This window comes from uncultured Porphyromonas sp. (assembly GCF_915070105.1).
Taxonomy (GTDB): Bacteria; Bacteroidota; Bacteroidia; order Bacteroidales; family Porphyromonadaceae; genus Porphyromonas.
This window is the reverse complement of the sequence record NZ_CAJZFJ010000007.1, coordinates 1-46,896: the sequence shown is the minus strand read 5'-3', so window position 1 is coordinate 46,896 and position 46,896 is coordinate 1. Positions and strand designations below refer to the sequence as shown.

The 46,896-nt window shown below is 56.1% G+C and carries 34 protein-coding genes and 1 pseudogene; 21 read left to right on the top strand and 14 right to left on the bottom strand.

Features of this window, described 5'->3' with window-relative positions:
* From QZ554_RS01520 to QZ554_RS01505, 4 genes are all read right to left on the bottom strand, one after another.
* The coding region (locus tag QZ554_RS01520; protein ID WP_297193749.1) for a translocation/assembly module TamB domain-containing protein at positions 1-4,214 on the bottom strand (4,214 nt) is incomplete at its 3' end.
* Positions 4,215-4,259: 45 nt separating this feature from the next.
* Positions 4,260-5,339, bottom strand: a complete 1,080-nt coding sequence (locus QZ554_RS01515) for a GDP-L-fucose synthase (RefSeq protein WP_297193747.1) — start codon at positions 5,337-5,339, stop codon at positions 4,260-4,262.
* Positions 5,339-6,421, bottom strand: coding sequence for a GDP-mannose 4,6-dehydratase (gmd, locus tag QZ554_RS01510; protein ID WP_297193746.1), 1,083 nt, complete (start codon positions 6,419-6,421; stop codon positions 5,339-5,341). Before gmd ends, QZ554_RS01515 begins: the two co-directional genes overlap by 1 nt.
* A gap of 159 nt (positions 6,422-6,580) precedes the next feature.
* Positions 6,581-8,782, bottom strand: a complete 2,202-nt coding sequence (locus tag QZ554_RS01505; protein WP_297193745.1) for a heavy metal translocating P-type ATPase — start codon at positions 8,780-8,782, stop codon at positions 6,581-6,583.
* A 22-nt stretch (positions 8,783-8,804) separates the two neighbouring features.
* On the opposite strand from QZ554_RS01505, the gene QZ554_RS01500 reads away from it, so the two are divergent.
* The 6 genes from QZ554_RS01500 (at position 8,805) to QZ554_RS01475 (ending at position 12,950) form a co-directional block, all read left to right on the top strand.
* A complete protein-coding gene (locus QZ554_RS01500; RefSeq protein ID WP_297193743.1) occupies positions 8,805-8,999 on the top strand; it encodes a hypothetical protein in 195 nt (64 codons plus the stop codon).
* A gap of 595 nt (positions 9,000-9,594) precedes the next feature.
* Entirely contained in the window at positions 9,595-9,846 is a 252-nt protein-coding gene (gene rpmB / locus QZ554_RS01495; protein ID WP_044167975.1) for a 50S ribosomal protein L28, read from the top strand.
* Positions 9,847-9,856: 10 nt separating this feature from the next.
* Entirely contained in the window at positions 9,857-10,045 is a 189-nt protein-coding gene (gene rpmG / locus QZ554_RS01490; protein WP_297177038.1) for a 50S ribosomal protein L33, read from the top strand.
* Between the two features lie 12 nt (positions 10,046-10,057).
* The gene (locus QZ554_RS01485) at positions 10,058-10,207 is read left to right on the top strand and encodes a DUF4295 domain-containing protein (RefSeq protein ID WP_297193740.1); all 150 of its coding nucleotides are present in this window, start codon (positions 10,058-10,060) and stop codon (positions 10,205-10,207) included.
* Between the two features lie 184 nt (positions 10,208-10,391).
* Positions 10,392-11,786 (top strand): MATE family efflux transporter, encoded by a 1,395-nt coding sequence (locus tag QZ554_RS01480; protein WP_297193739.1) that lies wholly within the window; start codon positions 10,392-10,394, stop codon positions 11,784-11,786.
* Positions 11,787-11,816: 30 nt separating this feature from the next.
* Positions 11,817-12,950, top strand: a complete 1,134-nt coding sequence (locus QZ554_RS01475; RefSeq protein WP_297193735.1) for a metallophosphoesterase — start codon at positions 11,817-11,819, stop codon at positions 12,948-12,950.
* A gap of 308 nt (positions 12,951-13,258) precedes the next feature.
* Here QZ554_RS01475 and QZ554_RS01470 read toward each other — a convergent pair whose 3' ends face one another.
* The 3 genes from QZ554_RS01470 to QZ554_RS01460 all read right to left on the bottom strand — a co-directional run bounded on the left by QZ554_RS01470 (position 13,259) and on the right by QZ554_RS01460 (position 17,730).
* Positions 13,259-14,329 (bottom strand): aminoglycoside phosphotransferase family protein, encoded by a 1,071-nt coding sequence (locus QZ554_RS01470; RefSeq protein WP_297193733.1) that lies wholly within the window; start codon positions 14,327-14,329, stop codon positions 13,259-13,261.
* 145 nt (positions 14,330-14,474) lie between these two features.
* Positions 14,475-15,110: an outer membrane beta-barrel protein gene (locus QZ554_RS01465; protein WP_297193731.1), complete on the bottom strand. Its 636-nt coding sequence runs from the start codon at positions 15,108-15,110 to the stop codon at positions 14,475-14,477.
* Positions 15,111-15,324: 214 nt separating this feature from the next.
* Complete coding sequence (locus QZ554_RS01460) at positions 15,325-17,730, bottom strand: TonB-dependent receptor (RefSeq protein ID WP_297193729.1); 2,406 nt, start codon at positions 17,728-17,730, stop codon at positions 15,325-15,327.
* Between the two features lie 821 nt (positions 17,731-18,551).
* Between QZ554_RS01460 and QZ554_RS01455 the strand changes: the two genes are divergently transcribed.
* The 4 genes from QZ554_RS01455 to rnr all read left to right on the top strand — a co-directional run bounded on the left by QZ554_RS01455 (position 18,552) and on the right by rnr (position 24,708).
* Positions 18,552-19,616: an endonuclease/exonuclease/phosphatase family protein gene (locus QZ554_RS01455; protein ID WP_297193727.1), complete on the top strand. Its 1,065-nt coding sequence runs from the start codon at positions 18,552-18,554 to the stop codon at positions 19,614-19,616.
* Positions 19,617-19,786: 170 nt separating this feature from the next.
* Positions 19,787-21,325, top strand: a complete 1,539-nt coding sequence (locus tag QZ554_RS01450) for a HAMP domain-containing sensor histidine kinase (protein WP_297193726.1) — start codon at positions 19,787-19,789, stop codon at positions 21,323-21,325.
* 101 nt (positions 21,326-21,426) lie between these two features.
* Entirely contained in the window at positions 21,427-22,167 is a 741-nt protein-coding gene (locus tag QZ554_RS01445) for a response regulator transcription factor (protein WP_297193724.1), read from the top strand.
* 294 nt (positions 22,168-22,461) lie between these two features.
* A complete protein-coding gene (rnr, locus tag QZ554_RS01440; RefSeq protein WP_297193722.1) occupies positions 22,462-24,708 on the top strand; it encodes a ribonuclease R in 2,247 nt (748 codons plus the stop codon).
* A gap of 187 nt (positions 24,709-24,895) precedes the next feature.
* On the opposite strand, the gene dnaJ is transcribed toward rnr, so the two are convergent.
* Together dnaJ and QZ554_RS01430 are read right to left on the bottom strand one after the other, a co-directional pair.
* Positions 24,896-26,050 carry a molecular chaperone DnaJ gene (gene dnaJ, locus QZ554_RS01435; protein ID WP_297193720.1) on the bottom strand — a complete coding sequence of 385 codons (1,155 nt, stop codon included), beginning with the start codon at positions 26,048-26,050 and terminating at the stop codon, positions 24,896-24,898.
* Between the two features lie 27 nt (positions 26,051-26,077).
* Complete coding sequence (locus QZ554_RS01430) at positions 26,078-26,665, bottom strand: nucleotide exchange factor GrpE (RefSeq protein ID WP_297193718.1); 588 nt, start codon at positions 26,663-26,665, stop codon at positions 26,078-26,080.
* Positions 26,666-27,716: 1,051 nt separating this feature from the next.
* Here QZ554_RS01430 and QZ554_RS01425 point away from each other — a divergent pair.
* The 6 genes from QZ554_RS01425 to QZ554_RS01400 all read left to right on the top strand — a co-directional run bounded on the left by QZ554_RS01425 (position 27,717) and on the right by QZ554_RS01400 (position 33,482).
* Positions 27,717-29,192, top strand: coding sequence for a UDP-N-acetylmuramoyl-L-alanyl-D-glutamate--2,6-diaminopimelate ligase (locus QZ554_RS01425; RefSeq protein WP_297193716.1), 1,476 nt, complete (start codon positions 27,717-27,719; stop codon positions 29,190-29,192).
* A gap of 22 nt (positions 29,193-29,214) precedes the next feature.
* On the top strand, positions 29,215-30,483 hold the full coding sequence (gene mraY, locus QZ554_RS01420; protein ID WP_297193714.1) for a phospho-N-acetylmuramoyl-pentapeptide-transferase: 1,269 nt from the start codon (positions 29,215-29,217) through the stop codon (positions 30,481-30,483).
* Between the two features lie 9 nt (positions 30,484-30,492).
* Positions 30,493-31,092 (top strand): DUF3109 family protein, encoded by a 600-nt coding sequence (locus QZ554_RS01415; RefSeq protein WP_297193712.1) that lies wholly within the window; start codon positions 30,493-30,495, stop codon positions 31,090-31,092.
* Between the two features lie 184 nt (positions 31,093-31,276).
* Positions 31,277-31,636: a 50S ribosomal protein L19 gene (gene rplS, locus QZ554_RS01410; protein ID WP_297193710.1), complete on the top strand. Its 360-nt coding sequence runs from the start codon at positions 31,277-31,279 to the stop codon at positions 31,634-31,636.
* A gap of 151 nt (positions 31,637-31,787) precedes the next feature.
* Positions 31,788-32,699 carry a PCMD domain-containing protein gene (locus QZ554_RS01405; RefSeq protein ID WP_297193708.1) on the top strand — a complete coding sequence of 304 codons (912 nt, stop codon included), beginning with the start codon at positions 31,788-31,790 and terminating at the stop codon, positions 32,697-32,699.
* A 24-nt stretch (positions 32,700-32,723) separates the two neighbouring features.
* Positions 32,724-33,482, top strand: a complete 759-nt coding sequence (locus QZ554_RS01400) for an outer membrane beta-barrel protein (protein ID WP_297193706.1) — start codon at positions 32,724-32,726, stop codon at positions 33,480-33,482.
* A 317-nt stretch (positions 33,483-33,799) separates the two neighbouring features.
* Here QZ554_RS01400 and QZ554_RS01395 read toward each other — a convergent pair whose 3' ends face one another.
* The 3 genes from QZ554_RS01395 to QZ554_RS01385 all read right to left on the bottom strand — a co-directional run bounded on the left by QZ554_RS01395 (position 33,800) and on the right by QZ554_RS01385 (position 37,847).
* Complete coding sequence (locus QZ554_RS01395; protein ID WP_297193704.1) at positions 33,800-35,740, bottom strand: DNA topoisomerase IV subunit B; 1,941 nt, start codon at positions 35,738-35,740, stop codon at positions 33,800-33,802.
* Between the two features lie 148 nt (positions 35,741-35,888).
* Positions 35,889-36,014: a hypothetical protein gene (locus QZ554_RS01390; protein ID WP_297193702.1), complete on the bottom strand. Its 126-nt coding sequence runs from the start codon at positions 36,012-36,014 to the stop codon at positions 35,889-35,891.
* A gap of 18 nt (positions 36,015-36,032) precedes the next feature.
* Positions 36,033-37,847: a hypothetical protein gene (locus QZ554_RS01385; protein ID WP_297193700.1), complete on the bottom strand. Its 1,815-nt coding sequence runs from the start codon at positions 37,845-37,847 to the stop codon at positions 36,033-36,035.
* 697 nt (positions 37,848-38,544) lie between these two features.
* Between QZ554_RS01385 and QZ554_RS01380 the strand changes: the two genes are divergently transcribed.
* The 5 genes from QZ554_RS01380 (at position 38,545) to QZ554_RS01360 (ending at position 44,326) form a co-directional block, all read left to right on the top strand.
* On the top strand, positions 38,545-39,399 hold the full coding sequence (locus tag QZ554_RS01380; RefSeq protein WP_297193698.1) for a DNA-processing protein DprA: 855 nt from the start codon (positions 38,545-38,547) through the stop codon (positions 39,397-39,399).
* Between the two features lie 178 nt (positions 39,400-39,577).
* Positions 39,578-40,573 (top strand): class II fructose-bisphosphate aldolase, encoded by a 996-nt coding sequence (locus QZ554_RS01375; RefSeq protein WP_297193696.1) that lies wholly within the window; start codon positions 39,578-39,580, stop codon positions 40,571-40,573.
* 341 nt (positions 40,574-40,914) lie between these two features.
* On the top strand, positions 40,915-41,931 hold the full coding sequence (gene pta / locus QZ554_RS01370) for a phosphate acetyltransferase (protein ID WP_297193695.1): 1,017 nt from the start codon (positions 40,915-40,917) through the stop codon (positions 41,929-41,931).
* A 32-nt stretch (positions 41,932-41,963) separates the two neighbouring features.
* Positions 41,964-43,217: an acetate kinase gene (locus tag QZ554_RS01365; RefSeq protein ID WP_297193693.1), complete on the top strand. Its 1,254-nt coding sequence runs from the start codon at positions 41,964-41,966 to the stop codon at positions 43,215-43,217.
* A gap of 611 nt (positions 43,218-43,828) precedes the next feature.
* Positions 43,829-44,326, top strand: a complete 498-nt coding sequence (locus tag QZ554_RS01360) for a hypothetical protein (RefSeq protein ID WP_297193692.1) — start codon at positions 43,829-43,831, stop codon at positions 44,324-44,326.
* A 187-nt stretch (positions 44,327-44,513) separates the two neighbouring features.
* On the opposite strand, the gene QZ554_RS01355 is transcribed toward QZ554_RS01360, so the two are convergent.
* Both QZ554_RS01355 and aspA read right to left on the bottom strand, forming a co-directional pair.
* Positions 44,514-46,370, bottom strand: a complete 1,857-nt coding sequence (locus tag QZ554_RS01355; protein WP_297193691.1) for a right-handed parallel beta-helix repeat-containing protein — start codon at positions 46,368-46,370, stop codon at positions 44,514-44,516.
* A 172-nt stretch (positions 46,371-46,542) separates the two neighbouring features.
* Positions 46,543-46,896: pseudogene (gene aspA, locus QZ554_RS01350) on the bottom strand (aspartate ammonia-lyase); the annotation flags it as partial.

Genomic DNA, 46,896 nt, shown 5'->3' with positions numbered 1-46,896 from the left:
GTGGCCATGAGGGCGATGGCCTGCTTGCTCTGCTCCTCGGCAGACATGGTGGATATGGTGTTCTGCATCGAGAGGTTGTCGGGAGAGGAGATAGCGAAGCTGAGGTTCATCTTATCGACATAGTCCTTGATACGTATGCTGACGTTGAAGTTCACTCGCTGGGAACTCTTGCCATCAGAGGTGGGAACGGAGGCCTTGACCTTCTGTGTGGCGGTGAAGTTGAGGTAGGGGTTGGTCACCGAACCATTCCACGCTAGCGTACTCGTCGGGTCGATGGAGAACTGCTTGTTGCCCACCACTGGTAGGGTGTAGCTAAGATCCCCACCACCGCTCATCTCGTAGCGTCCGACGAGACTCATCTCGCCATAGGGTGGGTAGGTGAAGTTGAGTCGTCCACCTCCCTGCGCATGTACATAGTCCTGCCCATCGGCTGTAAGATCGGCTCCGATACGTACAGAGGGATCGACATTGATCGTGAGCCCGACATCCAGCCCCCCGAGGGAAGGGGGATCGACCTCAGCACGTTTGATGAAGAGCGTATCGGAGAAGTCCTTGAACTCCACGAGCTCGCCCATACGTTCGCTGCTCTGTAGAGGGTCTTCGCGTAGGACGTAGGTACAGTTCGTCCCGCTCAGGATGTTGAGGCTTCCTCGGACACGTAGGCCAGTCATAGGACCCGATACCCGCATGTTGGTCGAGGCGATGATGCGCCCATAGAGCAGCTGATCCTCTCGTGTTGGGCGAGGCTCGTTGAGCAGGGTTAGTTCGTCCGAGGTGATGCGTAGATCAGCACGAGCCTGTGGGGTGGTGCTGCGGGTGATGCTTCCGTCGATGTAGATCGCCTTCGTAGTGTCTACGGAGGGACGTATGGCATAGTGGTCGAAGAAGAGGTTGGACTGCTCCATCCTTAGCGGGATGCTATCTAGGCGTAGGTGCGTCCCATAGGTGTTGAGGTTTAGCACCCCTTGAGATAGTGCCAGTCGGCCAGATAGGATCGGGGCGGTTAGCTGTCCAGAGAGGCTTACTGTACCACCTGCAGTCCCCTCGAGAGATGCCCCACTGGCGAGGATGAAGGGGTTGGCTAGCTCGAGGGGGAAGGCATTGAGGGATAGTGTCCCCGAGAGTGGGGAGATACGCTGCTGTGGACGGTATATACCGTCGATCGTCATAGCAGACTGCCCGTTGTAGCCGATGTCAGCTGTGATGTAGTGCGAGGAGTTGTCTCGGGGCTCATAGAAGAGCGAGGCGGAGAAGTGCCCGAGCTTCTTGTCCTCGTAGCGGAAGCCCGTGAGGGAGAGATCCCCCGAGATCGTGGGCTGGGCGCTAAGGCCTCCCCTGCGCTCGTAGTGGACACCTGCGAAGATATTGCCTGCGACATCGGGTAGTCCTAGGCTACGGTAGTCCTCTAGGTGGAGGTTACTGATGTTGAGATCCACAGCCTGCACACCAGGCTCCTGCTCGGCTGCCTGGATGGAGATATCTCCATGTGCCTTGCTCGTCAAGGCGAGCGTCCCGAGGAGGAAGTTGTCCCGCTTGCGTAGCCTCAAGTGGTTCTCTTCGTTGAGGGCGAAGTCGGCATAGGCGATACGTACACGCTCCCGATCGAAGTGGAGCTGGTAGGCCTCTCCCTCCCACGAGCCCTGTATGTGTAGCTCATGCATGGCTTGCCCTCGTTCATCCTGCCATAGCAGACCCAGTGCACCCTCGTGGAGGGAGGTGCTGAGGTCAGCCTTGATGTCGAAGCCCTCTTGGTTGCGGAAGCGAGACTTATGTATTCCCGCAGAGAGCTGTAGGCTCATGCTATCCCCCCGTGCCGTGGGGTGGTGTAGGGTGGTGAGGTTTAGCTCAGTGCTGTTCACTCGTAGGGTATCGACTCTGAGGGCTGATACACGGATGTGCCCCATGATGCCCTGTGAGGGAGAGGTGTTGAGGTCGGCGGTTAGGGATCCGAAGGCAATGCTCTGCTCGGCGAGGTAGTAGCGTAGGGGATTGTTCTTGCCCATCGAGAGGGTAAGGTTTGCCTTTGGTAGCTGGCTGAGGAGATTACCTAGGTGGCCTTTGGGCGACTTCCCCGAGGAGATGAGTGTCCACTCGCTTAGGGCATCGGTGGAGAGCTTGGTCACTACACGTTGTAGGGAGCTAAGCCCAGAGGAGATGGAGAGACGTGAGCGCATGTCTCCCGAGCTGAGTGTGCCGAGGATCGTCTGCGGAGTCGTCGTGACCTCTAGATCGGCACGTGGTGGAGCGATGACCTCCTCACCGAGGGTGAAGTGCATGCTATCGACACTCGCTACGAAGCTGTGTGTATCCTGTAGGTCGGAGCGTAGCTCTCCCTCTAGGCGTAGCTTAGCCGCCATCGGGGTCTCACTTAGTCCGAGACGATGTAGATCTAGGTCAATGAGGTCAATACCGACGGCAGTCGTGATGCCACTCTTGGAGAGGATGCCATCGAGCTGTAGGGTGAGGTTAGCCCCTGGGTTCTCGCTGTTGAGCGATACCCCTAGGTAGCCCTTGTCAAGGCTCCCATCAAGGGTAAGGCCGTGTAGCTGTAGGCTACCCCAGCTAGCCTCGTGGAGTCGTCCCGAGATGCTCATGTGTGTGCGGGGGCTAAGTGGGTCGAAGCCCTGTCCTCGTACCACTATATCGGTACTCACCACCCCGATCGAGTCTAGGGGCATGAAGTGGCGGACATCCAGCCCAGTGACACGTAGGGTCGCCTCGTAGCTCTTGGTGGCCTCGTGGAAGCGTCCCTTCAGGGAGACAGAGCCCGTGCCCTCCGTGGCACTAAGGTCAGAGATGTAGCTCCCTCGGCGCAGGTCTACGTTGCCCCGTAGGGTAAGGTCTGCAGGTAGGCGATACTCCTTGGCTAGGTCGGGAGCGACGAGGGCAAGTAGGAGACTTGCCTTCTTGCCTAGCTTACCATCTAGGTAGAGCTTGCCTGCTCGTGTACGGGCATCGGTGAGTGCGTAGAGCTTGCCCTGCATGGATAGAGTGAGCACATCGGGCCAATGAAGCTTGGCCTCACTCAGTCGGAGCTCAGAGAGGCTACCCATACACCCGACCCGGAGTGAGATCGGGGCGATGAGCTGTCTGTGGGCTAGCTTGCCACGGAAGACACCACCTTGGTCTAGTTCCTCCAGCTCCTTGCCCGTGAAGGTCAGGATATCCTTTGTCCCTATCGAGGCCTCGGCTGAGAGGAGGAAGTGAGCCAAGCTATCGCCCTGCATGATGCTCCAGGGGAGGATCATATCGCCTCGGATGAAGGAGGCATCGGTCGTCAGATCTAGTCCCTCTAGCTCTATGCGTGTGCTGTCCATACGGTAGAGTCCCGAGAGGTGGATGAGCTTCAGCCCCGACTGCTCTCTGAACTGTCCCTGCCGGAGGCGAAGGGATAGGAGCATCCCTTCGGAGTCTATGTCCTCCGCCTCTAGGCGTATATCAGAGGCTAGGATATGCTGGTAGTCGAAGACGGGCTCTACAGAGATCCCTTGGTCGATGGCATAGCTGAGCTCACGACCCTCCAGACGGGCATGAGCTAGACGGAAGTGCATACGCTCTAGGTTGGCCTCCCCTCGTGTGGCCTTGAGGCTCGTGATCTGTGCTGTCACGAAGAGGGAGTCTAGGGGCATCTCTGCCTCTATCTGCGTCTGTGCTAGATCGAGTTCTCCAGCACGTATCAGCCAGCGAATGGTGTCGGAGTCCTTCTCCTTCTTCGTCGTGTCAGCGCTGTAGTAGTGGACATAGCCCCCTCGAGCCATGAGACGTCGTAGCTCTACCTGCTCTCTATCGAGGTCTACGAAGAGCTGCTCTACTGCCGCCTCAGGTAGGCGAGCCCTGAGGCGACTAAGACCGGTGCTGTCGGTATAGTTAATGGTGGCATCCTGCAGGTGAATGCGTGGCACCTCAAGGTGCTTGTCGAAGAGCGGCCTTAGGCTGGGCGAGAGAGACAGCGACCCTAGGGTCAGTAGGGTGTCACCCTCAGCCTTGATTACCTCTACTCCCGTCACATTCAGATCTAGGGGGAAGCCTAGGTGCAGACGATCAATATGCACCGTCATCCCCGTCCGCTCTGATAGGACCTTCGTCGCCTGTGCGACGACGAAGCGCTGCACAGGTGGGAGGTAGAGGAGGATAGAGAGCAGTAGGAGGAGCGCAAAGGGGGCGATGAGTATCCCTAGTATGATGCGCTTGATGGTCTTCGCTCTGGGCGACATGCCGTCTTCGTTGTCTTCTTTATAATATATGTGGGTGTCCCGCTCCTAGTGCTGTAGATACCAAGAGTAGAGACGCTGTACTCCGTCCTCGATCTCTACGGTGTGGTGCCAGCCTAGGCTGTGAAGCTTCTCTACGGAGGTGAGCTTGCGCATGGTGCCATCGGGCTTGGTGCTGTCCCACTCGATCACTCCCTGGTAGTCGGTCACCTTCGCTATGAGCTCAGCTAGGGCACGGATCGTCAGCTCCTTGCCCGTGCCGATATTGACGTGGCAGTTGCGTATCTCCTTGCCCTCGGGACAGAGGTTTCGGAAGTCTACATTCAGCAGGATATGCACCGAGGCATCTGCCATATCCTCACTCCAGAGGAACTCTCTGAGGGGACTGCCCGAACCCCATAGCTTCACTCGTCCGGGGTAGATGCCGAAGGGAGCAAGGAGCTCCGTCAGCTCGCCTTCGCTCATCCCCTCACGGTAGCCCGTGACGGGACGCTTCGTGAGGTCACGGAGGACGGCCTCTGTATCGTGCTCGCCGAGGCGTCCTGCTAGGTAGATCTTGCGGATCATAGCTGGTAGGACGTGGCTATTCTCTAGGTGGAAGTTGTCGTTGTAGCCGTAGAGGTTGGTGGGCATCACGGCTAGGTAGTTCGTGCCGTACTGGATGTTGAGGCTCTCACAGAGCTTGAGTCCTGCGATCTTCGCTATGGCGTAGGGCTCGTTCGTGTACTCCAGTGGTGCAGTGAGGAGCTCCTCCTCACGTATGGGTTGGTGCGCCTCACGTGGGTAGATACACGTACTGCCGAGGAAGAGCAGATCACGTACGTCGTGTCTGAAGGCCTCGCCAATGACATTCTGCTGGATCTGGAGGTTGTCGTAGATGAAGTCTGCCCGATAGGTGTTGTTGGCAAGTATCCCGCCCACATGTGCTGCGGCTAGGATCACGGCCTCGGGACGCTCCTCATCGAAGAACTGACGTACGGCTACGGCATCGGTTAGGTCTAGCTCGCTGTGGCTACGTCCAACGAGATTCGTAAAGCCTCGCTTCTGGAGGTTAGCCCAGATCGCCGACCCTACGAGTCCCCTATGTCCTGCGACATAGATCTTAGTCTCTGGTGTGATCTTAGCCATTAGAGTCGTCCCTCCCTATGAGTGGCTACATACTGCACGTCGTGCTCGACCATGAGACGTACGAGCTCCTCGAAGCTCGTCTTCTGCGGATTCCATCCCAGCAGGGTCTTGGCCTTCGTGGGGTCACCTAGCAGGGTCTCTACCTCTGCTGGGCGGAAGTACTTAGGATCGACCTCTACCAACACACGGCCCGTAGCCTGGTCTATCCCCTGCTCCTGGACGCCCTCACCCTGCCAGCGAAGCTCTATGCCCACATGTGCGAAGGCACGCTCGGTGAACTCACGGACAGAGTGCTGCTCACCCGTGGCGATCACAAAGTCCTCCGGCTGGTCATGCTGGAGCATCAGCCACATACACTCCACGTAGTCACGTGCATAGCCCCAGTCACGTAGGGCATCGAGGTTGCCTAGGTAGAGCTTGTCCTGCTGTCCTGCTGCGATACGGGCAGCGGCGAGGGTGATCTTCCTCGTGACGAAGGTTTCGCCTCGGCGCTCACTCTCGTGGTTGAAGAGGATGCCATTGACAGCGAACATCCCGTAGCTCTCTCGGTAGTTCTTCGTGATCCAGTAGCCGTAGAGCTTCGCTACACCATACGGTGAGCGGGGATAGAAGGGGGTCGTCTCACGCTGGGGTACCTCCTGCACGAGCCCGAAGAGCTCGGAGGTGGAGGCCTGATAGATCCTCGTCTTGCGCTCTAGCCCTAGGATACGTACTGCCTCTAGGAGTCTAAGTGTCCCCGTAGCATCTGCCTCGGCAGTGTACTCGGGTACATCGAAGGAGACCTTGACGTGGCTCTGTGCCGCTAGGTTGTAGATCTCATCGGGCTGTGTCATCTGAATAATGCGGATCAGCGAACTAGAGTCCGTCATATCCCCGTAGTGGAGGTTGATGGAGCGCTGCTGCTTCATATCGCGTACCCACTCGTCGAAGTAGAGGTGCTCGATACGACCAGTGTTGAAGGACGAAGAGCGGCGAATGATCCCATGCACCTCATAGCCCTTCTCTAGTAGGAATTCAGCGAGGAACGAGCCATCCTGACCCGTGATCCCCGTGATGAGTGCGACTTTGTTCACTGTACACATGTTTTACTACTGATGAATCTTTGGCACAAAGATACGTATATAATATAGGAGGTCGATACCCCCTAGGCAGGGGTGCGCACGGCCTGAGGACGAGATACCCCACCCTAGGGCTCATGCGTGCCGTGGGGTGGGGTATCGTCGGGGAGTATCTCGGTATCCTTAGTGCTGTCCTCGCTGGAAGCTCAGGATGCTGTTGCTTACCACACTTAGGCTGCTGAGCATCATCAGTCCACCTGCGAGCATGGGGCTCATCAGATAGCCCGTGAAGGGGTAGAGCACACCCGCTGCGATGGGGATAGCGGCGAGGTTGTAGATACAGGCCCAGAAGAGGTTCTGACGTATCGTCCCTAGTGTCCTATGGGCTAGGTCGAGGAGCTCCCCTACAGCCTCTAGGCTGGAGGAGCGTATGGTCACCATAGCCGTCTCCATCGCTAGGTCACTCCCCTGACCCATAGCGATGCTGAGGTCGGCGAGGGCAAGGGCGGCAGCGTCGTTGATCCCATCGCCCACCATCGCTACCCGATGACCCTCGGACTGTAGGCGACGGATATGCTCCGCCTTGCCCTCGGGGAGGACACCTGCGATATAGCTGATCCCACCGACTCGGTCTGCGACAGCCTCGGCGGCTCGTGCTCCGTCCCCCGTGAGCATCACGACCTCGATCCCTCTAGCTCTGAGGTGGGCAATGGCATCGCTGGAGGTAGGGCGGATGGTGTCTGATATGACGAGGACGGCCAGCACCTCCTCTTCGCTGGCGTAGAGGCTACAGGTCGCTCCTGCCCGTTCGCCTTCCTCCAGCACGCTCTGCGCCTCTGGGCTAAGGCTTATCCCCGCCTCCTCTACGAAGGCTCGGCTACCTACCCGATAGACTCGTCCCCCGATCGTGCCCTGCAGTCCCCTACCTGCGACCTCGGCGAAGGCAGAGACCTGCAGGGGATTGAGTGCCACCCTCAGCTCCTGCACGATGGCGGAGGCGAGGGGATGGGCGGAGAGCTGCTCCAGTCGGGAGAGTCGTAGGCGATCTACTCCACTACTGCCCGAGAGCCAGTGGATGTCCTGGACGATGGGGCGACCCTCCGTGATCGTCCCCGTCTTGTCCAGCACGATGGTGTCTATATGCTGTGCTGCCTCTAGGCTCTCCGCACTGCGGATGAGGATCCCCCTGCTCGCTCCCTGACCGATCCCGACTATGATAGCTGTCGGGGTGGCTAACCCTAGGGCGCAGGGGCAGGCGATGATCAGCACGGTGACGGCAGCTACGAGTCCCTGCGTAGCTCCTCCCTCGGGGACGAGGAGGAACCACAGAGCCCAGGTAAGGAGTGCGATGAGGACGATCACGGGGACGAAGATGCGGGCGATGCGATCCACGAGTCTCTGTATCGGAGCTCGGCTGGACTGCGCCTCCTGCACGAGACGGATGATACGAGCTAGTAGCGTGGCTCGTCCTACCTCACTGGCTCGGTAGGTGAGGGAGCCCGAGCCGTTCAGTGTGCCGGCGTAGACCTGTGCCCCTGCGGTCTTGGCCACGGGGATGGGTTCGCCACTGATGAGCTGCTCATCGGCATAGGACTCACCCTCTACGACTAGGCCATCGACGGCAAAAAGTGCTCCAGGCTGTGCCCTAAGGAGCATCCCTGGCTCGACCTCCTCGACGGAGATCATGCGCTCCTGCTCCCCCTCGACTAGGAGGACTTCCCTCGGTTGGCTACCCATGAGCTGTCGTAGGGCAGTGGCTGTCCTACGCTGTGCCCGAGCCTCGATCACCTTGCCTAGCAGGACAAAGGCAATCGTCATCGAGGCTGCCTCGAAGTACAAGTGGTGCAGGTGGTGCTCCGCCCCTGAGGCGAAGTACTCCCCGAGGTGCACGAGACTGAAGACGAAGGCCGTCCCCGTGCTCAGTGCCACGAGCAGATCCATCCCTGCAGCACGTGCCCGTAGCTGCTGCCAGCCACGGGTATAGAAGCCCCGCCCCGAGACTAGGAGGACGATCGCGGTGAGTAGAGCCGAGACTGAGGCCTTGAGCGGTGTGATGGGGTGCGCCATCATCAGCCCCATGACGATGAGTGAGAGCAGGATGGCGAGCACCGCTTGGCGTCGCTGGGTACGCTCCTGACTGTGGCGAAGGGCTTCGATCTCCTCGGGGCTCGCCTCGTCGATACGTAGGTCGTAGCCCATGCTGGCTACGGCATCCCGCAGATCCTCGGGCGAGCACTGCTTCTCATCATATACAACGAAGGCTGTAGCAGCCGATAGATTGACGCTGGCGGAGGAGACGCCCGTGACGCCCTCTAGTGCCTTCGTGGCATGCGAGGCACAGGCGGCGCAGTGGAGCCCGAGTAGGGGAAATGTTTTCTTAATCATACCTAGACCAAATCTACAATATATGAGATATCGAAGGACTTGCCCCATTCTCTGGTCAGCAGGGGCACTCCTTCCTCGTGTAGAGAACACCCCAGCACGTGAGCGGTTCATCCCGCAGGCTTCCTCCTCTCGCTCCTTCCCCCGTCTCTCTGACCTCCGCTTCCGTGCTCCTCCTCCCATCCTTCCGCACTCCGCCCCCTCCCTGCTCACCTCTTAGGCTTCCGCCCCTCTATTCCTTCCTCCGTCTTTCCACACCCCTATCCCCGCTCGCTTCTATTCCAAACATAACCCTCGCGCGCGTATATATTATGGTAGGGCATGGGGGGGTAGGGTGGGAGGGTGTCTCCTCTCTCGGTGAAGGGAGGAGGGGTGAGTCGCTTTTTCCCCTCGCGTAATGTGCTATGTGTCAGTCGTTCCGAGAGGGCGAAAACGCTCTTACCGAGAACGCACTTGCGCTCTCGGTAAGAGCGCCTCTGTCTTCTTACCTAGATGATGAATGCGTTCATTATAGGAGTACAAGTGCGCTCTCGGTATGTTCGTTTTTGCACCCTCGGAGTGTCCCAGATAGAGGGTGTGGGAGAGCTCGGGGGGGCGAGCCCATCTGTACGTCCATAGATCGGGTGAGGCGGGCGAGGCTCATGGGGCGGATAAGTCCCCTGTGCAAAGGGGAAAAGGGAATAAGGATGAAGGCTATTTGTATAAGTGCGTTTTTTTTAGTTACTTTGCAGACCGATTGTAGAATTCTCTCGAGAGAGGAGATCACTGCAAGTCGCTCATAGCGTTAGAAATAACAAACTAAAATATAGAGTTCAATGTCAAAGATTTGTCAGATTACAGGCAAGAAGGCCATGGTCGGCAACAACGTCTCACACTCCAATCGTAAGACGAAGCGCCGCTTTGATGTCAACCTGTTTACGAAGAAGTTCTTCTGGCCCGAAGAAGGGTGCTGGATCGTGCTGAAGCTATCAGCATCAGGGCTTCGACTCATCAATAAGATCGGGCTCGATGCTGCTATACGTCAGGCAGCTGAGAAGGGCTATCTAAGTGAAATCAAGGTAAAGTAGGGACATCATCATGGCAAAGAAAGCTAAGGGAAATAGAGTGCAGGTTATACTCGAATGCACCGAACATAAGGACAGTGGTCTGCCCGGGACTTCTCGCTATATCACGACGAAGAATCGTAAGAACACCACTGAGCGTCTTGAGCTGAAGAAGTACAATCCGATCCTCAAGCGCATGACCATCCACAAGGAAATCAAGTAAGGAGATAAGACAATGGCAAAGAAAGCAGTCGCATCGTTCAAGAAGGCAGACGGCCGTACCTACGCTAAGGTAATCAAGATGGTCAAGTCTCCTAAGACTGGGGCCTATACCTTCCAGGAGGAAATGGTGCCCAACGAAGCTGTGAAGGAATACTTCTCTTAGTAGAGACGTCTACCCTTCGCTAGACCCCGCTCTGTAGTCCTGTACTGGAGAGCGTCGCACCCCACTAGAGAGGCTGCCCCACGCTGATGCAAGCGGGCAGCCTCTTCTCTGTAGAGTAGACCCCTACTCCCCCATCCCCCGACACCACAACGCAATCCCCCCACCCACACTCTAGCACGAGTATATGCCCCCCAAGAAAGATAATACAGACCGCATCCAGCTCCTGAGCAATGAGCGTATCCCCAAGCTCCTCTTCCACTACGGTGTCCCCGCTGTCGTGGGGACGATGGTCAATGCCCTCTATAGTGTCGTAGACCGTATCTTCATCGGGCAGGGAGTCAGCGAGTTCGCCATCACGGGACTCGCACTGACCTTCCCGATCCTACTCTTCGTACAGGCCTTCGGGATGCTGATCGGGGTGGGTGCCTCCTCACGTGTCTCCATCCTCCTCGGTGAGGGCAAGCATGACGAGGCAGAGAATATCCTGAGCAATGCCCTGCTGCTGACGATCGTGACTCAGGTGCTTACGCTAGTGCCGGTGATGATCTGGCTCGAGGAGATCCTACGGGCCTTAGGGGCGAACGACCGGACACTCCCCTTCGCCTACGACTATCTGAAGATCATGATCCCAGGGAACATCTTCTCGACACTCTGCTTTAGCTTTAATGCGATCATGCGTGCCTCGGGTTACCCCTACAAGGCGATGATCACGATGCTCATCGGGGCAGGGCTCAATACCCTACTGGATGCGGTCTTCATCTACGGCTTTGGCTGGGGTATCGAGGGGGCAGCATGGGCGACGGTGATCGCTATGGCCGTGTCGGCAGCCTTCGTGATGCAGCACTTCCTCGATAGCAAGAGCGAGGTACAGTTCCATAAGCGGAATATGCGCTTCTCTTCGGAGCAGATCATGGCGATCCTGTCGATCGGGATGTCGCCCTTCTTCCTCCAGCTACTTAGTAGTGGCGTTACCTTCCTGATCAACTCCTCGCTGGCCGAGCATGCAGGCTCCCCGATCATGGCCGACCGAGCAGTCGGAGCCTACGGGATCATCAATAGCATTGCGCTGGTGGGCTTCATGTTCATGCTCGGTATAGCTCAGGGGATGCAGCCCATCATAGGCTTCAACTATGGGGCGAAGGCTATGGGACGTGTGCGTCAGACCTTTAGGATCTGTGCTACGACGAACTTCGGTATCGGGCTCTTCGTGAATATCGTGGCTCTGATCGCCCCGAGCTTCCTCGCCTCACTCTTCACCAGCTCTCCCGAGATGATTGAGGCCTCGGCTCACGCCCTACGTCTATGTCTCTATGGCTTTGCCTTCGTGGGCTTCCAGGTGACGGCGACGCAGTTCTTCCAGAGCATAGGCTTCGGGGGCAAGGCTCTACTACTGAGTCTCTCTAGGCAAATACTCTTCCTCATCCCAGCGCTCTTTGCCTTCCCCCTGCTGTGGGGCAGTACAGGGGTGTGGGTAGCACTTCCCTTCTCCGATATCAGCTCTGGGGTGCTGGGGATGGCTCTGATGTACTATCAGTTCCGCCTCTTTGAAAAGCAGCACGCTCGGGTGGAGACGCTCTAGCTGAGCTCGGATATTACGCACTATATAGCTATGGTCTATCTGTATTCAGTCCTCTGCTGTCTCTTCCTCTTCCCCTACTTCGGTTGGCGAGGGGGGCAGGCTCTAGGGCCTAAGGGACGTCGGTTCCTCTGGGGATTACTAGCTCTGGTCTTCTTCCTCTTTATCCTAGCCCTCTTCATCCATCGCTCGATCCAGGCAGACTGGATGAGTCATGTGATGAATGGCAGTGTGTACATCTTCTTCTCCTCGATGTATGCAGCAGGTGTGCTGGTGCTGGTGGAGGTGCTCCGCTACGTCGATCGGCGTCTCTTCGGGTTCTACACGTATGCCCCCCTGTGGCAGAAGAAGCTTATGCGCCAGGGCTCCTTGGTGCTGGCATTAGTGGTCTTCATCGTGACGCTCTTCATCGGGTATCACAATGTGCGCTACCCCGTGGTACTGCACCATGACCTCTACCTCAAGCGTCTTACTCCCGAGGGAGCAAAGGCCGAGAAGCGTATGCGTCTGGTCTTCTTCTCCGACCTACACATCGGCGAGGCTATGACTCCGCCCTATGTGGAGCGTGCCGTGGAGCTGATCATGGCACAGCGACCAGACCTGATCCTCTGTGGAGGGGACTATATCGACCACCTGAGTGAGTATGCCTACGACCCTCGGGTCATGAAGGTGATGCGTAGACTAAAGGCGCCCCTCGGAGTGTACTTCGTCCTCGGGAATCACGAGTACCGAGCCGACACACTCTCCAATATCCGCTTCGTCAAGGAGATCGGAGCTACACTCCTTAGGGATAGTGTTGCCTATCCGGGGGATAGCCTACTGACGCTCATCGGTAGAGACGATGCTATCTACGGCGACCGAATGCCCTACGAGCGCATCACAGCGGGGATTGATCCTAGTCGACGACCCGTGCTACTGATGGAGCATACTCCGGGCTCTATCGACAGCCTAGCGGGCTCTCCCGTAGACCTCATGCTGTGCGGTCATACGCACGGCGGACAGATCTGGCCGGGGCAAGCGATGGTGTGGTGGAAGTTTGGGATTGCCTCAGGTACAAGAGACTACGACGACAAGCAGGTCTGTGTGAGCTCGGGTATCGGCTCTGCTGGAGCGACCTATCGGGTGGGTACACGTAGTGAGATCCGAGTCTACGACCTCTACTGGTAGCGTATCCGTGATGTAGGGAGATGGGTTGACGAGCTTGATCTGGCTACTCTGCTGTGATCTCTGCGGGTAGAGCACCGGCGATATAAGGGGCTCAGCTAAGCCTAATGCCTTGGCCTCGACTCCACTTCCTCCCAACACCTATCACCCACCTATCACCCAACCTAAGCTCTCTGTCCTAGGCTAGGGAACAAAATAACAGCGAGAGCAAGATCCCTCACATGAAGGGAATCTTGCTCTCGCTCTGTATAAGGGGGCTGGGGGACAAGTCCCACAGCCTCTACCTTAGGGGTCTGTGTATTGGGTGGGGACTACTTGAGTAGTGCCTCCATCTCCTCGGCCTTCTCCTCGAGGCACTCTAGGTAGCGTAGCTGGGCACGGGTACGCTGGAGGTTGTGCTCGGGATGGTGTACCTTGAAGTACTTGTCTCCATCGATGTAGTCAGCTAGGAAGCGCACGGTCTGCATGTAGGTCATCAGACGTCCTCCGTAGGCGATGAGGCTACGCTCGGTGGGGTTGAGGAACTTGCCAGCGGTGGAGAGATAGCCCTCTACGAAGGCCTTGTAGATGGGCATATTCACCCCGATCTTCGATAGATCAGCTTCGTCCTCTGCGGCTAGGTTGACACCTGTGCGGATGAAGTCCCCTACATCACTCAGGATGTAGCCTGGCATCACCGTATCCCAGTCTACGACACATAGGACACAGCCGCTCTTGTCGAAGAGGACGTTATCCACCTTAGTGTCGCAGTGGATGGTACGCTTGGGGAGCTTACCCTCCTCGTATAGTCGCTCCTGCTGGAGCATCTTATCGGCACGCTTGTCGATCTCGGCGAGGATATCTCGTACGCCGGCTACACGTCCGACGGGGTCCTTCTCTACGGCTTCGCGTAGCTGACGTAGGCGGAAGGGCATGCTGTGGAAGTCAATGATGGTCTCACCGAGCGTTCCCTCAGGGATGTCAGAGAGCATCTCCTCAAAGTGTCCGAAGGCCTCACCTGCGCAGCGTGCTGCCTCGGGGGTGAGCTCGCTCATGCTCATGCTCTCGGGGATGAAGCGACAGACGCGCCAGTAGTTCTCCCCATCGTAGTAGTAATTCTTCGTCGAGTCACTTAGTAGGGGATAGAAGTGTAGGTACTTGCGCTCTAGGTCACGATCACCTGCCTCCTGGAGCCTCTGGTGCATACGCTCCGAGACGATGGCTACATTACGCTGTAGCACCTCGATACGAGGGAAGACATGGTGATTGATGCGCTGTAGTATCCAGCGACGTGTGCCCTCACGGTCGGTCACGGCATAGGTGTCGTTGATGTGTCCATTCCCGAAGGGGAGGACCTCGCCAATCTCCTCTAGAGGGACGAACTGGCTAATGATCTGCTTCATCTCAGGTGTCTATTTCGTTAGTTAGTAAATGCTTGTTGTATCTACTTTACCTTACAAATATAGGATAAAAAGCTATGCACCGCTACAGCCCTCGGCCGTAGCGGTGCATAGCGTATATAGTTAATCCGTGATAACTACGTGGGGATTAGAAGCGGTAGCCGAGACCGAGGAAGAACGAAGTGTTCTTGCTGCTGAGCTTATCCGTAGCTTCCTTGAAGCTGTTGACCATGCCGAGGTCGGTGCCTAGACGTACGTAGACCTTGCTGAACTCAAGAGCGGCAGAGGCATTGATGCCCATGTCGAAGCGATTGTACTGCTTTTCCTTGAAGGCATCATAGGCAGACTTGATCCCTCCCTTGATCCCTGCGAGGGTACGGACAGAGGAGCTAACCCCGTAGGAGAAGGTAGGACCGAACTCCGCCGAGACAGCCAGACCCTCAGAGAGGGGGATACGGATACCGAGGGTTACGGGCACGGAGATATAGTTCAGTGTGTTGGAGACCGTCTCCGTCTTTTGGTTGCTTGTCAGTTCCTGCTTGTTACCCTCTTGACGGAAGGTAATCCCTGGGGCGATGTATACGCCACTAGCGACACCGATCTCAACGGCGAGACCAGCACGGAAGCCTGGGTGGATCTTCAGACCGTTGACGTCTGACCCGTTAGCATCCTTAGCTACTGTGCGAGCAATATTAGCTGCTACTTCGATACGAGGATTAATCTGTGCCTGGGCAGCGAAGGATGTAGCGACCAGAGCTACCGCTGCGAAAAATAGCTTCTTCATTATCTTGCTTTCTATATTTCCATTGCGTGACAATAGGCCACGCATTCTACCGCAAAGTTAGGGATTATTCCCATAACGCCTCGGTAGTGCCCTTTCCTCCCCGCTCGTATATCCTCCTAAACGATGGCGCTAGAGCTTGTGGGCAAAGGCGAACCAGGTCAAGTGTATCACCCTATCCCATGTCCACCTAGACGACATATCTGTGGCTGGGGGACTACATACGAGAGCGGAGCTCCTTGGCATTCTTGCTCTCTGCCTTATCCTTGAGCTGAGCCCCGAAGGAGTAGGTAACCCCGAGTCCGATGTAGCGACGATTAGAGATATTGTCGATGAGCATGTGGTAGTCTGGGGTGGTGAGGGTAGCCTTGTAGCGGGTGGTGATGAGGTTGTCAGCACTGAGGGCTAGGCGAAGCTTCCCATCCAGCAGGGTATAGGAGAGCCCAGCCCCGCCGATGAGGAGATGAGAGATGTGGAAGCCGTTTTCGTGGCTCGGTGTCCTATAATATAGGTAGCAGGTGGCCTGTAGGGTCTTGCTGCGATTGAGGAAGAAGGTGTTGTAGGTACTCGCTCCATAGGTCAGGGATGCCCCTCCGTAGTCGGTGCGCTGTGCGCCAGTCGTGATCTTGGTGTCACTGTACCATAGGGTGTGTGAGATGTAGGTCTGCATGAAGCCCAGCTTATAGACGAAGCTATTCTCCAGCCTGATGGTGCTGGTCTTCTCGGCATTCTCATGGCGGTAGCTTGCTTGGTTGGTCGCTGGGTCTAGGCGGACGACCGGTGCGATACCATCCCAGAGATAGCCCCCGCTGAGCTCGAAGTTGAGCACGCCCATGAAGGTATAGCCGAGGGTGAGGTTCGCTCGCTTGGCTGCATGCAGGTCTTCCTTCCCCAGCAAGACGCTATTCTGGTTCTCATAGCGCACGAAGGGGGAGAGCTGGCCGAAGTGTGGGCGACTGAGTCTCACATTACTACTGAGGTTGAAGGCATGACGCTCGTTGGGGTTGTAGCCGACAAAGAGCGAGGGGAAGACGTTGAGGTAGCTCCTCAGGTGCTCTAGCCGTCGTCCATTCGTCATCCCCTCGGTATGGGTGTACTCCATACGAAGGCCTGTGCGTAGGCTCCACTTGGGGGATAGAGGTGCGTTGAGGTCGGCATATAGGGCGTAGACATGCTCGTCGAAGCGGATCCTATCGTGTCGCTCCCCGAGAGTGCTGGAGGCATCGTAGTCGTTGCTGTTGTGGGTGCGCGTCCAGGTACCCTTTACCCCAAAGCCTAGTGTCCCCGCTCCTAGGGGCTCGGTGTAGTCTAGGCTGGTGATGTAGGAGGTGGTGCGCTGGTCGGTCTCAGCATTGAAGCGGAAGTCTCCCCCTGGGGTCGGTACCCCGAGTTGGTTAAGGGTCTGGGAGGCGAAGTTACGCTCCTCACGACTGCGGTAGCTGATGTAGTCTGCATCCCAGGAGAGACGGCGTCGGGAGGCGGACTTGAAGCTCTTCTCCAGGTGAAGGTTCGCTGTCGTGTAGTCGCTCTTCTTCGTCTCATCAGCCCGCCCGGGCATAGAGCGTAGGAGGTAGCGGATGTTACCAGGAGGGATGGCATAGTCCCTAGTATCATTCTCTCGGTGGGGTCTATCCCTGTCGGGGGCATAGGAGAGATTGACACCTAGGGTCAGCTCTGGGGTGAAGGCATAGTCGAGCCCAGCACGGAGGTTGAGGTTGCGGTTCTTGACCTCAAAGGTAGTCACGCTCGATGAGTAGAGCTCCTGCTTGGGGTAGGTACGAAAGGTACAAAAGTCTCCACCGAAGGTACTCATGCCCGCACTAGCCTGTAGCGAGGTAGAGAGCTTATCCCGCTTGTAGTTCAGCCCCGTACTTACCCTGTAGCTGGGAAAGTCCTCGTTGAACCCTGCATAGGCGGAGGCACTCCCCCCGAAGAAGTCGTTCTTGGCCTTCTTGAGGATGATGTTCAGTATCCCTGCGTTCCCCTCAGCCTCGTACTTGGCGGGTGGTGTGGTGAGGATCTGTATCTCGGTGAGGTCAGAGTGAGGATAGGTGCGCAGGAGGTTTACCAGTGCCGTGCCAGAGAGGCGTACTCGCTTGTCGTTGATGAGGACGATTACATTCCCCTTGCCGATGAGGGAGATCCCTTCGTCGCTGACGTTCACCCCGGGGGTCTGACGCAGGACATCGAGGGCAGAGCTCGCTGCGGTAGCTATCTGGCTCGCATCGAAGACCATGCGGTCCGCCTTGCGCTGCATGATGGGTCGCTTGGCGGTGACCTGTACTGTAGCGAGCTCCTTGGCCTCGTCCTCCAGTAGGAGCTCCCCTAGGTCAAGCGCCCCCGAGAGGGTGAGGCTCTTGTGGTAAGGCTTGAGCCCGAGGGCACGTATCTCTAGGTGGTACTTCCCCTGTGGAGCCATCAGGCGAAATCGCCCCAGCGAGTCCGTAACGACCCCCGTGATGAGGCTACTGTCCCGAGGACTGCGGAGTAGGACATTGGCAAAGTCCACCGGACGGCGATCAATAGTCTTCCTGAGTGTGCCCTGTACGGGGAAGGTCGTCTGCGCCAGAAGACTACCAGAATAGAGCGCAAAGGCGACATAGAGTAAGCCGAAGTGTCTCATCGTGACATAAGGATTAGAGTTTACCCTAAAGGTAGTCAATATCACATAGATGACCTCTCCTCTGCCCCCAAGTGTTCCCCTCTCTTTCCCGCCAGACCCGAAGGGACGGGCTTAGTCGGCTGGGTAGCGAATATTTCGCCCCCGTCCCTCTAGTGTACGTTCCCCGTGACCTAGCCCGATCGCTAGGTGCTACCCTATCGTGTGCGCTTGTATAGTGGACTATGCAAATGTGTTAGCTCAGTCCTGCATACTTGTGTCCGATAGGTGTACTCAGGCGATGAGGAGAGGCTGGGGTGGCACGGGGCGGATGCCCGAGATCACAGAAAGTCGAGGGCGAAGTCATCGGGGGGCTACATGCTTTGGTCGAGGTACCGGTATCCTAGGAGTGGATTTACCGACCTCAGACCTCCTCTCTAGAAGGGGAAAGTATACACGTGTGTATACAACAGTGTACCCACGTGTATACAATAGTGTACACGCGTGTACACAACTTCGCTCTAAGTATGTTCGCTGTAGGGCTCCCGTAGTTATGTCTATCGGGGGACTAATGAGTTGGAGGTGTGGTGGATATGGATGGGTGTCCTTGGGCATTGGGATGAGAGCTCAGAGAGTCTAAGGATGGAGCGTACTAAAGGAGCTGATACGTCGTCCCTAGGGGAGGGGGAGATGCTTTGCTGGTGACGGAGATTCTTCCTTCCTTTGTGTGGAGGCTAGGGTGGGGTGTGACTATGTGTGGAGGGAGGGAGATGGAGAAGGAGAGACTTCCACCCGCCCCATTGCCTCGGTACACCATTATTATTTATTGAGTACTATGGAGGGACATGCGTAGACTGATTCTGCTGACCTTATACCTGCTCCTCGGAGCTAGACTCCCCCTCGTGGGGCAGGGCGAGCTCATCGTGATGAGCTACAACGTGGAGAACCTCTTTGACCTGGAGGATCACCCAGAGCGTGCCGACGATGAGTTCCTCCCTATGGGCTCCCACCGCTGGACGAAGGCTCGGTATGAGCGCAAGCTCCACCAGATCGCCGAGGTGCTCAGCAGTGCTGGGAGCCTGACACACTTCCCTGACCTCGTGGCTCTGGTAGAGGTGGAGAATGCAGGTGTACTGAGGGATTTGCTTAGCCATACTGCGCTCAGGGCTCAGGCGGGCTATGCCTTCACCGTCACAGAGGGCGAGGATCCCCGTGGGATCAATGTCGCCCTACTCTATAGGACGGAGACCTTTCGCCTGCTGGGGCGAAGAGAGCTCCCCCTACACTTCCCCTTCGATAGTACGAAGCGGACACGTCCCATTCTCGAGGTCTCGGGGCTTGTCCCTACGGGGGATACCCTCCATCTGTATGTCTGCCACCTGCCCTCCCGCCGTGGCGGCGCTCGGCAGAGCGAGCGGTACAGACGCTATGCCTGCGAGCTGCTGAGAGAGCAGACGACACGTAGGCTGGAGGAAAGTGGTGGGCACACGCACGTCCTCGTCCTCGGTGACTTCAATGGTGCGCCCGAGGAGCCTGCGACCCGTGAGGCCTTGGGCTCTCGCCCCTACCCCGAGGGTGGAGTGGACTCGATCGCCCGAGACAGCTGTCGCTGGGATCAGCTCTATGAGCTCTCTCCACGGCGGGGAGCGGGAGAGCCCCCTGGGAGCTATTGCTTCCGAGGAGTGTGGACACAGCTGGATCAGATCCATGCCTCTCGGAGCCTCCTCGGGGGAGGACGTCTAAGCTACGTGGAGGGGAGTGCGGAGATCTTCTACCGCCCCTTCATGGGGCAGCCCTCGGTGAGCAGTCCCTTCCCCGTGCCCTTCCGTACCTATGGAGGAGCCTTCTGGCGGGGTGGCTACAGCGATCACTACCCCCTACGTATCCGCTTGAGGTATGAGCGTCCGTAGCGGACGAGAGACGTCTCTCCGAGGTCGGGGTAGGGGGAGCGTCTACGGGGCGGGAGGGTCACTCCTCATTTTGTTTACTACTCAGTGTAAAATACGGGCGAAATAGCTACCTTTGTGTTACAAACCTGTGGGTAACGCTTAGGTCCCTGTACTTAGAGAACAGATATGGTATGAAAAAAAGAGTGATATGGATCATCGTACTTGCCCTAGTCTCAGCCTATAGCCTGCTGACGTGGGTCCAATATCAGTACTATGACCGTGTCCTGACCCAGCGCAAGGAGAGCATCCGAGGACTGATGAAGGAAGCACTCTCTGATGTGGCAGAGGAGCTACAGGTGCGTGAATTAGTACGCAACCTCAACAAGGGCGCAAATCGCCTGATGGGCTCCTTCCTCACCGACACGACCTTCGCTGGTACGGATGTCGCCCCCTTCGATATCTGGGTGCGTACCCTAGCCGACACGTTGGCCGTGGAGCGTGCGATCGCTGAGAATCAAGTCATGATACGTATCCCTAACACAGGTGACAAGAGCCGTGTGGACTATCGCCCCTCTAAGGATCTTATCTTGGCTTACTTCACGCAGCTGCATGCGCTGGATAAGTACATCCTGAAGTACGTCTACGATACCTATATGCCCGACAGCATGAGCCAGATGGTGAATATCTATCTGCTGAGGAGTCTGATCCGAGAGCGTCTAGATAGCAAGAACCTCTGCGTGGACTATCAGATGGCTCTCTACGACTACGATGGTCGGGTAGTCTATGAGTACCGTCCCCCGGGTATTATGAGAGGGGAGTGGGAGAATGAGAATACTGTTATCCAGTACCTCTTCGTGCCACGTGATGGATCTACTGAGCGACGTCCCTATATGCGTGTGTCGCTTGACCTAGCCCCGACACGAGCAGAGGTCTTCCGCCTAGCCCTCCCGAGCTTCATCTCGACGATCATAGTCCTGCTACTCGGGTTCTCCGCTCTAGCTGTGTTGCTGAAGTACATTAACTTTGCCTCCCAACGCACCAACTTCATCAACAACATGACGCACGAGCTCAAGACCCCCATCAGCTCGATCGTCCTCTCGACAAAACTGCTGGAGGAGAGCTCTACTCCGGCGACTACGCTACCGAAGCAGCGTCAGCTGATGTCGATCATCTCACTAGAGGCTCAGAGGCTAAAGTTCCTTATCGACAAGGTGCTCCAGCTCTCGATCCTCGAGGGACATGCAGGTAAGTTCGCCCTAGAGACCCTAGATATCAACGAACTGATCCTCCCTGTAGCAGAGATCTACACCTTCCACGCACAGCAGCGTGGCGGAGACCTCTCCCTCGACCTGGAGGCTACCAATACTTGGGTGCGTGCCAATCAAATGCACCTCTCGAATGTCTTCTTCAACCTCCTAGATAATGCTGTCAAGTATAGCCGTACCGATGTGCCCCTTAGCCTCTCCATCCAGACCAGTGACGAGGAGGACTATATCCGCATCGTGATCCAGGATAATGGTATCGGGATGGAGAAGCATGAGCTCAAGCGTATCTTCGAGCGTTTCTATCGTGTCGGCTCTGGCAATCGGCATGACGTCAGAGGCTTCGGTCTCGGTCTAGCCTATGTCCTCTCGGTCATCCGCCAGATCGGTGGACGCATCACCGCCGAGAGCGAGCCAGGGATAGGTACCAAGATGGTCATACGCATCCCCACAGCGCCAGACGCATAAAATCCTGAGGAGGGAGGATGTCCTCTCTCCGTGCACATAACATAGAAGTATTATACTACGCACTATTGCAAGATTATTTCCCCCTCTAAAGACAACGTTTCATGGAAGAACAAGCTAGAATCCTTCTCTGTGAAGACGAAGAAAACCTTGGAACTATACTCAAGGAACTCCTCGAAAGCAAGAAGTATATCGTAGACCTCTGTACCGACGGTGAGCAAGGCTGGAAGGCCTACAAAGTGAACAAGTATGACCTCTGTCTACTCGATATCATGATGCCCAAGCGTGACGGACTGACCCTAGCCAAGGATATCCGTAGCGTTAGTGCCGATGTGCCCATCATCTTCCTCACTGCTCTCGGTATGCGTGACAACGTCCTCGAGGGCTTCCGATCGGGAGCTGATGACTACATCACCAAGCCCTTTAGCATGGAGGAGCTCGTCCTACGTATAGAGGCTGTACTACGTCGCACCAATAAGCATGACGATGGTAAGGAGCCACAGCGTGTCTACTATATCGGTAATTACACCTTCAATACGACGACTCAGACCCTCTCCATCGACGATACCGCACGTAAGCTCACTACCAAGGAATGTGAGCTGCTGGCACTGCTCTGCCTCTTCGCCAACCAGACCCTCGAGCGCTCCCACGCCCTCAATGTGATCTGGGGGATCACCGAGCACACAGGGTCAGGTGAGAACTCCTTCAGCCAGCGTAGCATGGACGTCTACGTGACCAAGCTACGCCGTATGCTGGCAGATGACCCACGTGTGGAGATCAAGAATGTACACGGCAAGGGCTACAAGCTCGTCATCCCTCCCGTAGATCCCTCTGACGAGCACTAGCTCAAGAGCAGCTATTACTCATCAGACAAGTACACACTCACACAGCACCACCCCTCTGCTCCTATGGTAGCTCCGTAGGCTGTAGGGGTGGTCTTTACGTGGTCATAGGTGACCCTAAGCTTCATCTAATCCCTTGGGTTAGGGGATCGGCTATCCGTCTTCTCCCTCCCCCTCCCGTCTTCCCTCTCCTTGGGACGATGGTACCCCAAGAAGGCTATGGAAGGCTGGGGATGCACCTAGCACTTGCCCGCCTAGGGATGCTGAGACCACAGATACAACACAATTTGATCATTGATGAGTAAGAAAAAGCAACTAGCTACACATAAGCGAGACAAGCAGCCCACAGTGGCTCCCTCTCGTCTCAATAAGCGTGAGATCCAGCGTATCACCCGCTTGGTCTTCGATGCCAACCCAGGACAAGTCCTCTCCTACAAGCAGATCTGCTATGCTATCGGCAAGACGACGATGGGGCAGAAGCGTGCCATCTACCAGACCCTCTCCGAGATGGCTGTGGTGGGCGAACTGCAGGAGCTCGAGCCCGGCCGCTTCGTCCGTGGTGGCGGAGGTGGCGAGAGCCTAGAGGGACACTTCGACTACCGTGGTGGTCGTCCCTCCTTTGTCCCCGAGGACACCGACCTTGACCCTATCCCCCTATCCGATCGTTCGTGTGCCAATGCCCTTCATGGGGATAAGGTGCGTATCTCTCTACTGCGCAATAGACGTGGCGAGGTCAAGGGGGCACGTATCACCGAGATTCTAGAGCGTAGCCATACGACCTATGTAGGCTCACTGCAGAAGTCTCGGGGCTATGCCTTCTTCGTGACTAACAACAAGGAGCTACGCCAAGACATCTTCATCCCCGACGACAAGTGTCTCAATGCTACGAGCCGTGATAAGGTCGTCGTACGTATCCTAGACTGGGATGCGCATGCCAAGAACCCACGTGGCGAGGTCATCGACGTCCTCGGTCGGGCTGGTGAGAACACCGCCGAGATGCATGCCATCCTCGCCGAGTATGGCCTACCCTACAAGTACCCCGAGGAGGTAGAGCGTGCCGCCGAGGGGCTCTCGGATGAGATTACGGCAGAGGAGCTCGCTCGCCGTGAGGACTTCCGTGGGGTGCTCACCTGCACGATCGATCCACGGGATGCAAAGGACTTCGACGATGCCCTTTCCTTACGCTCCCTACCCGAGGGACGCTACGAGGTCGGGGTACATATCGCCGATGTGAGCCACTATGTACAGCCTGGTGGTATCATAGATGACGAGGCTTACCGCCGAGCTACCAGTGTGTACCTCGTGGATCGAACGATCCCGATGCTACCTGAGCGACTGAGCAACTTCCTTTGCTCGCTCCGTCCCGATGAGGACAAGTATGCCTATAGCTGTATCTTCACTCTAGATGCCGAGGCAAGGCTCCTTGCTGCACGTATCGCACGTACGGTTATTCGTAGCTCTCGCCGCTTCACCTATGAGGAGGCACAGGAGATCATCGACACGGGTACGGGGGATCATGCTGAGGCGATCCTTACGCTCCACACTCTGGCGCAGAAGCTTCGGGCGAGGAGATTCGAGCGAGGCAGTATAGCCTTCGATCGTCCCGAGGTACGCTTCGAGCTAGACGAGGCAGGCAAGCCTATCGAAGTCCATATCAAGGAGAGTAAGCCAGCCCACCAGCTGATCGAGGAGTTCATGCTACTGGCGAACCGTACAGTGGCAGAGCGTATCGCTGATGCTTCACGTCAGGACATCACCCCCGCCCTGCACCTGAAGAAGCGTACCCCTCCTACCTTCGTCTATCGTATCCACGAGGCTCCTGATGAGGAGAAGCTACGTAGTCTCTCGGAGTTCGTCTCTCGTATGGGCTACAAGCTCCGTACGGAGGGTGGGGCAGAGGCGATCAGCCAAAGTCTCAACCAGCTCCTCAGGGACATCAAGGGGCGCCCAGAGGAGAATATGATCTCCATGCTCGCCATACGCTCTATGGCGAAGGCTCGCTATACGACAGCACATATCGGGCACTACGGGCTAGGCTTCGAGAGCTATACCCACTTCACCTCTCCGATACGTCGCTACCCTGACCTCATGGTACATCGTCTCTTGACCCGCTACCTCATCGAGGGTAAGGAGAGTGCAGATGTCACAGCCACCGAGGAGCAGTGCGACCATGCCTCTGATATGGAGAATATCGCTGCCAATGCCGAGCGTAGCTCCATCAAGTACAAGCAAGTCGAGTACATGATCCCACGTCTCGGGCAGACCTTCACGGGCGTGATCACAGGGCTCGCAGACTGGGGTATCTATGTCGAGCTGGATAAGAATAAGTGTGAGGGACTCGTCCCCTGCCGAGACCTAGAGGATGACTACTATGAGTATGATGAGAAGACCTTCTCGCTCATAGGCAGGCACACGGGACGCCGTTTCCGCCTAGGTGACCAACTCGAGGTCACGGTGGCACAGGCTGACCTTGCTCGTAGGCAGCTGGACTTTGCCCTCACGGAGGCTCTGCAGGCACGCTCCCCACGCCGTCGTCGCCCATAGGCTCTTGCCTTCGCCTCCCTTCGCCTCCTTCCCTAAGGGGGGGACGAGTGCGGGAGGAGTAGTTCCCAACTAAATAAGACAGCCCCCGATACACCGAAGAGCGGTGTATCGGGGGCTGTCTTTTGTGGCTCTGCTTCCCCGTAGGGAAAGGGGCTCGGGGGAATAATCACCCGAGGGTGTATCGTGCTTAGCGAAGCATCTGTCGGTAGTGGCGGTCGATCTCCTTGCGCGCCTCTTCTGTGGGCTGGAAGGCCGAGCTCGACATCTCACCCAGTACTCCTGCGTCTGCCTTCTCATCCAGCTTGGGGATGAAGACATTGACATTGACCAGCAGGTCGCCTCGTCCGTAGCCATTGACAGAGGGCAGGCCCTTGCTCCTGAGTCGGAGCACCTTGCCGGGCTGTGTGCCAGCAGCGATGTTTACACGAGCCTTACCTCCGATGGTGGGTACCTCCACGGAGCCACCTTGGGCGGCTGTGGGGATGGAGATGAGGAGGTTGTAGATGAGGTCGTTGCCGTTGCGGATGAGGTTGGGGTCTTCCTCCTCCTGGATGATCACGTGTAGGTCTCCGGGTACACCTCCTCGTGGGGCAGCGTTCCCCTTGCCCTGTACGTTGAGTTGCATCCCTTCGGCTACGCCAGCGGGAATGCTGAAGGTGACGACTTCCTCACCGATCTGAGTCCCCTTGCCCTTACAGAACGAGCAGGGCTTGGTGATCACCTCACCCGTACCCTCACAGGTAGGGCAGACGCTCTGGGTCTGTACCATCCCGAAGATCCCTCTCTGTGCGGAGATGACCATACCTGAGCCGTGGCAGGTGCCACAGGTCTGCTTGCCGTCCTTGTCGCTGGTGCCCTCACCGTGACAGTGTGAGCAGGCGACTTGCTTCTTTACCTTGAGCTTCTTCTCTACGCCCTTGTCGATCTCCTCTAGGGAGAGGCGTACACGTGCCCTAAGGTCTGAGCCACGGAGCACCTGACGTCCTCCGCCACCAAACCCTCCGAAGCCACCGAAGTCAAAGCCACCGCCCCCGAAGAGGTCGCCGAAGCGGCTGAAGATATCATCCATGGACATCCCTCCGCCTGCGAAGCCACCGCCTCCAGCAGCACTGCTACCTACGCCTGCGTGGCCGAACTGGTCGTATCGCTGACGCTTCTGTGGGTCGCTCAGTACATCATAGGCCTCGGCGAGCTCCTTGAACTTCTCCTCGGCCTCCTTATCTCCTGGGTTCTTATCTGGGTGGTACTTGATGGCGAGCTTGCGGTAGGCCTTCTTCAGCTCCTCGTCGCTAGCTCCCTTGCTGACACCTAGTATTTCGTAGTAATCTCTCTTTGTTGCCATTTGCTGTTTCCTTTCTCTTCCTGCTTGTTACTGGCCGACGACGACGGAGGCGTGGCGCAGTACCTTATCGTGGAGTGTGTAGCCCTTCTTGACGCAGTCGATGACCTTGCCCTTCTGAGCCTCCTCGGGGGCAGGGAAGGTGGCGATGGCCTCGTGAAGCTCCTCGTCGAAGGGCTGTCCTGCGGTCTCTATGGGGCGTACACCCTGACGCATGAGGTAGTCAAGGAACTTCGTGTGGATGAGGTGCATCCCCTCCTTGAGAGCCTCTAGGTCGGTAGCCTTGTCGAGGTTCTGTAGGGCTATGTCGAGGTCATCCACGACGGGTAGGAGGTCACCTAGTACCTTCTCGCCACCGCTACGGATGAGTTCGCTCTTCTCCTTGAGGGTACGCTTGCGGTAGTTGTCATACTCGGCGACGAGACGCATGTGGGTGTCCCGAAGCTTGTCTAGTTCGGTGCGAAGGCGTTTTTCCTCGCTCTCGGGGGAAGGTGTTCCCTCTGACAAATTTTCCGTAGCGACCTCCTCAGAGGGTATCTCGCTCTGACACTCTGTCTTACTCTGCTGCTCTAGGGGCTCCTCTATATCGGTGTGAGGCTCCTTGATTTCTTCACTCATATTATTGTCTTTTATGTTGTTGTCAAGTTCGTTAGCCTATGGCGCAAGCCACCTCCGCCTACCTCGTATGCAGGGGAAGGGCTGTCGTACATCGGCTCTATGCACCCCCTATATATCAAATATGATACCGAAAGCCCTATCGCCAATCTGCCTCCCTGTCTATCTCCCTCCTTGGGAATGGCGAGGAAGGGAGGTATACAGCTGGTCAAACCCTACCTCGTAGTGAGCTCTGTATCAGGCATTCCGAGGAGGGCAAAACGCTCTCGGTAAGAACGCACATGCGCTCTTACCGAGAGCGTCCTTGCGCCCTTACCGAGAGCGCATGTGCGTTCTTACCGAGAGCGTATGTGCGTTCTTACTGAGAGCGTTTTTCATCACCTATTTGAGGTGATGATATCGGTCTCGGTATGCCTGCTCCTAAGGGGGTGTATCGTGCCTCTGATCGGGCTCTCGGAATGGGCGAGATGGGGCGAGATAATAGGACTAATAGGTCCAATAGGTGCAATAGGTCTAATAATAAGGTGTGCGAAGGCTGTACATATATAGATCGTATGAGGTGGGAGCTCTCTGTGGCTGTAGCGTGCTCTCTGTGGCTGGATCGGTGGGAGCTAGGTAGGGCTAGGGTAGGTGCTGTCTGTGGAGTGGGAGGTGGGAGCTAGGTAGGGCTGGGGTAGGTGTAGTCTGTGGTATGGGAGGTGGGAGTTAGGTAGGTATGGGGTAGGTGCTGTCCGTGGTATGGGGGAGAGAGCTAGGTAGGGCTGGGGTAGGCGCTGTCCGTGGTATGGGGGTGGGAGCTAGGTAGGGCTGGGGTAGGTGCTGTCTGTGGTATGGGGGCGAGAGCTAGGCAGGGATGAGGTAGGTGTACTCTGTGGTATAGGGGAGAGAGCTAGGTAGGGCTGGATGGTGGTGTCTGCGGAGTGGGCGGTGGGGGTAGGTAGGGCTCGGGTAGGCCTTGTCGGTGGAGTGAGAGGTGGGGCACTAGGTAGGGATGGAGGTGAGGCTATACTTATTAGGCGGCGAAAGAGTACCTTTGTAGACATTTTCAAAGGTAATGGCAAGGAAATTAGTAGACCTCCTACAAGGTCTAAGCTATAAGACTACAAGTCCCGTAGAGGAACTTGAGCAGACAGAGATCCTACAGATCACCGAGGACTCCAGACGAGTAGAACCAGGGACGCTCTTCGTCGCCCTGCGTGGGGTACATGCCGATGGGCACCTCTTTATCCCCAGCGCTATCGAGGCTGGAGCTGTAGCTGTCCTCGTCGAGGAGCTACCCATCGACCCCCAGCCCCATATCCTATATATAGAGGTAGAGAGCACGGCTGAGGCGCTCGGTATCATGAGCTCCCATTGGTATGGCGACCCTTCAGAGGAACTCATCGTCATCGGGGTGACTGGGACCAACGGAAAGACGACGATTGCGACACTGCTCTTCCGTCTCTTCCGTTCGGCAGGTTACCGCTGTGGACTCATTAGTACGGTATGCAACTACGTGGAGGACGAGGCGATCCCCTCGACCCACACTACCCCCTCCGCCCCCGAGCTACAGAAGCTCCTCGGGCGAATGAGGGATGCAGGCTGTACCCACGTATTTATGGAGGTGAGTTCGCATGCGCTGGCTCAGCACCGTGTAGCTGGCGTGCATTATCGTGGGGGGATCTTTACGAACCTGACCCGTGATCACCTAGACTACCACGGCACCTTCGCCGAGTATCTGAGGGCAAAGAAGAGCTTCTTCGACCAGCTGGACAAGGAGGCCTTTGCCCTAACGAATGTCGATGACAAGAATGGGCTCGTGATGCTCCAGAACACCCGAGCCAAGCGATACACCTACGCTCTACGTAGTGTCGCCGACCACAAGGCTCGCATCCTAGAGTGCCACCCCTACGGCACGGAGATCGAGCTGGGGGGACGGCAGGTACTCATTCGGCTGATCGGTGAGTTCAACGTCTACAATATCCTCGCTGTCTACACCGCCGCCCTACTGCTCGGCATGGATCGGGACGAGGTGCTCCGACGGGTGAGCGAACTGACGGCTGTGGATGGACGATTCCAGACTCTGCTCTCGCCCCGCCGTGGCTACATCGCCATCGTAGACTATGCGCATACACCCAATGCCCTCATCAATGTCCTAGAGACGATCCACGAGATCAAGGCCGAGGGAGCCAAGGTGCTCTGTGTCGTGGGCTGTGGGGGCGATCGTGACCGAGGGAAGCGTCCCATCATGGCTCACGAGGCTGCACTGCGCTGTGACCGCCTCCTGCTGACCTCGGACAACCCCCGCAGCGAACGCCCCGAGACCATCATCGAGGAGATGAAGGCTGGGCTTAGCCCCGAGGAGCTCTCCCGTACACTCACCATCACCGACCGAGCCGAGGCCATACGCACGGCCACCATGCTCGCTGGGCAGGGGGATATCATCCTCATTGCTGGCAAGGGGCATGAGACCTATCAGGAGATAGATGGCGTGCGCCATCACTTCGACGATCGAGAGATCGTCCTAGAGCAGATTTCCCACGAAGCATAAACCACCCAAACGCAAACGAAGCATGATCTATCACTTAGTCGATTTTCTCTCTGACCAGGGGATTGTCTTCCCATTCTCTCGTCTCTTTACCTACGTCTCCTTCCGTGTAGGTATGGCGATCATCCTCTCCCTACTCATTAGTACGATCTGGGGCGGTCGCCTCATCAAGTACCTGCGGCGTAGGCAGATCGGTGAGCTCGTGAGAGACCTCGGCCTCGAGGGAGAACAGACCAAGAAGGGTACCCCCACGATGGGCGGTATCATCATCATCCTAGCTATCCTCATCCCTACGCTCCTCTTCGCTCGTCTGGACAATATCTACATCATCCTGATGATCGTGACGACCATATTGATGGGGCTACTGGGCTTCGCCGACGACTATATCAAGGTCTTCAAGAAGGATAAGAACGGGCTGAAGGAACACTACAAGATCTTTGGGCAGGTAGTCCTCGGCCTCATCGTCGGGGTCACGCTCTACCTCAGCCCCTCAGTCGTGATCAAGCGCAATAGCGAGGTCGTACGTGAGGGAAATACCCGAGAGATCCGCTTCGAGACGACGGACACGAAGAGCTTCCAGACCTCAGTGCCCTTCGTCAAGGACAATAACCTCGACTACTCCGAGATCTTGCCTATCGATGACCCAGGGGTGAAGAAGATCCTTGGGGTCACGATCTTCATTATGATGACGGTCGTCGTCGTGATGCTCCTATCCAATGGCGTGAACCTCACCGATGGTGTCGATGGCCTCGCCTCAGGCTCCTCGGCTATCGTTGGGGTTGTGCTCGGGATATTGGCCTACGTCTCTTCGCACCACGATATGGCAGGCTATCTGAATACAATGTTTATCCCCGGAGCGGAGGAGCTCGTGATCTTCGCCGCCACACTCGTGGGGGCAACGGTAGGCTTCCTCTGGTACAATTCTTACCCTGCGCAGGTCTTCATGGGGGATACGGGAAGCCTTGCTCTCGGGGGTATCATCGGGGTCTTTGCAATCCTCATCCGTAAGGAGCTCCTACTGCCCATCCTCTGCGGAGTCTTCATCGCAGAGTTTACCTCTTCGTTCATCCAGCGCTTCTACTATAAGTACACCCGCCATCGTACGGGCACAGGGGTACGTGTCTTCAAGATGGCTCCCCTGCACCACCACTTCCAGCTCCCCGGTGGAGCAGCTACCAATAGCCTACTGAAGCGTCCTGTGGACAAGGTGCCCGAGGCTAAGCTCACCATGCGCTTCTGGCTCATAGGGATCATCCTAGCGGTGCTCACCATCGTGACCCTCAAGATCCGCTAGCCCCAGCCCATGATCCAGATAGAGGATAAGATCGTCAGCCAAGACGTCTTCGATGTACTCTTCGCCTGTGACTATGCCGCCTGCAAGGGTGCCTGCTGTGTGGAGGGAGATAGTGGAGCCCCACTAGAGCCGGGGGAGGCGGAGCTCCTGAGGAAGCACCTGCCCCTCATCGAGCACCTCCTATCGCCACAGGCGCTGGAGATCATCAGAGAGCAGGGGGTGAGCTACCTGGATGAGGATGGCGACGAAGTCACCTCGATCGTGGAGGGCAAGGACTGCGTCTTCACGACCTACGACGAGCACGGCAACTGCCAGTGCGCCTACGAGAAGGTCTACTACGAGGGCAAGAGCGACTTCATCAAGCCCATCAGCTGTCAGCTCTATCCCATCCGCTTGACACGTTATCGGGACTTCACTGCGGTGAACTACCACAAGTGGTCGCTCTGCAAGTGTGCCCTCAAGCGTGGCCGCCAGCTTCAGCTACCCGTCTACCAGTTCCTCAAGGCTCCTCTTATCCGAGCCTTCGGAGAGGAGTGGTACACCCAGCTAGAGGAGGTCGCAGCACTCCTCAAGGAGGAGGCTGCGGGAGCAGAACAGAGCGAGCCCTAGTAAGATGTCGGGGATAGCCTCTTTGCACTTCACCTATATATAAGGTATAGGTAACGGGGTAAACTAAGTGATTTTTTGTATCTTTGCACCGCTTTGCGCAATCTCTGTCAGGAAGAAACGACTCGTGTGGCCTGTTATATTGCGTTTGGTGTAGTACTAATCAAATAAGCTAAAGGACAAAGAAATGGACTTTATCAAGATCGTCAATGAGGCTTTCGCCACGGGCAAGAGCCACCCATCCTTCCGCAGTGGGGATACCATCACGGTAGACTACCGCATCAGCGAAGGTGGTAAGGAACGTATCCAGCGCTACCGTGGTGTGGTCATCCGTATCAGCGGACATGGCGACAAGAAGCGCTTCACAGTGCGCAAGATCTCCGAGGGTGTAGGTGTAGAACGTATCTTCACCCTAGAGAGCCCCTTCATCGAGAAGATCACCGTAGAAAAGCTCGGTAAGGTACGTCGTGCTAAGCTCTACTACCTCCGCGCCCTCACGGGTAAGAAGGCTCGTATCAAGGAGCGTCGCGTGAGCGCCGAAAAGTAATCACTCTGCTACACTCCACTACCGAGTGTGCGAGACTACTTGATAGTATCCTAGCCTCACTGCCACATAACTGGCGGTGAGGCTAGCTTCGTTTGCTAGTCCTCGATTGAGACCAGAGGCTAGCGTAGTATCCTAAACAATAATCACCACAATGAACGCATCACATCTCATCCTCACAGCTCTGATCTCAGGCTCTCTGCTTGCGCTCGGCTCGTGTGCCGACCCGATGGCAGAGAAGGAGGCTATCTCCCACCTGCGTCAGGGACTAGAGAATCGCAAGCCTGGAGTCGTGACTACGAGCCAGCGCTTCACCTTCACTCGCTGGATCGCTATCCCCAAGATGACCTTCACTCTCCCCTCTATAGCCGAGGATGAGGATCCAGCTCTGACCTATTGGTCCTCTGCTAGCAATACGGGCTACAGTGCTCTCGCGCAGAGTCCCACGGACTATCCCGTCGTACCACTCAAGGAGGGCGAGCAGGTAGTGGGAGCGCAGATCCGCACCATCAAGGGATTCTACTTCTTCGGTTTCGGAACCAATGTCATCGCAGGGGCACTCTATTCAGGTCGAGTAAACCGTGCGAACCTCGTAGCCAAGCCGCTTGAGTCTACGGAGTTTGGCCAGCCCTACTCGGCAGGAGTCCCCGATGAGATGACCTTCGTCTATCAGTACCAGGCTGGGGACAAGGTCATCCACGGACAGAATAAGACCAATATCCCTCTGCCCACCTCGGACAAGGGTGTGGCATCGGCTATCTTCTATGATGTGACTCAGGATGACAGCTACCTCAATGGTACGAACCTACATACCGACCCTCGTATCCTAGTACGTGGCTATGTCGAGCTAGAGCCAACCGAGGCGGGCAAGTGGGCAACCTATATGCTCAAGCTAGAGCCCACCGACCCTGCACGCTACGCCGCTATCGACCTCAAGACAGGGAAGTATCGCCTAGCACTCGTCTTCACCTCCAGCTTCCGTGGCGCAGAGTACATAGGGGCGGTAGGTAGTGAGCTTCGCCTAAAGGAAGTCACGATCAAAGATCGGCCGAAGAAGAAAGATTAACCCCTAAGTCCTCTACATACAGCTATGAATAGCAGACTACTCCTAGCTAGCCTTGCTCTCAGCCTCCTCATACCTCGGGGGCTCGCCGCTAGCACTACTGATGATCAGACACCACGCTCTCCCTTCGCTCTAGGGCTACACCTAGGCTTCAACCTCGGAGGTGCACTCCCCCCGACCGTGCCTAAGCCCGTGGAGAAGGTCATGCACTTCAACCTCGGTGCTGCGCCCAATGTCGGGATCGACTTCTCCTATCGTCTCTCGCCTACCAGTCCCTTTGCCCTAGCTACGGGGATCGAGTACGAGGGCAAGGGCTTCTATGCCACAGTGCGTGCCAAGGATATGCCTATCCGCTACCAGAGCTCTGACCTCTCCGAGCAGCGCTACACGGGTCTACAGAGTGTGGATATGAGCAACCGCTACCTCACGGTGCCCCTTGGGCTGACCTTCGATATGCCTCGTGGTGGCTTCCGCTTCTATGTCGGTGGCTACTATTCGCATGCCCTCAGGCGCAAGTTCATCGCCAAGCTAGATGGGGATGGGCTGATGGATGGCCGTCCTTATCAGCCAGGTGTTGTCCTCGCCTTCAATATCGGGGACTTCATCGTGCGCAATGATGTCGGGGTACGCTTCGGCGCTGACTATAAGCTCGACAAGCAATGGGCGGTGACGGGACGTGTGAATGTCGGGCTACCAAAGCTCTTTGACCAAGGCTTTCAGGTCATGCCCTACTCCCTGCGCAACGTCTTCCTCTGCCTCGGGGTGAGCTACAGCATCACACGCTAGGGTATCCTCTGGTCTAAGGGCTAGAGCCGTATCTACCATACTGGGCGACACACGCTAGCTGGGCTACATCCCAAGGCTAGGGTGTGTCGCCCCTCTTCTTCCCTCCTTGTCTAACGAAGAATAAGCACCTCCGTACCAGCCTAGAGGGGGAAGGGGGATGTCCTCGTTTACCTCATTCCCTCGTCGAAGTGCGGGGACGTACCGACAGGAAAATAGCTACCTCGAGCAGTGCTCCAGCGTGGAGGCACTGCTCGGGGTATTTGCGTTAGGGGGGACTGCCCGAGGATGATCTCGGGGGATGGGGTTAGGGTAGGGGGCTACTCATCGACGATGAGGTTGTCGATGATGAAGCTCTGACGCTCGGGGGTGTTCTTGCCCATGTAGAAGAGCAGGAGGTTCGCTAGGTTGTCTTCCTTGCGCAGGCGAACGGGGTCAAGCTTGATGTTCTCCTCGCTGATCCAGTCCTTGAACTGCTCGGGAGAGATCTCCCCGAGCCCCTTAAATCGGGTGACGAGGGCACGCTTGCCGAGCTTCTTCAGAGCTGCCTGCTTCTGTGCCTCGTTGTAGCAATAGATGTTGGTGACGAGCTCCTCGGCTTGGGGGGCTTCCTCCTTCTTCTTCCGTCCACGCTTCTTCGGTGCAGGGGTGCTGGACATGAAGTTGTCGGTCTTCTTGTGCTCCTTGGGGAGGAAGACACGGAAGAGCGGTGTCTCGAGGATGAAGACATGCCCACGGCGCACGAGCTCGGGGAAGAACTGGAGGAAGAAGGTGATCAGCAGCAGGCGGATGTGCATCCCGTCGTCATCGGCATCGGTGGCTATGATGATGCGGTTGTAGCGCAGTCCCTCTAGGCCGTCCTCGATGTTGAGTGCAGCCTGTAGGAGGTTGAATTCCTCATTCTCATAGACGACCTTCTTGGTCTGGCCGTAGCAGTTCAGAGGCTTGCCTCGGAGCGAGAATACGGCTTGGTAGTGCGGGTCACGGCAGGTGGTGATGGAGCCACTAGCGGAGTTCCCCTCGGTGATGAATAGGCTGGTGCGCTCGGGCTCCTTGGCCTTGGGGTCGTTGAGGTGAATGGTGCAGTCTCGGAGCTTCTTGTTGTGCAGGCTGGCCTTCTTGGCACGCTCACGGGCGAGCTTTGCCACACCGCTGAGTGCCTTGCGCTCACGCTCGCTCTCCTGGATCTTCTGCAGCATGATGGCGGTGTCCTCTGCGTGGATATGGAGGTAGTTGTCCAGCTCCTTGCCGAGGAAGTCATTGAGGAACTTCTGTATGCTGCGTCCCCCGGGCTCCATATCCTTGGATCCTAGCTTGGTCTTGGTCTGGCTCTCGAAGACAGGTTCCTCGACCTTGATACTGATGGCGGCAGCCATGCCGTAGCGGATGTCTCGGTAGTCGAAGTTTTTGCCGAAGAAGTCCTTGATCACACGAGCCACAGCCTCGCGGAAGGCTGAGAGGTGTGTACCGCCCTGTGTGGTGTTCTGCCCATTGACGAAGCTGTAGAAGTCTTCCCCTACCTGGCTGGTGTGTGTGAGGACGATCTCGACGTCCTCGTCCTTGAGGTGGATGATGGGGTAGAGGGCTTCGTCAGTCATATTCTCCGCTAGTAGGTCTGCTAGACCCTGCTTGGAGAGGTAACGCTCACCGTTGTAGATGAGGGTAAGGCCAGCATTGAGGTAGGAGTAGTTCTTGATCATCGCCACGACGAACTCATCGTTGTAGGCATAGCCCTTGAAGAGCTCTTCGTCGGGGCGGAAGACGACCCGTGTCCCCGTGGGTTCGTCGCTGGGGGTGGGTTCGGTCTCCTCCAGGAGGTGGGCATGGGAGTAGCGAACGGTCTTGGTCAGTCCCTCACGCCAGACGGTGATCTCGCAGTGGATGGAGAGGGCATTGACGGCCTTGATCCCCACGCCATTGAGCCCTACGGACTTCTTGAAGGCCTTGGAGTCGATCTTACCCCCGGTGTTCATCTTGCTCGTGGCATCGATGAGCTTGCCCAGGGGGATACCTCGGCCGTAGTCACGTACGGTGACTAGCCCGTCGGCGATGGTGACCTCGATCTTCTTGCCAGCGCCCATGACGTACTCGTCGATGGAGTTGTCCAGCACCTCCTTGAGCAGGACATAGATCCCATCGTCGGCGTGGGTACCATCGCCTAGCTTACCGATATACATCCCAGGGCGACGACGAATATGTTCGTCCCACTCTAGGGTCTTGATGTCACTATCGCTGTAGTTTACCGTTTGCTCGTCTAGCATGTTTGTTGCCGTTGTATGTGGGGATTTCGGGGGTCAAAGATACGAAAAAGGGGGGAGCATTGAGCCCCTAGCCCCCCTCGACATTCGATAGGGGACTAGGGGCTCAGCCTAGTTAGTTTTAGGGATGTTTGCCTAAGATGTCAGCCCACTAGAGGTTGCCATCATCTTCCCAATCGCCGATCTCGGCTTCGCTAGAGAAGTTGACCAGCACAGTTAGTTGATTGCAGAGCTGATGTAGCTCTGCTCTTGGGCTCTGATATTCTTTCTTTTCCATGATGAGTTCGCAGTTAGTTTACCACTTCTTGAATAGAGCGACCGGGAAGCCGTAGTTGAAAGGATAGGTTAGGACTCCATTTGCTGGGGCACTGAAGGCTGCGATTACTATGCCACCGTTCTCATCCTTTGTATTTGTCGCGTAGTCAATGATTCGGATGTTGTCCCCTTTGAGGTCCTTCGTTGTATAGGGAGGGACAGTAGATATCCCATAGAAGGGGAGCTTACGAGATACAACACCGATCCCAGAGAAGATGCGATGGTCAGGGAGCTGGTTGGCCTGAATGTCCTGGATCCCGACAGGGGCACAGTCGATCCTAATATGATCATCGTACAGAGTGTAACGGAATGCATAGCGATTGACATTTGTCGTCTCACTGGGGAAACGATTTGGAGTCTTGTCATCAGGTAGTGGGGCGTCAGCTGCAGCAAAGGATAGGATATAGTAGCTCTTACCAGTCTTTATGGTAGGTCTAGTGTCGCCTAGATGGGAAGTATATGTCCCCTTGGACTCCTCTGGAACATGCACGCTATATGAGATGGTCTTCCAGTAGCTGTTACTGCTTCTGATACTAGCCTTATTTCCAACCCCAACCTTTACCCGTACCTTTTCTGTCCTATCCTGATATGTTGCTACGCCTGTCTGCTTGTTTTGAGGGTTATAGAGGAGGCTATTCCACTCAAAGAAGTCTGGCTGGTGCCATAGGATATTCCCTGTTCTTGGGTAAGTTTTCTCTTCACAGAACTTATTGATTGCATCAGTGTGCTGGAAGTATCCTACCTTCCCAGGTCCGTTATAGGTGCTGCGGTCGTCCATCTTGAACGTGTTACGCAGATTGACGAAGTCGCTACCATCACTATTCATTACATCTTCAGAGAGGAGGCTGAGAGGGTTGGGGATACAGGTCTTATGCAACGTGAGCGTAGCATTGTAGAGCTTACCATTCTTGTAGTCACCTTGGTTCTTCTCGATCTCCATCGTCGTGTAGATACGTGAGTCTTCGATCCCCTTCGCACGGAGATCAAGGCTATAGCTCCCCTTGGTCGCCATCTTAGGTACCCAAAGGACGAAGGTCTCAGTAGAGGTCATTCCTGAAGCAATCTTCACTTCACGAGACAGATTGAGGTCTAGGTGCGTGCCGTACTCCTCTCGTTCTAGGGTCTTCGCCTCTGCATTCAATGTGGATTTCCCTGCGAGGAACTTGTTGCTGGAGACACCCGTGATAGTCACTTCACTTGCCGTCCCATTTTTTATCTTGAAGCGAACAAGATGACCATAGGGTTTGAAGATCTGAGACTGTTCCTTGGGTACCCAAAGGCCACTGATATCCTTCCCCAGCTTGACTTCCATGATATAGGGGACATTGATGGTCGTTGCGGCGTCAGATGAGAGTACACCCACCGTCCCACTCTCTGGGTAGGAGGAGGCCAACACGATATTGTTGGGCTGCCGAGAGCCTATTACCTCTCCGATGACGGCGAGGAGTCTGAGCTGTGATGGGTTCGTAGGTTGCGCAGATAGGCTGACAGAACCATTGTACTTGAGCTTCTTCTCCGCTGTGACATCCCACTGAATATTTTCTGCGAAGAGCTTTTTATTTCCCTCATAGATACAGGTGTAAACATAGACTTTGCTCTTGCCCTCGAGGTCCTTTTGTACCTTGTTGTTGATGAGCTTGTAGTCCATTGCCTTTGGGGCGTTGTCTGCCGAGAGGTGTGCAGAGATATTTATTTGTATTTCTTCTCCCTGCTGATTGTGAAGCTCCTGTATATCTTCCTTCCCACACGCACTTAGGGCAAGGAGAGAGAGGAGCATGAAGAGATTTCTTCTCATTACTTGAAAACTTAGATTATGGGTGAAAACCAATAAAAATGAAGTATAGGGCTACGCTATAATGAAAGCCCCTTTAGAGAGTATCAAACACTAATCCTTGTTAAGATCGAGTGTTTGGGTATGGGTATAACATGTATACCCTAGCTGAAAGTTGCCCTTCTTATCACAAAAGGACTCAGGTATATACAGGGGCTACAAATACAGAACTATAGCTCTACTCTACATGCCAACTTTCGGGCACAAAGGTAGTTAAAATAATTTTTTCAAGGGGTGCTATCCGTAAATACTACAGGGCTGACGCATGAAAACACCATAGTGCGAGGGCTAAGTAATCAACGAGTATACACACAAGATAGAAGCATCTGTGTCCTAGGTGTAGACATACCGAGCGTATACCTACTAACTAGGAGGGTCGAGTATACACGTGTGTATACAACAGTGTACCCACGTGTATACAGTTGTATACCCACGTGTACACAACCTCGCTCTAAGTATCACCCCGATAGGCTCTCTTATTTAGCTCTCCTCGGGACTAACGTCTAGGCACTCTAGGCGCCCTTGGATATGAAATAACATCCCCAAAGAGCCAAAGAAAGGAGTACTCTAAAGAGACCATGCATCGCCCCTGCAGTAAATACTCCTCTAGTTCTCTCTCGATAAAACACAGAGCCTAGGCTTTGCGTACCTTTGTGTAGCTATGATAGAAACAGCACATGAGACACAGGTGCAGGCCCTAGCCCTACAGCTAGCAGGCCTTCGCCCCCGTCAGATCAATGTCCTGCTGGGCACCGTCCCTACACCCAGTGAGCTACCCCTAGGGCTACCGAGTGGGCTTGACCTCTATGAGCGGGAGCTCCAGCGCTATGGCGGGGAGGCGGAGGCGATCCTTGGGCGATGTGCCGAGCTCGGTATCGGTGTCCATCCCTCTAGTAGTGCCTCCTATCCCAGTGCTCTACGCAGGCGTCTCGGGGGGCAGTGTCCCCCTCTCCTCTATACTCTAGGGATGTGCGAGCTCCTAGAGGAGCATAGGCGGGTGGCGGTCATCGGGACACGTGTACCCGATGCTGAGGGGCTGGCGCATACTCGCAGTGCCACTCGGGAGCTCGTCGGGCAGGGAGCGGTCATCCTGAGTGGTCTAGCTCGGGGCTGTGATGCCGAGGCACACCGTACTTGCCTCGAGGAGGGTGGGCTGGGGGTGGCTGTCGTCGCCACAGGACTAGATGAGACCTACCCAAGGGAGCACACTGCTCTGCAGAATGCCTTACTCGGGAGGGGTGGGCTAATCCTCTCGGAGTATCCCCCTGGGAGACATGTGGATAGGCGGCTCTTCGTAGCTCGTGATCGCCTGCTGGCCACCCTAGCGACCGAGGTGCTGGTCGTGCAGTGTGGGCTCATGAGTGGGACACTGCATACGGCACGCTTTGCCCAGCAGTATGGAGTACCCTGCTTCGCCCAGCAGTATGAGGCCTACGGGGAGGTGAGCGAGGGGAATCAATGGCTTCTTCGAGAGGGACTTGCCCTGCCTCATCAGGAGCTCTTTTCCCCTAGGTAAGGAGTGGGAGGTGTGTCCCCATCGCTTTCGTGGGATGCCTATATATAATGGAGTAGGATAGGGGTGGTGGAATACTTATGCTAACAATTTAAAGAAATCGTTAGGCATTCAGTTTATTTATTCTATCTTTGCGGTAGAGAACTAGTTTTTAAACCGTCTTTAATTTAAGTCAATACAAATGGTTAGTTACAAGGAACTAGGCTTGGTCAATACTCGTGAGATGTTCGCCAAGGCTATCAAGGGTGGCTACGCTATCCCCGCGTTCAACTTCAATAACATGGAGCAGCTCCAGGCTATCATCGGTGCTGTCGTGGAAACGAAGTCCCCCGTCATCCTCCAGGTCTCCAGTGGCGCACGTAAGTACGCTAACCAAACGCTCCTCCGCTATATGGCTCAGGGTGCTGTCGAGTACGCCAAGGAGCTCGGCTGCCCCAACCCCCAGATCGCTCTACACCTCGACCACGGCGATAGCCTCGAGCTATGTAAGAGCTGTATCGAGATGGGCTTCTCCTCTGTTATGATCGACGGCTCACACCTCCCCTATGACGAGAATGTCGCCCTGACACGCTCTGTCGTAGAGTATGCCCACCAGTACGACGTCACCGTAGAGGGTGAGCTCGGCGTACTCGCTGGTATCGAGGATGATGTCGTAGCTGAGCACCACACCTACACCGAGCCCGAGGAAGTCATTGACTTCGTCAGCAAGACGGGTGTAGACTCACTGGCTATCTCGATCGGTACTTCTCACGGTGCTAACAAGTTCACCCCCGAGCAGTGCAAGCGTGACGCTAACGGTATCCTCGTACCTCCCCCCCTCCGCTTCGACATCCTCGCTGAGATCGAAAAGCAGATCCCAGGCTTCCCCATCGTACTTCACGGCTCTTCCTCCGTTCCTCAGGACGAGGTAGCTACGATCAACCAGTACGGCGGTGCACTGAAGGATGCTGTCGGTATCCCCGAAGAACAGCTCCGTCAGGCTGCTAAGAGCGCTGTGTGCAAGATCAACATCGACTCCGATGGTCGTCTAGCTATGACAGCTGCTATCCGTAAGGTCTTCGCTACGAACCCTGCTGAGTTCGACCCACGTAAGTACCTCGGCCCAGCTCGTGACTCGCTCAAGAAGCTCTACATGCACAAGGTCCTCAACGTCCTTGGCTCTAACGACCGCCTCTAGTCTTTAGCAGACACAGATACTTCGCTAGGTGATCCACCTAGCGAGACCCTATGAGCGACAGCTCGGCATAGAGATAGCCTCCGCTACTCTATGTCGGGCTGTCCTACTATTATATTAGGTATAGAGATCTTAGGTAGAGTAATCGCTAGTTGCGCTAAGGGGAATAGATCGGGGCATGGAGGGATAGGGTAAGGGTGGACTCGAGGGGAGTGCTCTCTTGTCGGGGTGTAGTCCGAGAGAGGGGAGAGATGTCCCCTTCTTGTGCCTAAAGTGCCAGTATATCCCTTAGAATGCGTACCTTTGGGCATAGTCAAATCTTCTAACATCAATTTATCGTCGCTATGGACTTGATTCAAGACATCATTGACAGGGCTAAAGCTAACCCTCAGCACATCGTATTCCCCGAAGGCACAGAAGAACGTACACTCAAGGCCGCCGATCGCCTCCTACGTGATGGCGTCGTCCGCCTGACGCTCATCGGTGACCCCTACTCCATCCGATCTCGTGCGCATGACCTCGGCCTACGCAACATCGAGAAGGCTACGCTACTAGACCCCAAGAAGCACGCTAAGAAGCAAGACTACATCGACCTACTCCTACAGCTCCGCAAGTCAAAGGGACTCACCGAGGAGCAGGCTGCTATCCTCGTCGAGGATCCTCTCTACCTCGGCTGCCTCATGATCAAGGCTGGCGATGCTGACGGAGAGCTCGCAGGTGCTATCAACGCTACCGGTGACGTCCTACGTCCCGCCCTGCAGATCATCAAGACTACCCCAGGGATCAGCTGTGTGAGCGGTATCTTCATGATGTTCCTCCCCCATGGTGACTATGGCGACAACGGCCTACTCCTCTTCGCCGACTGCGCCGTGATGCCTAATCCTACAGCCACTGAACTAGCACAGATCGCTATCTCCTCTGCCGAGTCCGCTCGTGCTATCGCAAATGTAGAGCCACGTATCGCTATGCTTAGCTTCTCCACCAAGGGAAGTGCACACCACGAGATGGTCGATAAGGTCGTCGAGGCTACCCGCCTAGCTAAGGAGCAGGCTCCCGACCTTCAGCTCGATGGCGAGCTCCAGCTAGATGCTGCCCTCGTAGGCAAGGTTGCCTCGCTCAAGGCTCCCGGTAGCCCTGTGGCAGGTAAGGCCAACGTCCTAATCTTCCCCACACTCGAGGCTGGTAATATCGGCTACAAGCTCGTCCAGCGTCTAGCAGGTGCCGAGGCTGTAGGGCCAGTCCTACAGGGTATGGCTGCTCCTGTCAATGACCTAAGCCGTGGAGCCTCCGTAGAGGATATCTACAAGATGGCCGCTATCACCGCTAATCAGTCCATAGCCCTCAAGGCCAAGAAGGGTTAGTCCTCACCAATCTCTGCATAGATACTTATATTATGAAGATACTAGTCCTAAACTGCGGTAGCTCCTCTCTGAAGTTTGCCCTTATCGAGCTCCCCACCTACAAGGTACTCACCTCGGGCAACGAAGAGCGTGTGGGCATCGCCGACCCCTTCATCACCTTCCGTAAGCCAGACGGCAAGAAGGAGGAGCGTCACCTCGACATCCCCAATCACACCCGTGGTGTAGAGATCATCCTTGACATCCTCAAGGAAGAGCACTTCGTCGAGTCCTTCGATGAGATCGATGCTATTGGGCACCGCCTAGTACATGGTGCTGAGCGCTTCGCCGAGAGCGTGCGTATCACCCCCGAGGTCATCGCTAAGCTCCACGAGTGTGCCCAGCTAGCTCCGCTGCACAACCCTGCGAACATCCTAGGTATCGAGGCTGTGACGAAGGTGCTCCCCAATACTCCTCAGGTAGGGGTCTTCGATACGGCCTTCCACCAGACGATGCCCGAGCATGCCTATATGTATGCCCTTCCCTATGCCTTCTATGAGAAGTACCGCATCCGTCGCTATGGCTTCCATGGTACGAGCCACGACTTCGTCAGTCGCCGTGGTGCAGAGATCGCAGGTATCGACCTAGGGAACAGCCGTATCGTCACGGCACATATCGGCAGTGGTGCTTCCATGGCAGCTATCCTCAATGGTAAGAGCATCGACACCTCGATGGGCCTTACCCCGAGCGAAGGCCTCATCATGGGTACACGTGCTGGGGATATAGACAGTGGTGTGCTGGACTTCCTGCTTACCAAGAAGGACTTCGACCCTGAGTTCATCGCTCCCTACCTAAAGAAGGCAGAGCCAGGCAAGACGCACCTCGATCAAGCTGACCTAACCCACCTCCTGACCAAGAAGAGCGGTATCTCCGGTATCGGTACACAGGGCTCTGACATGCGTGACATCGCTAAGGCCGCAGGTGAGGGTAGCCATCGTGATGCACTCGCCATCGCTATGCATGCCTACAGGATCAAGAAGTATGTCGGTGCCTATGCTGCTGCCCTTGGAGGGATTGACCTCCTCGTCTTCACGGCGGGTGTAGGGGAGAACCGCCCTCCTATGCGTACGGATGTATGTAGTGGGCTGGAGTTCCTAGGCATCAAGATCGATGAGGCGCTCAATGCTCAGGCCGTCGGTGGCAAGAGCATGGTCATCAGTGCTGCAGATAGCAGGGTCAAGGTAGTCGTCGTCGCTACGGACGAGGAGTACATGATCGCTAAGGATACCTACGAGATCCTCTCGAAGTAGCCTTCGCGGGCACGCAACGATCATCTGTAAGCTCAAAGGGCTACACTTCCCACTCGGGGAAGTGTAGCCCTTGCTCTATATAGTGCTTATCCATCCTGGCCTAGGTGTGGTGTATGCAGCCTTCGCCCTATCTTATCCCCAGCTATAGACTTCCTTACCACTCCGCTCCTTCCCGCTTGCTTTCCGCTTACTTTGGAAGGATTATCCTCGCCTCTTTCCTTCGCTGGTTACTCTCGTTTATCCCTCATTTATCCCTCGTTTGTGTCATATCCTTGCCCGATACCCACCTCCCCTCAGCAGAGAAGTGGTACTCCCCTTTCTCAACGGAGGCTAGCCCAAGATAGCTACACTTGTGTGAGCCCCTATGATACCGGGAGGGGGAGAGGGGATGAAGTAGAGGGTAGTGTAGTTTTATTGATTTTTTATACCTTTGTGCGTCTTTAAGCCAAGTACAAGTGGTATAAGGGTAAAGACCTACAGACCCGAAACACGGGAACCTACACCGACCAATCCCTGACCTTCCCCCCTTAGAGTATAATGCTACCCCTAGAGAGCTAGAGATGGCGAGTGGATGATGTAGGTATGTTGGACTTAAATAAGTTTTTATGACGTTGAAAGGAATTCTTTTCGGCGTACTGGCCTGCGGTATGCTCCTCGTAGTGACCTCCGCAAGCACACCTCGCCCCACAGCCCATACCGGGCTAGAGGTAGGTGATGTACTACCGGAAATGAAGTCTCTGGACGTGAGGCAGCGTGGGCTACTCACCGAAGGCAAGACTCCACAGATGACACTCATTCACTTCTGGGCAGCTTATGATGCCGAGAGTAGGGTGGAGAACCAGCAGTGGAGCCAGCTCTTCAGTGCTACACCTAGTGACAGGATTGCTTACCGAGGGATCTCCCTCGATCCTGATCAGGATGTGTACGAGCGTACGCTTACCTTAGACCAAGTGGGCAAGGAGACCCAGCAGTGTGTGCGCACTGAGATGCGTAGCGAATGTCTACGTGTGATGGGACTCCAGCAGCGACTGCACTCGTACCTCGTCGATGAGCGAGGGGTCATACGAGCTGTTGATCCTACACCACAGGAGTTAGCAAGTTATCTTTAACCCAATTATGTACAAGAGCCACAGCCGGGGGACGCCCTAGCTGTGGCTCTTGTCTTTTATCGTACTCCAGCCTTGCCCCCGTAGTGGGGAGAGTAGTCCTCCTTAATGTGGAACTATCGTGCTTCGTCCTTTCTTCTAGCGGTAGGCGAAGGGACGGGGAGTAGTCGAAGGTATGGTGATGAGGCGACTACTCGACTTGGTCCTTGGGCTCGATGTCGATATTGCGACAGCCCTCTAGGAGGAACCGCTTCTGATTGGGGTGATACTTGGGGTAGGTCTTTGTGGGCTCTATCTTGTTACCCCGCCATAGGATGCCGTCGGTGCTGATGGCGTGCAGCAGGGGTGTGTCGAAGGTGCGGAAGATATTGTCCTCGATGCGGATGCTTCCTGCTCCCTGCCCATAGAAGGGGTGTCGCTGGAGAGCAAGCTCGGGGATAATCGGATGAATACTAATCACAGCTGTCGTGAACTGATAGAGGCTCGTCAAGACGTCCTGAAAGGTATTTCGTCGGATCACTACCTCTCGGGTCTGCCCCGACTCATACCACATATTGTTGTCCGTGCTGAAGAGGATCGCCGAGCCACTGACGTGATCAAAGGTATTCTCCTCGATGAGGACAGGGCGAGGGGTGTTGATGAGGATACCTCGGGCGCGGTTGTGCCGTACGAGGTTGTGCGCGAAGATGACGCTCGGTGTACGGCTGAGGTTCTCCATGCTGATGCCTCGCTCGGCATGGTAGTCAGCGGGTAGCTCCTCGTCGAAGGTGATACGCACCTCCCGTGCACCCTCTAGTCCTCGTCCCCCTACGGAGCTGATCGTACGCACATGAAAGACACCCTCCAGCCCCTGTATATCCCTCGAGGTCACCAAGCGCACAGAGTCCCCTGGGCTAGCCCACGGGAAGCCAAAGGACTGCTCGTGCATGAAGCGTCCTACCAGAGTGTGCTTGCCCTCTCGTGCCAAGACCTTGAGATAGACCCCATGTACATTGAGGGCATCATCCATCATATTCTCGAAGCGACAGTGCTGTAGACTTACCCGACCTCGGCAGGCGACGAAGTGCGTAGCATCGGCCTGCGTGGTGAAGTACCTCCCCCCATCGGTTCGTAGCTCTACGTGGAATCGCTCCAGCTCTATATCCTCGGAGTTCTGAGCCAGTAGTCCCATCCCCTCAGCATAGTGCACCGTGAGGTCGTGCAGACGGATGTCCTGACTCTCGGTGATGAAGATAGCAGGCTGGGGGCGGTAGTAGGATCGCGCGGCGAAGATCGTCCCGCTCGGTAGGCGTGCATCTCGCCAGTGGGGGGCATGTAGGATCGCCTCGGGTTGTCCTCCAGAGGGGGGATAGGCCTTGGTCTCCTGCGGGGTGAGCAGGCGAAGCCCCCTATTGGTAAAGCCCATATCGGCGGTGCGGTAGCAGATCTCTCGGCTCTTGGGGCCAAAGGCCATCCCGATCTCAGGGATGGAGCGCCAATTATCCCCGTAGGCCTCTAGCTGTCCACGCTCCGAGAGTCGCCACTTGACCCAAGGTGCGGGGGCAAAGGTGATCCCCTTGGTCGTGTCGGAGCGAAGGATATGTAGCTGGGTAATCTGTGGGTTGGGGAAGTCTATCGTTAGCCCACGTAGCTCCACCCCTCGGCAACTGTCGAGGACGAAGGGGAGCATACGATCCTCGAAGAGGAGTTCGCTCCCCTCACCTCGTAGGATCACATTGCGCCAGCCCTCTAGGAGCAGGCCTATCGGACGGCTACCGGGGTGGTCGTGGTTGGAGATGTAGTACACACGCTCGTCTGCTCCCTGACTAGCGAAGTGGTAGCGACCGGGGGCGAAGAGGAGCTCGAGGGTGTCCCCCTCGCTCTGTAGCTCTCTGCGTAGGTCACCGAGGATCTTACGCATGAGAGGGGTACAGCTCTCCTTCGCTCCTGCTCTCAGGCCATAGGAGGAGAGGTGGATCGTACGGCGCACTGCTCCTAGAGGTAGGCTGTAGGAGAGGAGTAAGAGGAGGAGGGGTAGGCAGAGTCTGCGGATCGGTCTATGGGACATAGTACTCTGTGATGCAGTGGGGAGATAGAGGGATAAAGAGTGAAGCCCCCGAGGGTGGGGGCGAGGAAAGTAAAGTAGCTCCAGCTCCTTACTCGTATCGGGTAAGAGGGCTGGAGCTACGCTATTTGGCCTCTAGGTGCTCCCAGTAGTGGCTGGGGCTGTAGAGTGGGGGCTACTTAAGTGGCTTGATGCCGAGGCGCACAGGGTGCGTCATGTTCTCGGGAGCAAGCACTGTGTCGAGGTCTTCCTTAGATAGGATGCCGTGCTCGATGATTAGGTCATAGACACCACGTCCGGTCTCGAGGGCTTCCTTGGCGATCTTGGTGGAGTTCTTGTAGCCGATGATGGGGTTCAGGGCAGTGACGATACCGATGCTCTCACGTACGTAGCTGCGGCACTTCTCTTCGTTGGCCGTGATGCCATCGATACAGAGGGTGCGGAGGGTGTCGAGGCCGTTGATCATGAGGTCAATGGACTCGAAGCAGCACTGAGCCATGACGGGCTCCATAGCGTTGAGCTCCATCTG

Bases quoted from the DNA above. Each gene is read 5' to 3' on its own strand.
- QZ554_RS01515 (WP_297193747.1), bottom strand. From the start codon at position 5,339: ATGGCTAAGATCACACCAGAGACTAAGATCTATGTCGCAGGACATAGG.
- gmd (WP_297193746.1), bottom strand. From the start codon at position 6,421: ATGTGTACAGTGAACAAAGTCGCACTCATCACGGGGATCACGGGTCAG.
- QZ554_RS01505 (WP_297193745.1), bottom strand. From the start codon at position 8,782: ATGATTAAGAAAACATTTCCCCTACTCGGGCTCCACTGCGCCGCCTGT.
- QZ554_RS01500 (WP_297193743.1), top strand. From the start codon at position 8,805: ATGAGATATCGAAGGACTTGCCCCATTCTCTGGTCAGCAGGGGCACTC.
- rpmB (WP_044167975.1), top strand. From the start codon at position 9,595: ATGTCAAAGATTTGTCAGATTACAGGCAAGAAGGCCATGGTCGGCAAC.
- rpmG (WP_297177038.1), top strand. From the start codon at position 9,857: ATGGCAAAGAAAGCTAAGGGAAATAGAGTGCAGGTTATACTCGAATGC.
- QZ554_RS01485 (WP_297193740.1), top strand. From the start codon at position 10,058: ATGGCAAAGAAAGCAGTCGCATCGTTCAAGAAGGCAGACGGCCGTACC.
- QZ554_RS01480 (WP_297193739.1), top strand. From the start codon at position 10,392: ATGCCCCCCAAGAAAGATAATACAGACCGCATCCAGCTCCTGAGCAAT.
- QZ554_RS01475 (WP_297193735.1), top strand. From the start codon at position 11,817: ATGGTCTATCTGTATTCAGTCCTCTGCTGTCTCTTCCTCTTCCCCTAC.
- QZ554_RS01470 (WP_297193733.1), bottom strand. From the start codon at position 14,329: ATGAAGCAGATCATTAGCCAGTTCGTCCCTCTAGAGGAGATTGGCGAG.
- QZ554_RS01465 (WP_297193731.1), bottom strand. From the start codon at position 15,110: ATGAAGAAGCTATTTTTCGCAGCGGTAGCTCTGGTCGCTACATCCTTC.
- QZ554_RS01460 (WP_297193729.1), bottom strand. From the start codon at position 17,730: ATGAGACACTTCGGCTTACTCTATGTCGCCTTTGCGCTCTATTCTGGT.
- QZ554_RS01455 (WP_297193727.1), top strand. From the start codon at position 18,552: ATGCGTAGACTGATTCTGCTGACCTTATACCTGCTCCTCGGAGCTAGA.
- QZ554_RS01450 (WP_297193726.1), top strand. From the start codon at position 19,787: ATGAAAAAAAGAGTGATATGGATCATCGTACTTGCCCTAGTCTCAGCC.
- QZ554_RS01445 (WP_297193724.1), top strand. From the start codon at position 21,427: ATGGAAGAACAAGCTAGAATCCTTCTCTGTGAAGACGAAGAAAACCTT.
- rnr (WP_297193722.1), top strand. From the start codon at position 22,462: ATGAGTAAGAAAAAGCAACTAGCTACACATAAGCGAGACAAGCAGCCC.
- dnaJ (WP_297193720.1), bottom strand. From the start codon at position 26,050: ATGGCAACAAAGAGAGATTACTACGAAATACTAGGTGTCAGCAAGGGA.
- QZ554_RS01430 (WP_297193718.1), bottom strand. From the start codon at position 26,665: ATGAGTGAAGAAATCAAGGAGCCTCACACCGATATAGAGGAGCCCCTA.
- QZ554_RS01425 (WP_297193716.1), top strand. From the start codon at position 27,717: ATGGCAAGGAAATTAGTAGACCTCCTACAAGGTCTAAGCTATAAGACT.
- mraY (WP_297193714.1), top strand. From the start codon at position 29,215: ATGATCTATCACTTAGTCGATTTTCTCTCTGACCAGGGGATTGTCTTC.
- QZ554_RS01415 (WP_297193712.1), top strand. From the start codon at position 30,493: ATGATCCAGATAGAGGATAAGATCGTCAGCCAAGACGTCTTCGATGTA.
- rplS (WP_297193710.1), top strand. From the start codon at position 31,277: ATGGACTTTATCAAGATCGTCAATGAGGCTTTCGCCACGGGCAAGAGC.
- QZ554_RS01405 (WP_297193708.1), top strand. From the start codon at position 31,788: ATGAACGCATCACATCTCATCCTCACAGCTCTGATCTCAGGCTCTCTG.
- QZ554_RS01400 (WP_297193706.1), top strand. From the start codon at position 32,724: ATGAATAGCAGACTACTCCTAGCTAGCCTTGCTCTCAGCCTCCTCATA.
- QZ554_RS01395 (WP_297193704.1), bottom strand. From the start codon at position 35,740: ATGCTAGACGAGCAAACGGTAAACTACAGCGATAGTGACATCAAGACC.
- QZ554_RS01390 (WP_297193702.1), bottom strand. From the start codon at position 36,014: ATGGAAAAGAAAGAATATCAGAGCCCAAGAGCAGAGCTACATCAGCTC.
- QZ554_RS01385 (WP_297193700.1), bottom strand. From the start codon at position 37,847: ATGAGAAGAAATCTCTTCATGCTCCTCTCTCTCCTTGCCCTAAGTGCG.
- QZ554_RS01380 (WP_297193698.1), top strand. From the start codon at position 38,545: ATGATAGAAACAGCACATGAGACACAGGTGCAGGCCCTAGCCCTACAG.
- QZ554_RS01375 (WP_297193696.1), top strand. From the start codon at position 39,578: ATGGTTAGTTACAAGGAACTAGGCTTGGTCAATACTCGTGAGATGTTC.
- pta (WP_297193695.1), top strand. From the start codon at position 40,915: ATGGACTTGATTCAAGACATCATTGACAGGGCTAAAGCTAACCCTCAG.
- QZ554_RS01365 (WP_297193693.1), top strand. From the start codon at position 41,964: ATGAAGATACTAGTCCTAAACTGCGGTAGCTCCTCTCTGAAGTTTGCC.
- QZ554_RS01355 (WP_297193691.1), bottom strand. From the start codon at position 46,370: ATGTCCCATAGACCGATCCGCAGACTCTGCCTACCCCTCCTCCTCTTA.